The following is a 55504-nucleotide window of genomic DNA, read 5'->3' as shown; positions in this document are numbered from 1 at the left end:
GTTTCAAAACCTGTCGGACGCAGGACGAGCGTCGCTGGGAGTTCCTTCATCGTCGTCAGGAACACCAGCGCCGCGCCCGCGACCACGCCGGGTTTGACCAGCGGGAGCGTCACGCGCCGGAACGCCGACCCCGGCGACTCGCCGAGCGTCCGGGCGGCCTCCGTCAGTTTGGGGTCGACCTGCAGTATCGACGACCGGACCGCGCCGACCGCCTGCGGGAGGAACCGGACGACGTAGGCGAACACGAGCAACGGAATCGTCTGGTGGAGGCTGAGTTCGACGCCCAGTACCTCCGGGGTGGTCGAGGACGCGAAGTACACCAGCGCGAGACCCAACACGACGCCCGGAGTCGCGTAACCGACGTAGCTTGCGCGCTCGAACAGCGTGGCGAGTCGGGAGTCCGACCGGCCCGAGAGATACGCCACCGGGAGCGCTCCGAGCGTCGCGGCCAGCGCGGCCAACAGCGCGACCCACCCGGAGTTCAGGCCGTAAATCCACGAGAAGTCGAAGCCGCCTCCGGCGTAGGCCGGGTCGCTCCGGGTCAGCCACATGAAGAGGATGCCGACCGGGACGACCAGACACAGGGTGGCGACGAGCGCGCAGAACAGCAGGGCCGGAACCTTCCAGAGGCCCAGCGAGATGCGGACCGACCCCGACCCGCGGGAGACGTGGGCGCCCTCCTCGCTCTCGGAGACCCGGTTTTCGAGCGCGAGGACGACCGCCGCGAACGCGAGCAGTTGGAGCGACAGCAGGGCGGCGTGGTTCGGTTCCCACATCGTCACGTATATCTGCTGAGTGAACACCTCGAAGTGCATGATGGCGGGCGTGCCGAAGTCCGAGAGCGCGTAGAGCGCGACCAACAGGCCCCCGGCCGCGATGCCCGGCGCGATTTGGGGCAGCGTCACCTTCCGGAAGGCGGCCCACCGGCCGTGGTTCAGCGTCCGGGCGGCCTCCATCAGCGTCCCGTCGAACGAGAGGAGCGCGGCTCTGGTCGTCAGGAAGACGTACGGGTACGTGAACAGCGTCAGCACCAGCGTCGCGCCCTCGAAGCCGTAGATGGTCGGAATCGACTCGACGCCGAGCGGCGCGAGCAGGTCCGAGAGGACGCCGTGGGGACCGAACGCCGAGACGAACGCGAACGCGCCGATATAGCTCGGCACGACCAGCGGGAGCGAGACGACGACCGTCCAGAACCGTCGGAACGGCAGGTCGGTCTGGACCGTGAGGACGGCCAGCGGAACGCCTATCAGAATCGACCCGAGCGTGACGCCCGCGACGAGCGCGACGCTGTTGGTCACGACTTCGAGCGTCGAGGGCTGAAAGAGCAGGTCGAGCGCCTGCTGGAGGCCGATTTCGAGCGACCGCAGGACGAGCCAGACGACCGGGAAGGCGACGAGCGCAGCGACCGACCCCGCCAGCAGGACCAGCGAGACCGGCGGGGACTCCCCGTCGTCGCCGAACGTCGCGGCCGTCTCGCGGACGCGGTCGCTGGCGGCCATCCGCTACAGCACCCCCACCTCGCGCATCAGTTTCAGGGTCGGTTCGAGGTTCGAGAGCTTCGAGAGGTCGATTTGGGGCGGCTGGAGTTTGTCCACCGTCGGGAGTGGGCCGACCGGCGGGACCTCGGGCACCGTCGGGTACGCGAACGTCCTCGTGGCGAAGAACTCCTGTGCCTCCGCCGAAAGCAGGTGGCGGACGAAGTCGGCCGCGAGTTCCTTCTGGTCGGTGCCTTGGATGATTTCACACCCGGAGACGTTGACCAGCGCGCCCGCGTCGTTCTTCGTGAACGCGAGGTCGATGGGCGCGTTCTCGCGGGACGCGATGACCCGGAGCGCGTAGTAGTGGTTCGCGAACCCGGCCGTAATCTCGCCGTCGGCGACGGCGTTCGACACCTGGAACTCGTCGGGGTACCGCGAAATGTTCTGGTTCTGCATCCCGCGGAGCCACTGCTTCGTCTTCTCGGGCCCTTCGAGCAGTCGCATCGCGGTGACGAACGACTTGAACGCGCCGTAGGTCGGTGCCCAGCCCATCGCCCCTTTCAGGCCGGCGTTCTTCGTGAACTGGCCGATTTTGTTCGGGAGGTCGGACTCGGAGAACTCGTCGGTGTTGTACGGAATCGACCGCGCGCGTCCGGCGACGCCGACCCACGAGCGGTCGCCCGCCCGGAAGCCCTCGGGCACCGGTTTCACGACGCGCTGGGGGAGTTCGGTCGTGATTCCGGCGTCGGCGACGAGGCCGAGCGACGTGGAGTCGATGGACCAAAACACGTCGGCGGAGCTATCGCCGCCCTTCTCGACCTCGATTATCTCGTTGGCCAACTGGGTCGAGGGGGCCATCCGGACCTTGGCGGTGAAGTTCGAGTACTTCCGTTCGAGGAGTCGGACGAGGTTCTCGTAGAGGCCGCCCTCGCCGCCGCCCAGATAGACCTGGAGGGTGCCGTCGAGGTCCGGCAGGTCGTCCATCGAGGTACCGCCCGGCGCGGACCGGGACTCGACCATCGGTCCGGACCCGCGGAAGTCGGAGATGCTGAGGTCCGCGTTCTCGTTCTGCTGGTTCGTAAACCGCGAGAGACAGCCGCCGAGACCCGCTGTCGCGCCGACCGCGCCCGACGCGAGGAGACGACGACGTGTCCACGTTCGACGCTCGCTCATATCTAGAATTAGGTCGGCCTAAAACTCTTATACCTACCGATTCCGGCGTCCGTGAGTCGTCTCTGACCCCGGCAGGGGGTTCCGGTGTCCGCGAGGCGTTTCGGGCGTCGGCGGAGCGACTCAGTCGTCGGCCGGCGCGGGCGTCGGGTCGATGGCGCGGAGTTCGTCGAGCGCCGAGAGCCAGTCGAGCATGTACTCGCCGACGTAGTTGAAGAACGCGCCGTTCTCGTACTCCTCGAAGTCGCCCTCGGCGAGTTCGGTCGCCATCGCCCCGAAGACGCTCGCGTAGGAGTCGCCACCGGCGCTCGCGGTTTCGCCGACGCCGTCCACGATTTCCCAGAGGTGCTCGTTGAGTTCCAGCCCCGGCACCTCGTTGTTCAGGTCGTCGAAGGTCGAGCGCGGGGCCTTGTTGTGTTCGCAGAGCGGCGCGCCGTTGTAGATGCGCTTGCCCAGCACGTCGCAGGCGCGCTTGAGGAAGACGCCCGACCAGATGTCGTCGAACCGGCCCACGTCCCACCGGTTGTCGTCCATCGGAAGCTGGTAGAACGCCGGGATAATCTCGCGCTCGAACGCGAGGTTCATCGAGCAGACGGTGAGGTAGTTGCCGCGCGCGGCCACGAAGTCCTCGGCGTAATCGGCCTTCGTAGTGCGAGTCTGGGCCTGCCCCTGCAGGTCGCCGTCCATCAGGATGCGGACCGCGTCGAGGTCCGGGACGTTGGTCCAGAGGCCCTGCGAGGCGACCACGTCCGAGACGCGGGCGGTGTCGGTCTCGACGGTCTCGCCCATCGCGGCGTAGGGGTAGCCTCGGGGGTAGAGACCGTGTTCCTCGAAGTTCTGGTAGAGGACGTTGACCCAGTTCTCGTCCGAGGAAACCTCCGTCACCTCGCCCTCGAAGTCGAGGTTCCGCATGTGGCGACCGAAGAAGTCGAAGTCCTCGTGGGGTAGGGTGTCGTCGTCCACGAAGAAGCCGTAGTCGAAGTCGTTGGCCCAGATGTACAGCAGGCCGAAACTCGTCTCGGCGTGACTCGCGGCGGGCACGAGGTGGTCGTACTCCGCGATGCCCCGCGCTTCGTACCACTCCTCGCGCCGAGTTCCGTCGAAGACCTCCCCCGAGACGCCCTCGTCGGCCAGCATCTCGCGCATCGCGTCGGTGTCGCAGAAGTCCTCCGTGACCAACAGGACGTGGAGGCGGTCCAAGTCGAAGTCGTGTGCGCGGGCGTTGTCGAAGTACGCCCGCATGCACTCGTACTCCCGAATCGTCGGGACGACGACGCAGATGTCCTCTGTCGCGCTCATTCGTTACCACGAATTGGTTTAGGCAAGCCTAAAAGATTGTCTGTTCGCGTCGGCGGGACGGACCGTCGCGAGTAGGCGACGACGAAGCGTCGTCCGGATTTAAAGGGAATCAGCGGCGCTCCGCCGAACATCTCCGGAATCGGAGCCAAGCGTCTCACCGCCGTAACCACGACCATGGTACTTGATAACGCACAGAGCAAGTACGGAGTCGCGGTCCTCGTCATCGCCGGAGTCCTACTGTTCGGGTCGGTCGCGCTCGGCCTCCCTTTCGCCCGCGAGGCGGGCGCGGTCTCGGTCCTCGGCCTCGCGGCCGGCGCGGTGCTAATCGGCACTGCGGAAGACGGGCGGCCGGTTTGACGGCGAGCGGTCGGTCGGCCATCCGCCGGACCATCCGCCGAGTCGTCCGGCGGGTCGCCCGAGCGAGAGCCGGAAGTAATTTCAATCGTCTGACTCTCGGTCGGAGTATGTCGCCCTCCCGCCGCGCCCTCCTCCGGGCGGGTCTGCTCGGAGTCGCCGGCACGCTCGCCGGTTGCTCGGGAACCCCGGAAACGCGGACGACCGAAGAGACGCGAACGACGGAGCGGACCGCGGACGCGACGACCGCCGAGCGGCCGGTCCGAGCGACCGACGAATCGACGACCGAAACGGAGACGACCGCCGAGTCGAGGACCGGCGCCGAGCGGACTGTGGACGGCCGCGCGGTCGCGTTCGTCCACGAGACGCCCGTCTTCGACTGGGGCGTCTCCGACACCGCGACGCGGTACTACGCTCACGTTCTCGACAGCGAGAGCGACGCCGAACGACTCGACGCGTCGAGCGTCCCCGCCGGTAGAGTCGGACCGAACGCCGAAGCCGTCGAGCGGTTCGTCGCCGAAACCGACTTCGAGACGACCGCGGTACTCGCGGTGCAGACCGAACTCCCCTCCTCGGCGTTCGGCCTCGCGTTCGACTTCGTGGACTGGAACGCCGCACCGCCGCAGGTCGTCTGTCACGTCGAGTCGAGAAACCGACAGCGCGGTGGTCCGGCGACTTCGACGCTACTCCTCCGAGTTCCGTCCGGCGTCGCCTCGCAGGTCCGCGTGACCGTCGTCGACAGGGCAGGGGCCTTCGGCGTCGAGTCGGTCTATCGAACCGAGACGTTCGCGCCGCCGAACCGGCCGGTGTTCGAGACGGTGAACGTCGAGTCGAGAAGCGACCCGCCGAGCGATTCGCTGGACGTGCCGGGCGGCGCTCTCGTCACGACGCCGGAGGCGGCGGAGCAGTTCGCGCCGACGGACGCCGCCTTCGCCGAGTTCGTCCGCGAAACCGACTACGAGGACGGCTACCTGCTGGCGCTCCAACTCCGACTGGGAGCGAACGGCTACCACCTCTGGCCGACCGACGTCGTCACCGACGGGCGCGAGGCGGTCGTGCAACTCCGCCACGACTTCGGCGGAGCCCTGAACGCGGAGTTCACTAACCTCCTGCTCTCACGGATTCCCGGCGAGGCCCCCGAACGCGGGACGGCGGCGGTCCGGAGGTACGACCGACGCCAGACCGTCACCGAGACCCGGGCCGTGCCGCTCTCGGCCGACCCCGACGACTGGCGACCGACGACGCCCGAGACCACCGCAACCGGCAATCGGACCTAAGTTACCGGACGATGATACGAGGTGCATGGACGACGACACGCAACTCTGGGGCGGGGTCGGACTCATCGTCGTCGGGACGCTCGTCCTGTTCGCACCGCTGGTGTTGAACCTCGCGTACACCACGCTGCTACTGTCGGCGGCAGTTCTCGTGCTGGCCGCGGGGTCGGTGCTGATAGGACTGTCGCGGCGCGGGCGAGCGGTCTGAGTCCGACCCGTCCGGGTTCGAGGTCGGACGCACTAAGAGCGTGTCGCGGACTCGGAGGTCGGCCTCGCGCCCGGGGTCGGCGATACAATCAAATGTCCGCCTGTCGAGATTCCAAGACATGCCTCTCGACTACGAACGCGAGCGCGAGACCTTCGAGTGGGACATTCCGGCCGACTACAACGTCCCGGCGGTCGTCGAGGACCACGCCGAGTCGTTCGGCGACCGACTCGCGGTCCGGTTCCGCGACGACGAGGGCGGCGAGGCCGAGCGGACCTACGCCGACCTGCGCGACGACCAGAACCGGTTCGCCGCCGCGCTGGCGGACTTGGGCGTCGGCGAGGGCGACCGAGTGATGCACCTGTTCCCGCGCCACCCCGACGCGTTCGCCGTCCAGTTGGGCGCGCTCGCTCGCGGCGCGCTACTGGTCCCCTGTTCGGCCATGCTCAAGCCGAAGGACATCGCCTTCCGGGCCAACGACTGCGAGGCCGAGACCGTGGTGGTCCACGCCGACCTCACCGAGATGGTCGAACCCGTGCTGGACGAGACGCCCCTCGACACCGTCGTCGTGCTGGACGCGGACGGCGACCCCGAGCGCGAGAACTGGCACGCCTTCGCCGACCTGCTGGAGGGACGGCCGACCGACCACGACGGGCCGGAACTGTCGGCCGACGACCCGATGTCCATCAACTACACCAGCGGGACGACCGGTCAGCCGAAACCCGTCCTCCACCGCCACCGGTGGATGCGGTGCTTCGAACTCGTCAACGGCCAGTACTGGTGGGGCGTCGACAGGGACACCGACTTCTCGGACGAACTGCTCTGGGCGACCACCGGCACCGGGTGGGCAAAGTGGTTCTGGAGTCCCGTGGGCGTCGGGTTGACGACCGGTGCCTCGCAATTCATCTACGACGGCGACTTCGACGCCGGAACCTTCCTCGACCTGATGGAGGAAGAAGGCGTCACGCGCCTGTGCGCCGTGCCGACCCAGTACCGGATGTTCACGCAGGTCGACGGACTGGGCGAGTACGACCTCGCGCTGACCGAGGCGGTGTCGGCGGGCGAACCGCTGAACCGCGAACCGATTCAGGAGTTCGAGGAGGCGTTCGGCGTCACGCCGCGGGACGGCTACGGCCAGACCGAGACGGTCGCGCTGGTGACGAACTACCCCGGCATCGACGTGAAGCCGGGGAGCATGGGCAAGCCCGTGCCCGGCATCGACGTGACCCTGCTCGACACGCAGGACGAGGAGGAAGTGGACGCGGGCGAGACCGGCGAAATCGCGGTCCCGGTCGGGAGCCCCGCCATCTTCGACGGCTACTACGAGAAGCCCGACTTGGACGAGCAGACGTTCCACGGCGACTACTACCGGACCGGCGACCTCGCCCGGAAGGACGAGGACGGCTACTTCTTCTTCGAGGGCCGGGCCGACGACATCATCATCTCGTCGGGCTACCGCATCGGCCCGTTCGAGGTCGAGGACGCGCTCGTGGGCCACGATGCGGTCGCGGAGGCCGCGGCGGTCGCCAGTCCTCACGACGAACGCGGGAACGTCGTCAAGGCCTACGTCGTCCTCGCGGACGGCTACGAGAGCGGCGAGGACCTGACCGACGAGTTGCAGGACTACATGAAGGAGGAGACGGCCCCGTACAAGTACCCGCGGCGCATCGAGTACGTCGACGAACTCCCCACGACCTCCAGCGGGAAGATTCGCCGGATAGAGCTTCGCGAACAGGAGAACGAGCAGTTCGGCGAGTGAAGCCAGCAGGGGCGAAAGCGGCCTCCGCTGGCGTCACGGCACTCGTCGGACGCCGACTCCAGTTCGGCTATTGACACCATCGAGAGGGGCTGAAACGCCGAACGACGATTCTCGCTGATGAGAATAAGCACCAAGGATTATACCGAAAGAGTCGAACCTCGGAGACATGTCGCCGAACTCCGACGCTCCTCGGTCGCTGCCGAGCGAGCAGATACCGTCGCTTCTCGTCGGTCTCGGGGGGCTGTTTTTCCTCCTCTTTCTGGCCGGGCAGTACGTCTTCTACCGGGCGCAGTTCGGTCTCTCGGAAGGTCTCGCGGTCAGTTTCTCGCTCTACGTAATCTTCATGGCGGCGCTGATAGGCGGCGGGTACTGGCTCGGCAGGAGCGACCTCCCGCCGAAGCGCTACCCCCGCATCGGCGGGTGGGTACTCGGCGGTCTCCTGTTCTTCCTCACCATCAATCTCGCCATCATGGCGTCGTGGTCGGGCGGTACGACGCCGTTTCGCTTCTCGTGGGGGCTCTGGGCGGCGAACGTCGGGGCGTCGGGCGGCCTGCTCGTCGGTTGCGTCGAGGCGCGAGCCATCCAGCGCGAACTCGAAGCCCAACGGGCCTCGATGCGCGCCGAACAGGCCGAAGGACAGCGCCAGTGGTTCGACTATCTCAACGGTCTCCTGCGTCACGAAGTGCTGAACACCACGAACGTCATCATCGGCTACGCGTCGGTTCTGCTCGAAGACGACGACCTCGACGGAGCCACCGAGTCCGCCCTCGAACGGATTTACCGACAGGGCCAAGACATGACGAAGGTCATTCGCGACGTGCAGGTGCTGATAGAACTGACGCAAGACGACGCGGACCTGCGACCGGTGGACCTCCGGGACGTACTCGACGACGAACTGCGAGTAATCGCGGAGAACTACGAGGCTGTCGAAATCGAGACCGCCGTTCCGGAGTCGCTACTCGTGACCGCGGACGACCTGCTTCCGCGGATCTTCGGGAACCTGCTCAGGAACGCCGTCGAACACCACGACGGCGACCGGCCGCGGATACGAGTGACCGCCGAGCGAACCGGCGAGACGGTCGCGGTCCGGGTCGCGGACGACGGTCCCGGCGTCCCGGCCAAAGAGCGCGCGGCGCTCTTCGAACGGAGCGACAACAGCGGCGCGACCCACGGTCTCGGTCTCTACATCGTGCAGACGCTGACCGAGCGCTACGACGGGAGCGTGGAACTGACCGAGACCGGTCCCGAGGGGAGCGTCTTCACGGTCACGCTCCCGGCCGCGGACCGAGGCGAGGCGGTCGAGGAAGCGAACGAGTCGGTCGGTGAATCCGGCGAAACAGTCGGCGATTCTACTGAGACGCCCGGCGAGTCCAGTGAACTGGCCGAGAAATCCGGTGAAACGACGGTCGAGGGTTAGTCTCGCACGGCCGTCGCCGAATCGGCGAAGTACTGCGCCACGTCCTCCGGGTCATCTACCGCGTCCAGCGCCAGCGCCAGTTTCACCCGCGCCTTCCACGGCGCGAGGTCGCCGCCGGGAATCGCACCTCGGTCCTGTAGCGTCTGACCGCCGCCCGCGGTGCCGTAGACCGCGCCGGTGGTTCCCGCGCCGCACCGCGAGGTCAACACGACCGGGACGCCCGCGTCGATGGCGTCCGCGACGGCCTCGCCGAGTTCGCCGGTCGCGTTCCCGAGACCGGTTCCCGCGAGGACGAGACCGTCCACACCGGATTCGACCGCGCGCTCGACTTGCGCGCCGTCCACGCCCGCCGCCGAGACGACCATCTCGACGCGAGCGTCGGGTTCCTCGACCGACGCGTCCTCCCCCGCGACCGGGAGGTAAACCGACTCGCTCCGCGGTTCGCGGTGGAGTCGAATCCCGGCGCGGGTCAGCGTGGCGACCGGGCCGTCGTTCGGCGAGGCGAACGCGGCGAGTTTGTGCGTGTGGACCTTCCGCACGTCGCGGGCCGCGTGGAGTTCGTCGTCGAACGCGAGGAAGACGCCTTCGCTCACCCGGGAGTGGGTGGCCGCGCGGACGGCCGCGAGCAAGTTCGCGGCCGCGTCGGAACTCGGTTCGTCGAGTCGGCGCTGAGCGCCCGTGACGACGACCGGGACCGAGAGCGAGCAGACCAAATCGAGGAAGTACGCGGTCTCGGCCATCGTGTCCGTGCCGTGGGTTACGACGACGGCGTCTGCACCCTCTGCGGCCGCATCGCGGGTGCGCCCGGCGACCTCCGCCATGATTCCGAAGTCCACGTCGAACCCCGGGACCTGCGAGACCGACTCGACGCCGAGGTCGGCGTGGGACGCGAGGTTCGGCACCGAAACGAGGAGGTCTTCGCCGTCGAGACTCGGTGCGGCCCCGCCCTCGTCGGGCGTGCTTGCGATGGTGCCGCCGGTCGCGACGACGTGAACTTGCGGGAGCATACGTCAACTCGCGCGTCCGGTGCCAAGAGCGTACGGGTCGGGGAGAGACTTGTCACCCTCCCGGACGCTCTCAAATCGCCCCGGAAATTTATTTATTCTAGTTCGTCGTACGTGTCCTGTGTTCGGGAGCTTTCCCCACGAGGCGGAACCCGACGGGGCCGTGTTCGGACCGCACCACTTCTATCTCGGCGTCCTGCTGATACTGCTGGTCTGTTGGATGCTCAACGACGCCGATTCGGAGGGCGGCCCGTGGGGTATCGCGGGACTGACGCTGCTGTCGGTGTTCGCGTTCGCGCTGACGTGGCCGTACTACCCCGCGGTCGGCGCGTTCGGCGTGTTGGTCCTGCTCGGCGTCGCCACGCTCGCGGCGATGCGCCCGCGCTGGTGGCGCTACGGGACGGTGCCCCACGCCGCGCTCCTCGTCGGCCTGTTCGTCGCGTGGGACGACGCCCTCAGCCACGCGCTCGGCTGGCGGACGCCGCTGGATTCGCTCTGGGCGCGATACCTCCACTCCTACGTCTCGGACCCCTACGTGCCCGAGAAGCTTCGCTTGCCCGAGGGCGTGCGACTGCCGACCGAGGTCCGCCTACCCCCCGACCTGAAAGCCTTCGTCGCGGAGCAGGTCGGCGGCGCGCTCGCGGTGGTCCCCCTGTAGTTCGATGCGGCCCTCGTCGACGGTCCCGCCGGTGGCGAGGTTGCTCTTGAGTTGCGAGGCGAGGTCGCCTACGTCCACCGAGGTGGAGTCGAACCCCTCCACGATAGTCACCGCTTTGCCGTAGGTCCGCTCCTCGACGCGGACCGTGAGTTGCTGTTCGGCCCGTCCGAGGTCCTCGTCGATGCCGAGTTCGTCCGGAAGCCCCGAAACGTCGCTGATGTCTTTGTCTTCCCCCATAACTCGACGTAGGGGATTCGAACCTTTCAGCCTTCCCCGCCGGAGAACCGCCGTCCGAATCCGGCCTCGGTACTCCCGGACGACCGACCGGCCAGCTATCGCCCGTCTGAAACTTCTCTTCTGCCATCCCCGGCTTATAAACCCCTGCTGCGCCTTTTGGCAGGCATGGACCGAGTCGCAATCATCGGAGCCTCGATGACCGAGTTCGGGGAGCGCGAGGAGTGGTTGCGCGAGTTGCTCGCGCAGGCGGGCCGCGAGTGCCTCGCCGACGCCGGCGTCGCTCCCGACGAGGTCGACCACCTGTACGTCTCGAACATGGCCAGCGGCGAGTTCGAGGGCCAGACCGGCGTGCCGAACGCGCTGGCCCACGACCTCGGCGCGTTGCCGGCCTACACCCAGCGCGTGGACCAGACCAGCGCCTCCGGCGGCGCCGGCGTCTACGCCGCGTGGCAGTCGGTCGCCTCGGGAGCGAGCGAGATGACCCTGCTGGTCGGGGGCGAGAAGATGACCCACAAGACGACCGCGGAGGCGACCGACGTCATCGCGTCGCTCACTCACCCCGTCGAGTACAAGCACGGCGTGACCCTGCCGAGTTTCGCGGGCCTCACGGCGCGTCGGTACCTCCACGAGTACGACGCGCCCCGCGAGAGTCTGGCGAAGGTCGCGGTGAAGAACCACCGGAACGGACTCGACAACCCCCACGCCCAGTTCCGCAAGGAAGTGGACTTAGAGACCGTCATGGAGTCGCCCATCGTGGCCGACCCCCTGCGACTCTACGACTTCTGTCCCATCACCGACGGGAGCGCGGGCCTGCTGTTCTGCCCCGAGTCCGTGGCCGAGGAGTACGTCCCCGAGAGCGAGTACACCGTGATTTCGGGCATCGGCGGCGCGACCGACACCCACGTCGTCCACGAGCGAGACGACCCCACCGTGATGGGCGGTGCCGTCGAGAGTTCCGACGACGCCTACGAGATGGCCGACTTGGACCCCGAGGACGTGGACGTGGCGGAACTCCACGACATGTTCACCATCCTCGAGTTCCTCCAGAGCGAGGCCGTCGGCTTCTTCGAGCAGGGAGAAGGGTGGAAGGCCGTCGAGGAGGGCGTCACGGACCGAGACGGCGAGTTGCCCGTCAACACCTCGGGCGGCCTGAAGTCGAAGGGCCACCCGCTCGGCGCGAGCGGCGTCGCACAGGTGTACGAACTCCACCGGCAGTTGCTCGGCGACGCGGGCGACCGGCAGGTCGACTGCGAGGTCGGTCTCGCCTGCAACGTCGGCGGGTTCGGCAACTGCGTGACCACCACGATTCTGGAGGAACCCTGAGATGACGCTGAACGCCTACCGATGCCCGAACGGGCACGTGACCTATCCGGGCCACGAACTGTGTCCCGAGTGCGGCGAGGAACAGTCTGACGAAATCGACCTGAGCGACGAGACGGCGGAGGTCGTGACGTGGACGACGAACACCGCGACCCCGCCGGGCGTCCGGCAACCCAACTCGCTGGCCGTCGTGGAGTTCGAAGTGGACGGCGAGTCGGTCCGCGCCATCGGACAACTGGCCGAGGACACCGAGGTCGAAATCGGCGACGAGGTGCGGCCGGTCTACGCCGAGGAGTTGCGCGACCCCGACGCTGGGATTCGGGAGAAGGAGAGCCAAGAGTGGGATGGGTATCGGTTCGAATCCGTCTGAGCAGTCCGCTTCGACTCGACGCCAGCGAGGTTTCTCACGCCCCGGGGAGAGTTTCCGGGTCGAGCGGTTCGGACGCGGCCCGATACTCCTCGTAGAGCGATTCGGCCCACGACTCGACGGTCGGGTTCTCGGTGGCTAACACTCCCCGTACCATCCGTTCGTCCCCGACTCGGTCGCCCAGCCACAACACCACCTGTTCGTCGAAGATGTGGAGATTGATCGGAACGTCGCCCTCGTACTTCCAGACCCCGTTCCGCTCCGCTCGCCGCCGCCAGAGCGGAACCTGTTCCGACTCCGCGCCGAGGTGGTCGAACCAACTGGCTTCCAGTACGACCTGCGCGTCCAACTGTCCCGCTTCTGACCGGTCGTCGATTATCTCCACGTACCGTCGCATGGCGAGTTCCACGAGCGAGCGCAACTCGGTCGCCGTGCGAATTGCCTCGGCAACGTAGTCGTACGGCTCTGACGGGTCAGGGCGAGTCGGCGTGATTACGTCGGCGTCACAGAAGTGGCGGAAGTCGAGCGAGCGAGCGGGCGACGGGAGCCAGTGGACGGCCTCTCCGAGGTGTTGGACGCCTTCGAGCGTCCGCACGTAGTCGCGGAACTCGCGTATCATGACCGACCCGAGGTCCGTGAGTTCGTATCGGCTCCCCTCCGAGCGTATCCACTCGCGCGATTCGCCCTCGTCCAGTATTCGAGCGACCGTCGAGCGCGAGGCCCCCGTTCGCTCGGCGAGGTCCCTGCTCGTCGTCGGCCCGTCGGTGAGCGCTTCGAACACCCGTACGCTGTTCGCCGAGTTTGCGAACACTCGAATCGCGTCCAGCGTCGGCTCGATGGTTCGTGGTGACATTTCACACGCCCCGTGTCGGGGAGTACGCCCGTGCGGTCTCTAATACTTTCCCACGGGGCCGGAACGTTCGCGGGACGCGGGAATATTCCCACCGAATAGGGCTATGGACGAATCGGGCGTCGTCTACTTCGGGGCCCGCGTTCCGGGCCGGTGAACCAGACAGATGACGCGACTACCAACGAATCGAGTGGAGCGCATCGGACGGCGAACGTTCCTGAAGACCGGGACGGCAGTGGCGGTCGGTTCCGTCGTGACCGGGAACGCCGGCGCGGACGAAGGGTCGAGCGTCTCGAATTTCCACCCCGGCGACTCAGTCGCCGTCGGAGATGGCACGGTGACGGCGTACGCGACTACCGGTTCGACGAACGCAGTTACGACGGTCGGCGTCCACATCGACGGTGCCGCGCTGAACGCGTTCGACGACGAAGAAGTGGCCACACCGCTCGCCTTGCCGTCGGAGACGGTCGCCGGCGAGGACATCGACCGCCACCAGTTCTCCTTCGCGAAATTCGAGTACCTGCCGACAGGCCACTGGCCCGAAGGGGTGTACGACGTTCCACATCTGGACGTCGAGTTCCACATGCTCGACCGGCCGACCGTGGAGGGAATCGAATCGGGTCCGGCCAACTACGCGATTCCGGAGCCGCAGTTACCTGAGGGCCACGTCCGCCCGCCTGCGGTCGACACCGACGACGACGGGGAACCCGACGCACCGCTCGTGGAGGCGGAGCGCGGGGAGCCCATCGGCAATCCGAACGCGCCGGAGTTCGAGGAGGGCGGTCAGTTCACGCACACGCACGTCTACGGCGCGTACGACCCGGACGGCGACGGTGTCGGTCGGCTCACCCTGTTCGAGCCGATGATTGCGGTCGAGTTCGCCGCCGGGGTGGACGCGGTGGTCACCGCCGAGTTACGGACGCCGGCGGAGTTCTTCACCGCCGACGAGTATCCGACGGCGTACGCGTTGCAACCGACCGGAGACGGCGGCGTGTACCTCTATCTCGACGACTTCGAGGCCTTCTCGGGGCCGAGCGAGTGACTCCCGGCCCCCGAGATTCGGTCGCCGCGAACGGGAGGACGAAAAGACGCCTCGTCGACCCCCGAAGCTGACAACCCCGGCGACCGAACGACGGACTCACATGTCACCCCCCGAAGAAGGCGACACCCGGACCTTCCAGCGCACCTTCACGCCCGAGGACGTGCGGCAGTTCGCCGACGTCTCGGGCGACGAGCAACCCCGTCACCTCGAACCCGACGACGACGGCCGACTGCTGGTCCACGGCCTGCTCACGGCGACGATGCCGACCAAAATCGGGGCCGACTTGGAAGTCCTCGGGCGCTCGATGACCTTCGACTTCCGAAAGCCGGTCTATACCGGGGAGACGCTGACCTGCGAGATGACCGTCGAGGCCGTCGATGAGCAGACCGACCGCTACGACCTCTCGGCGGCCGTCACCTGCGAGAACGAGGACGGCGAGACGGTTCTGACCGGCACCGTCGAGGGACTGGTCTGGAAGTAGGTCGAGAGAGAACAATAAATAGCTGTCTAAGAGACGTATTTTCACGTGGAAAAGGACGGTTTTCGTGTCTTAGTGTCGTCACCCGGCGAAAACTCAGACGTTGGCCGTCTCGTCTTCGAGCGCATCGTCGGTCGCCTCGTCGCGCTCTGCGACTGCGGCCGACTCCCGGATGTCTCGTTCGATGTCCTCGCGGCCCTTCTTGAACTCGCCCATCGCTTGCCCGGTCGAGCGCGCGAGTTTTGGGAGTTTGTTCGCGCCGAACAGCAGGACGGCGACCAGCAGGATTACCATCATCTCCATCCCGCCCGGCACGGGACCGAACAGCGGTGTCGGAATCATAGCGAGCGTCCTACGCGAGCGGTCGATATCAACGTCTCGTCGGTCAGTCGGCTGTCACCTCGCGCGTCGCCGAATCCTCGTCGCCCGCGTCCGGCGCCCCGACCGGGTCGGAGCGTGTTCGACTTCCAACACCTGATAAACCGGTAGATTGACATTGAATCCGCGGCCGTGTCGGAGTATGTTCCCGCCGGGCCACTACGGGTTGGCGCTCGCGCTCTACGCGGTGGTCGGGTACGCCCTACTCTCGCGGGGGTACGTCCGCGACGCGCTCTCTGGCGGCGGCGTCGTCCTCTCGTACGCGCTGCTTCCCGACTTGGACGGCCGGTTCGAGTTTCTGGTCCACCGCGGCGTGACCCACACCCTCTGGTTCGCCGTGGCGGTCGGCGGTCTCTGCGTGCTGGTCGTCGCCTCGTCGCTCCTCGCCCGACCGCGGCGCGAAGCGCTCCGGGGGGCGCTCTGGGCGTTCTTCCTCGGGAGTTTCGCGGTCGTCACCCACCTCCTCGCGGACCTCGTCAACCCGTGGGGCGTGATGCCGATTTACCCCGTTTCGCCCGCGCTCTACTCGCTGGACCTCGTGCGCGCGACCAACGACGCCGCCAACTACGCGATGCTCGCGTTCGGCGTCGGATGCGCGACGGCGGCGTGGGTCGCGGGCCGCGCCCCGACGGCCGACCCGTCGCTGGTCCGGCGACTGTACCGCAGACTTCGGCGCGGAGGCGGAGCGGCCGAGTAGCTACGCGTCGTCGTCCGCGTCGGAACCGTCCGCATCGGAACCGCTGGCGTCGGCGCCGTCGGCAGTAGAGTCGCCCGCGTCGGTGCTTGAACCGTCCGCTCGTTCGTCGTCGCCGTCCTCGCCCGCCGCAGTCGCGTCTCCGGCGGACGCGTCCGCCGGAGACGCACCGTCCGCGTTCCGGCGCCGCTCCATCTCGTCCTTGATGGATTCGAGTTCGGCCTCCACGTCCACCTCGGCCCGGTCGTCCTTCGATGCGTCCGCAGCGTCGCCCTCGTCTTCCGAGTCCTCGCTCTCGTCGGTGAGTTCGATGGTCGTCCCGCCCTGCAGGTCGGCGTCGCCGTCAGACCGCTCGTCGTCGGAGGGTCGCTCGTCGCGCCCCCGTTGGCCGTCGCGGCCTCGCTCGCGGTCGATGTCCCGCTCGCGCCGCCGGGACTCGTCTACCTCCTGTCGCTCGCGCTCGACCCGGTCGCGAATCTCGCGGTTGATTCGCCGGGCGTCTTCGAGGATGTCGCGCGCCGCGTCCTCGCGGGGGAGGTCGCTCTCTCGAATCGTCGTCTCCACGTCTTCGAGCGCCGATTCGAGGCGGTCGAGAGTGAGGCGACTGGCGTCGGCCGCCCGACCCTGAAGTCGGTCGCGCTCCTCGCCGACGACGCTACGCTCGGGGTCGAGCAGGCGGATGACCTGCTGGAGCGCCTTCAGCGCCCGGACGTTGGCCTCCAGCATGGCGATGGCGGTCGGAATCGCGTACTCGCCGGTGAACGACAGCACCTCGCGGGGCGTCGGCGGGCGCGGCAGGCCGAGCGGTCCCTCCGGCGGGCGGCCGAGTTCGGTCCGGAGTTCCCTGACCCGCGCTTCGAGGTCCTCGACTCGCTCGTCGATTCGTTCGGGGTCCCGGTCGTCGGGGGTCGGCCGGTCGCCCGCGTCGCGTCGGTCGTCGCGGTCGTCTCTCATGCCCGGGCCTACGTGTCGCGTCGTAAAGAGTTTGGCCGCTCCGGAGACGAGGCGAAGTGAACGAGACTCGCATGTCTGTTCGCTTCGCGCAGTCACGGATTCCGATTTCGCGCGCTCCGCAGATTTCCGCCTCTCAGAACGCCTCGCTCAGGAAGACCTCCGTCTCGGGGAGCATCGCCGCGAGCGCGTCGCGGGCCTCCGGCGTCCGCGCGTCGAGGTCCGCGAACGTCTCGGCGTCGCCGACCGAGTGATAGCCGACGTAGACCTGCGAGAGCGCGCTCACGGAAGCGGCTACGTCCGCGTCTCCCCCGTCGCGGACCCGCTCGCAGGTCGCGCGGCCGTCCGCGACGGCGACCCGGAAGGCGTCGTCGTTCCAGTCCGCGAGGGGGTCCTCGACCGCGACGGTGAACTCGGCGTCGAGGTCGTCCGGGTAGTCCAGCGCCTCGAGCGCGGCCGGAACGTCCACGATGCGGGCCATCGGTCCGGCCTTCACCTCGCAGTCGAGGTCCGCGGGGTCCGGCACTTCGTCGAGAAGAGCGGTCTCCGGCGGGGCGTAGACGGTGACGGTCTCGACCTGCGAGTCGTGGTTGGCGAGGAATCGCAGGCAGTTGAGGCGGGCCGCGCGGTCCGCCGCGGCGAACTCGCTGACGTGGAGGCGCTTGCCCTCGTCCTCGTCTTCGACGCGGTAGACCAGATACCCCCGCAGGTCGCCGTCGCGCTTCCAGCCGTAGACGTAGGGGTCGCCGCGCCATCCGCTGAAGACGCGCTCGCGCCACCAGTCCTCGGTGCGCTCGACGGTGAGTTCGTACTCCTCGTTCGCCGCGGCCAGAACCGGGTCGAGGCGGTCGTAATCGTCCTCGTCCAGTTTCCGGAACTCGCCGCCGGCGAGCGGGGAGTCTCTGGCGAACGAGAGCGCGCCCGGGTCGCACTCGTAGCGGAGCCACTTGTTCGCCAGCCCCCAGCCCTGTCGCTCGTAGAAGGGATGCTCGAACGCCCAGAGCGCGGTCAGGAAGTCGCCGCGCTCGCGGTACTCCGCCAGCGACTCGCCCAGCAGACGGGCGACGTTCCCCTGCCGTCGGTGTTGCGGCGGCGACGCCACCGCCGACAGGCCGGGCATCTCGAACCGCTGGCCCCGAAGCGAGGTCCGAAACCAGTAGTGGACGCAGACACAGAGCATCTCGTCGCCGTCGAACAGCGCACGCTCCTCGCCGGGTTGCTCGTCGAGGTCCCGCTCGTACTCGTCCTGCGGGCCGTCCTCGGGGCTGAAGGCGTACTGCACGTAGTCCCGAAACTGGGTCTTCCGGTCGTCCGGAAGGGGCCGATAGTCCATGCCGGAGGGGCGTCCGGGGCGACCAAATAGGTTGCCACGGTGTGCCACGTCGTGGCAAGTGACGGACGCGGAATCGAAGGGTTTTCGTTATCTACATGACACTCCGAAGTATGTCGCTCTCCGCTCGCGACGCCCTCGAATACGCCACCCGAGACGCGTATCTGAAACTCTACGCGGTTCTCGCCGGCGGATTTGTGCTAATGTTCGCCGGTCAGTTCGTGTTCGCAACTGCCGTCGGGAGCCTCCTTGCACTCCTCGGATTACTCGGTATCTTCACCGGCCTTCTGGGCGTGTTGGCCGCCACGGTGGCCGTCCTGCACAAGATTCTCGCCGAGAGTTGATTCTTCGCGCCGACCTACTCCGCCGCGCGCCGGTACTGGACCGGCCATTCCACGCGGTCGGTCGCGCCCAACTCCTCGGCGGCGTGGAGCGCGAAGTACGGGTCCCGGAGGTGTTCCCGGCCGACGATGGCGAGGTCGGCGCGGTCGTTGCGAATCAGCGCGTCGGCCTGCTTGGGTTCGGTGATTCCGCCGACAGCGCCGACCAGCGCCTCGGTCGCCTCGCCGACGCGCTCGGCGTACCGGACCTGATAGTTCGGTCCCGTCTGGGGGACCTGCTGGTCGGGGTGGGTGCCGCCGGCGCTCACGTCCACGAGGTCGGCACCCGCCTCGGCGAGCAGCGGCGCGAGTCTGGCGGTGTCCTCGACGGTCCACGACTCGCGGTCGGGCAACCAGTCGGTCGCCGAGACCCGGACGAAGACGGGCTTGTCGCCCGGCCAGACCTCCCGGACGGCGGCGGTGACCTCGCGGACGAGTCGGGTTCTCGACTCGAAGTCGCCGCCGTACTCGTCGTCGCGGTGGTTCGTCACCGGCGAGAGGAACTCGTGGAGCAGGTAGCCGTGCGCGGCGTGGACCTCCGCGATTTCGAAGCCCGCGTCGAGCGCGCGCTCGGCCCCGGCGACGAAGGCGTCCGTGACCGCCTCGATGTCGTCGCGGTCCATCTTCCGGGTCCGCGCCTCGCCCTCCTCGTAGGGGTAGGGGTCGGCGCTCGGTGCCACGGTCTCCCAGCCGCCTTCGTCCGGTTGCAGCGGAACGCTGCCGTCCCACGGCCGGGTCTTGCTGGCCTTCCGACCCGCGTGGGCGAGTTGGATGGCGGGCGTCGCGCCCCGCTCCGAGATGAACTCGGCGACCGGTGCGAGGGCGTCGGCGTGGTCGTCGCTCCAGATACCCAAGTCGTGGGGCGTGATGCGGCCCCGAGGTTCGACCGCGGTCGCCTCGGTCATCACGATGCCGGCGCCGCCGGTGGCCCGACTCCCGAGGTGGACCTCGTGCCAGTCGGTGGCGAGTCCGTCGCGGTCGCAGGAGTACTGGCACAACTCGCCAGTCCAGTATAAACAACGCAAACACTATGGGGACGGCCCGAGATGGTCGAAATACGATGGCCGAGAAAACCACCGTCGCCTTTCGGGTTGCCGAAGACGTGAAAGCTGAATGGGAAGACGCCGCCGAAGGACCAGAATACAACAGCCTCAGCCACCTTATCCGGCTTTCAGTTCAGAAAGAGATAGCCAGCGAGGGCCGTCAGACCGCCGCCGAGGACGGCCAACCCGCGACCGAAGCCAGCGGGGAAGTCCTCGATTCGCTCACGCGACTTGAGCGCACCGTCGGCGAGATGCACGACGAACTGGAGGCTATCGGGCGGGAAGACCGAGACGAAGAACTCTACGACCTCGAACAAGTCTTACTGGAGATACTGCCGACCGCGCCCTCGGGACTACAGGAACCCGACGAGGCGCAAATCGAGAACGACGCCGCAACCGCCGAGGACTTGTCTGCTCGAATCGGCGCGCGAACCTCGGACGTGAGCGACGCGCTCGAACGACTCGCCACGAACTCGGCGCAAGTGAGGGACGCCACGCACCGCACGACCGACGAAGCCTACTACTGGAGGGTCGAGTGATGGATAGCGATACCGCCATTTCCCTGTTCCACAACCGGCAGACCAACAAGAAGGCCGACAGCACCGCCAACCGCTATACGCAAGTCGTGCAGGACTTCGCTGAGTGGCTGGAGAACCCCGGCGAGAAGGACTATGACCCAAACCTGCATGACCGAGAACCGAAGTCGATTTGGGAGGCTACGACCGGCTACGTCGAAGTCTTTCTTGAACAACTGCTACAGAATGGCGGCTATACAGGCGGCAGTATCGGGGTTCGGGAAACCGCCCTGTCCGTATTCTATCAGGAGCTTGAGGAGATTGACCGAGACCCCCGCATTGACGAAGACCTACCCTCAACCGAGAACCCCATTGAAGACCTTGACCTGTCAGATTGGGAGTCATTGAAGAACGGGACGAAGAAAAAGCAAGAGGCGAAAGGCCCGACGTACCTCGAACCCGACGAAATCAGGGAGTTGGCAAACAACGTCCCGTCGCCAATTCCCCGCAACGACCTGATAGTTCGACTGCTGTATCATACCGGGCTTCGGCGGGGCGAACTCGTCAACATCCAGCTTGACGACTTGGACACCGAACGGCGCACTATCGACGTACACGCCGAGAAGACCCACCAGAACCGCACCGTGCGCTATCAGTCGTCGCTCGATACGGCCATGACTCGGTGGCTGAACGTCGAACGTAAGGCCCTCGCAACTGCCGGGAGCGACTACCTGTTTCCCACCAGTCACTCGGAGCGCATTGACCCAAATCACGTCAACCGGATGATAAAGAAGGCCGCCGACAACGCCGGGCTACAGAAATACCTCTACACCGACGCGCAGGACAACGACCACGACAGAATCACGGCGCACGTTATCCGGCATAGCTACGCCGTGCAATGCATCAAAAACGGGATGGACACGCGGCGACTCCAGAAGCTCATGGGTCACTCGAAAATCGAGACGACCGAGAAATACCTTCAGTTCACCGACAAAGACCTGCTCGACGCCGCGCGAACCTACGGCGCAGGGACCGAACTGGGGCAGTAGTCGGGAATAGTTCCACGCGGGGCCGTCGCTCCCTCCGGTCGCAGGGACGGCCACAACGCGCTCTCGCTCTTTCTGCGCAGGCAACTCGATAAGCCGCCGACCGACGCCGACGCGCTCAGTCCTGCTTGAGACGACTCCAGTCGGGGTTGTAGTCGTCGTCGGACGAGTGCGTAGTCGTGCCTCGGATAGCGAGTCGGTGCTTCAAGAGCCACCGCCGGACGGTCTCGACGTTCGCGCCGGTCTCGTCGGCGATTTCTCGGGCAGACATTCCTCGGTCAACAAACATTACTCGCATGAGTTCGCGGTTCTGGAGATGGCTCATGATTGGGTGGGTGGGATTGGTTCGGGCAGTAACGCGAGAAGGCCACGACCGACGCCGACGCGCAACGGCGGGGACGGGCGCTTCTCGCGTGGAAACGCGTGGAGTGCGGTTCTCCCGGCGTAGGGTGTGGGGTTGGACGGGCGAGATGGCCCTCCGAACGGTTACTGCTCGGCTTTGAGGGGTTCGTCGTCGGCGTGCTTCTGGCGATGCTCGGCAGGACTGACGACCTCGATGTTGTCAGGGCGATTGTCGAACGGATGGCCGTCCTTGTGATGGACGTGCATACCTTCGAGTTCGCTCAGGTCGTCCACCTTGAGCGTGGCGAGTAAGCGGTGAACGTACACGTAGTCGTCCGTTTCGCCAGCCTGACACCGCCACCGTTCGTAACCATTCTCTTTCGTGTCAAAATTGGCGGGACGGTCGGACGGCGAGCGCGTCGAGCGCGGCGAGATGTCGAACTTGTCCATGTGGTGACGAATTGCCCCGCGACTACAGCCGCATCGCGCGGCAATCTCACGCTGGCTGAGACCCTTCTCGCAGTAGGCTTCGCGCAGGAACTCCTCGTCGCGGTACTTCGGTTCGGTCGTGTCAGTACTGCTCTCGGTCGTCGTGGAGGTGGGTTGCGTCGTGGACATTGTTGTGGGGTTTCGGACGGCGGAGCGCGGCCAAAAACAGCACAGCGAGGGCCGCGATACGGAAAATAGGATGCCGAGTAACTCGGCGACGGTAGGAAACACTACGCGCAGTCAATCGACTGCTCCCCGAAGGAACCGAGCGCGATGAACCTAACGCGCATAGGATTACGGCCCTTCGGGTTAGAACGCCGAAGACTGTCGTGTAGGACTCTGCCGGACTTCCCGCGTTCGGTGTTGCGAGTTGTTACTCGCCGTGTTGTTGAACGAGAATCCAACGCGGGCAACGCGAAAGCCGAGAATCGAACTCTCACGGGGGCTGAGTTCCCAACGCGGGATTTAAAACTGCAAATTCCCCCCATGAAGTGGGTGCGTCCCTCGGCCGTGCTTGCCTCGGACTGTTGCTGAAGGCCTCTTAGTCGCGCGTAGGCGTCGGCGGCTTCCACGAGTTGTATTCCTCGGTTCAGCCTTAGCCTACGGCGGGCCACCATCCAGCGGCAGGGGCACGAGAGCTATGCCCTATGGACATAGCCCTTGACCTCGAACGGACGCTTTGCTCGACCGGGCTTTCACCGGCCAGAACTCCGCAAGTCGGTTCTACTCGTCGTCGCCGTAGTCTAAGTCTGCGTCTTCGTCGGGGACTTCGAGCAGAAGAACGAGCTTGTCGGCGGTCGATTCGATTACGTCCACGAACTCGCCCTCCTCGGGTTGCGGGAAGTCGTTTCGCTTGTCGCGGTTCGGTCGAAAGAGGACTTCTCTACGATACGCCATTGTTAGGACAACTCCTTTCGGATTTCCTTCCACGACTGGTCGGTATCCACGTCGGCGAACTTGTCGGCGAAGTCGCTCTCGTTTTCGTCCTGTTCGTCTTCGAGGACACGCTCGATGAGCGCGCTGACGACCGCGCCGTTCGCCACGTCGGTCGTACCAAACAGTTGTTCGGCGGCTTTCTTCAGGTCTCGCTTCTCGTCTTCGCTCAGTAGGATTGACTTGTTTCGGGCCATGATTGGATTGAATCGAAAGGAGACTGCGTGGCGGGGACCACGACCTCGCTCTCACTCCTATGAAAGCACAAGTGGTATATATACCGGGGGGTGGATGCTCGGAGGACCCACGGGGGTCCCTCCGAATCTCCTTCCTCATTCCTGTGAAAGCACAAGGGTATATATACCGCCCCCTACCCCCCACCTATTCGGCCGACAGAGAACTTCTCGGGCCGAATCCCAAATCACTTATATACTCTTGGCGTTCAACTCTACGCGGAATAGTTGGATATACCTCCAAGTTTCTCGGAGAAAGTTGGACGTTTGTCTTCCAAATTTGGCCGAATCCGCGCGTGAGAACTCGGGACTCAGCCTCTCGCGCCGCCGAGAATGGGGAGAACTCAAGGCAGGAACTCGGCGAGACTCGACTCGATAACGGCCCGCTCCCGCCCCGAGCGCAAAATCGGGTGAAATTCAGGCAAAATCGAGACTACGACGCACGCCGAGTTACCAACAAACGCGATTGGCGGGCTGACTGGTGTAATAACCGCCTTCCCGCCCCTCGCGTGGGGCGGTACCTCGCGGGGTTGGGTTGCGGGCGCGAATCGCGGGCGGGGCTGGCCCTCGGGGGCAACCCTCGGCGACACCGAACGCGGGAAGGCCCCGTCCTCGCCCCGCGCACAATCGGGCGCAGGAACTCGCGCGTCGGTCTCGGCGGCTTCTCGCGTTACTGCCCCTCGGGGTTCGACCCTCAGCCCTCGGCCTTCGCGGGCAATCGCTCACGCGCTCGCAGACGCTCACGTGGGCGTAATCTACATTCGGAGAGAAACCCACGAGGGGGACAAACCGAGGGGGGCAACCCAAGAGTACCACCCCGAGAGTATGAATCTCGAACGGTTCCGTTACTCGATAAGGCCCGGTACGCCCTACATCAAGTGTTGGGGACTACTGCGCATTGGGACTCTTGCGCTTCGGTTCCTTGCGCTCCGGCCCCTTCGGGCTACCCCCTACGCTCACAATCGCCCGTGAGTTCTCACAGAGTGCCCTCGGTCTCGCTCACAAACCGCCAGCGAGAGACGACCCAACCCCTTGCCCCTCGCCGAGGATTCGCTCACGCAACTGTCGGTCACATTCTCCATGCTCACGGGACCATATAGCCTCTCGGCCAAGAAAAATCGGGGGCGTCGGGCAACCTCACGACCGTTAACGCTGTATATACTCATTCAGCGAGAACTGGCACATCGGCGAGACCATCACGCGATTCCGAATCTCCGCGTCGCGAATCGACAGCGCGGCAAAGAGGTCGTCGGTCATCGCTTGCTCCTCGGGACTCCGGGCCCGAAAGGCCTCGGCTCACCCACGTTTCTTGCCGAGGGTTGCGATTCTGGGTTTTCGCACCTCCGAAACACTTATTGTAGCCATTCCCGTTATTGGTGAATCAATGTCTGGGGAGGAACGAAGGGGGAGCCAGAAATCGATAGCTCGATTTCGACGTCGACTGGCGGACCTCAAGCGGAACGGGTGTAACATTCTACTCGTCGGTACCGACGCGCTGGACGCGGCCTGCGAGCGACTGCTCGGCGAGTCGAGCGCCGGACCGCGCTACCGGCTGTTCGTGACGACCGACGCGAGACCGCCGACCGCCTACGCGAGGCTGAAGTCCGTCCAGTCGGGACCGTACGGCGACGAAGCCGCGGTCGTGAACTGGCAGGCCGACGTTCGCGGGGGGAGCGCGGCCGACGACGCCTCGCACGAAACCGGCACGCTCGGAGACGAATCGCTCGGGGACGGGTCCGGCGTGCGCGACTCCTCCGACGAGTCGTTCGCTCGGGTGCCCGTCGAGGGCGACGAACTCCGGGACCTCGGCAGTACCGTCGAGGAGACCATCGAGCGCTTCGACGCCGACAGCGGTGGCCTCTCGCCCGCGGAGCTACGGCTCTGCTTCGACTCTATCGTCCCGTTGGTCGCCGACCACGAGGACCGGGACGTACGCCGGTTCCTCCTCGGCCTGACCGAGACCGTCGAGCGGTTCGACGGGATGGCTCACTACCACCTCCCCGCGGAGTACGACTCCGAGACGGTCCGCTCCGTCGAGGCGCTGTTCGACGCCGTCGTGGAGGTCCGGTACGGCGGCGACGGCATCGAACAGCGGTGGCACCTCTCGGAACCGGACATGACGACCCATTGGCTGTCGCTGTAGGACGGTTCTCCTTCGAGCGCGTCGCCTCGTTCCTGTCCAGTTAACCGTTTCGAGCGCACGCCTACGTCCGCCATCTTTTCCCCGCCATCCCTTCGTCCCCATCCTGTCGCCCGCTACCGCTTCGACGGCCCCGTGGGGCCTGAGGCGACGGACCGGTCGCGCTCGTGGCCGACGTACCAGTCGTGCTCCTCCAGGAGTCGCTTCCAGACGCGGGGGTCCGCGCCGGGCGACTCCCGGTTGACGTGTCGAATCCGACGCAGGTCGCGTTTGCCGAGTCGGTGGAAGTGGGGCTTGCCGAGCAGTTCCCGGATGCCGCGGGACTCCTCGGTGCCTTCGATGCGCTGTTTTCGGCGCTCGCGGTCCTCCGCGACGAGTTCGCCGGGGCTGAGGCTGTAGTAGTACGACTCGACCGTCGGGTACCACCCTCCGCTGACCGCGTCGTTCGTACAGGCGAGCAGGGTCGACCGGGCCGCCGAGCGCTTCTGCTGGCGGTCCTCCCCGCTCTCGGTGCGGTCGACGTGTTCGACCGCGGCGTCAACGAGCGCGTCGTGGGCCGACAGCACCGTATGGAGGTCGTCGACCAAATCGCTGAGTCGCTCGGCGGTCTTGATTCGGAAGCGTCGCTCGGCGCGCTCGTCGTGTTTCAGGTACTTGCCTTTGGCGTCGGCCTCGTACTCGCGGGCGGCGAAGTAGTTCCCGTTGAGCGTCACCAGCGACTTCAGGTAGGCCGACTTCTGGTCGTCGGCCTCGACCGGGAGACCGACGACTCGCTGGCCCGCGGTCGCGAGCGCCTCCAGAAATCGCTCACCGTCGAGGCGCAGGTAGTCGTACCGGCCGTCGTTGTCCTCGACGAGGTACTTCGACCCCGTGAAGAACGCTTTCGACACCATCGGCGCTACCCGTATCGAATCACCGCTCGACAATAAATTTCTCGTGGATTATCACCTGCGAGAATCGGTAGACGTCGGGGCTGTGGCTTCGGTTTTCACCAGTCCGTGAGCGAGGTCCGCGCGAGCAGTCCGTCGATGGCGCTGGCCCGGCGTTCGAGGTCTGCGAGGTGGCCCCGGAGCAGATGGCCGGTGGCGTGGTCGCCGAGGCTCTCCGCGAGTTCGATGTGACTGCTGACGCTCTCGATGGAGTCGCCGTAGGCTTCGAGGTCGTTGGCCAGCGAGGACCGGACGTCGTACACGTCCTCGCCCTCGAAGGGAATCGGACTGTGGCGCTCGAACGCGGCGGGACCGCTCAGGGGGACGCCACCGATTTCGGCGACTCGGCGGGCCAGCGCGTCGGCGTGGCGCTCGGACTCCGCGGCCGCCTCGCCGAGGAACCCGGCGAGTTCGCGCGACTCGGGTCCGGCGACGTTCCAGTTGTGCTTGCGGAGTTGGTGATAGCGGACGACGCTCGCCGCGAGGTCGAGGTTGAGGGCCTCCACGACCTGCTCGGCCTTCTCGGCGTCGAAGCGGACGGCGTTGGCCTCGACGGTGCCCGCCTGCTGGAGTACCTGTCGCTGTTGGCTCATGTGGGTTAGCCTCCGACTCGGGTACCACCGGCGGCCGCTTAAGCGTACTCGCAGTCGCGATGCCGTGCGGTCTAATCGCGTCGGCATTGGCTACATCCCTCGAGACTCGAACCGGGCATCAGCGTCACGGAGAAGGCGGAGCCAATTCAGTCTCCGCGCTCGTCGAAAATCGGAACGGACTCCCGACACTCTACCAGAACGTCTGGGTCCAAATCCGCCACCAAGTTCCGCTCGCCGCGGTTCAGGCCCGCCTGCACACTCCCGTCGGGGCGGACGACCCGCGAGCGCCCGGCGTACGCCGTCGGGTCGCCGACCGTACTCCGGCCGGTCCGGCCCGCGCCGACCACCCACCGAACCCCGTCGAGTGCGCGGGCGCGGAGGAGAAGTTTCCAATTCTGGCTGTGGGCCGCGGGCCACGCGCCGACGACGAACAGGGCTTCGACGTCGGGCGTGGCGAACGCCGCGCTCTCGCCGACGAAGTTGAGGTCGTAGCAGGTCAGCAGGGCGGTGGTGCCGACCGGCGTCTCGACCGTGATGCGCTCGGTGCCGGGGTCGAGGACGTACGCTTCGTTTGCCCAGAGGTGGCGCTTGCGGTAGACGGTGGTCGAACCGTCCGCGCCGAGGTACGCCGCGGCGTTGTAGCGGGTCTCGCCAGCGTCCTCGGCGAAGCCGACGAGAAGCGCGGTGTCGGTCGAGACGGCGAGGTCCGCCAGTCGTCCGAGCGCCGCGGCGTCGCGCGAGAGGGCGGCGGTCCGGATTCGCTCGTCGGCGACGAACCCGGTCAGAGCGTACTCGGGGAACAGCGCGACGTCTATCTCCGGTGGAAGGTCGGTGACGCGCTCACAGACGGTTTCGAGGTTCGCCGCCACGTCGAGGTCGGCCACCGCCGTCTGGCAGGCGGCGACGGTCGGCGTCCGCGCGGCGGTGGTCGGCGTCTCGACGGGTCGTGAATCCCCGTTCACGTCCGACGACTCGGAGCGACGCGAGAAAAGCGGTCGGGGTTCGCGGCGAGTACCTTTTCGAGTCTGGGGACCCTCGACGGACGTGTCGAAGCGCCGCCGGGTGATTCCTCGGAGCGTAGTGGGCGACTGCTGGACCGCTTGCCCGGAAATCGACGCCGAACCCGCTCGAATGGAGGGAGAGCGGCGGAATCGTCGTTAATCCAATCTTGAGTAAATATTTTACCCGCGGAGTGCAAAGGGGTGTGTATGTCCCAACAACCACTCCAGCGTCGGGAGCGCCTTTACATCGACGGTGAATGGCACGAGGCCGACGACGTACTCGAAGTGACCGACCTCGCCGACGGCGGCACGTTCGCGCAGGTCGCGGCCGCCAGCCCCGAGCAGGCCGACGACGCGCTCGCCGCGGCGCAGCGCGCCGAGTCGGAACTGCGCGAGACGACCATCCCCCAGCGCGTCGAATGGCTCGACGCGATTGCGGAGGGCCTGCTCGAACGCAAGGAGGAACTCGCCGAGGTCATCGTCCGCGAGGCGGGCAAGCCCATCTCGTCGGCCCGCGGCGAAGTCGAGAGCGCGGCCGAGCGGTTCCGCCGCGCGAAGGAGGAGGCCCGCTCGCTGAAGGGCGAGTTCCGCGAGGGCACGACCGCCGGACACGAGGGCTGGAAGGCCATCGTCAAGCACGAACCAATCGGCACCGTGCTGGCCATCACGCCGTACAACTACCCGCTATCGACCACGGCGCTGTCGGTGGCGCCCGCGATGGCGGCCGGCAACTCCGTCATCCTCAAGCCCGCGAGCGACACGCCGGTCAGCGCGGCGATTCTGGCCGACGTGATTTCGGAACTCGACCTGCCGGACGGCGCGTTCAACTTCGTGCCGGGTCGCGGGAGCGTCATCGGCGACGTGCTCTCGGGCGACGACCGCGTGAACGCCATCTCGATGACCGGGTCGAGCGCGGCGGGCAAGCACGTCGCCAAGGAGAGCGGCATGGTCAACCTCCACATGGAACTCGGCGGGAACGCCCCGGCCGTGGTCTTCCCCGACGCCGACTTGGGCGACGTGGCCGGCCAGTGTGCCAAGGGGTCGTTCAAGTACGCGGGCCAGCGGTGTTCGGCCGTGAGCCGCGTCCTCGCCCACGAGTCGGTCCACGACGAGGTGGTCGACCTGATCGAAGCCGAGATGGACAGTTGGCAACCCGGCGACCTCTTCGAGGAGGACACCACGATGGGGCCGCTCATCAACGAGGGGCAGGCCGAGTGGGTCGAGGAACTGGTCGAAGACGCCGTCGAGAAGGGCGCCGACCTCGTTCGCGGCGGCGAGCGCGACGGCATCCACTTCGAACCGACCCTGCTGGCGAACGTGCCCCACGACGCCCGCATCGTCCACGAGGAGCAGTTCGGTCCGGTCGCGGCCGTCACGACCTTCGAGGACGAGGAGCAGGCCGTCGAAATCGCCAACCGCGGCGACCTCGCGCTCGACGCGTCGGTGTTCACGAGCGACTACGACCGCGCGATGGACCTCAGCGACCGGTTGGACGCCGGGGCGGTCCGCATCAACGGTGCCCCGAGTCACGGTCTCGGCGACATCCCGTTCGGCGGCAACAAGGCCTCGGGCATCGGTCGGCAGGGCCTCCACACGACCATCGAGGAGATGGTCCGGAAGAAGAGCATCGTCCTCTGAAGTCGGCCGCCGCGCTCCCCCGTCGATTGTGGTCGTTGCGCTCCGACGCTGCGCTAGCGTTTTGCGGCGACGCGCGCTGGTTTTCCGCGTCGCTCTCTCGCTACTTTTGTTTCTCGTCGTTCTACTTTCCGTGGTTCTACTTCCCGTCGTTCGACGTTTCGCCGTTCGACATTCCGCCGTTCGACGTTTCGCCGTTCGACATTCCGCCGTTCGACGTTTCGCCGTTCGACATTCCGCCGTTCGAACTCCCATCGTTCGACCTCTCGTCGTTCGACCTCTCGTCGTTCGACTGGTCGCCGACGCCGGGGTCGAACATCTCCCGGATTCGCCTCGTCAGGGCGTCTCGTAGCTCTCGGAGTTCACGTAGGGTTTGGTGACTCCCGACTCCCGCCGACTTCGATTCCGAGACGGGTTCGTCGACGCGAGCGATTTCGGGTCTGCTCCCCGGGTCGGGTCTCCGGGCACCGTCGGAATCGGGGTACGGAAACCGGTGGGTTCGCCACGACGACGGGAGCGAGTCTCGGCGCGCGAGTTCGAGAGACTGGCCCGCGATGGTCTCGGCGTCGAGTCGGGAGTAGACCGCGCCGTCCTCGTGGAAGAGACCGTTGACCCGACCCTTCTCGCGGGGCGTCCGGAGGTACGCCGGGCGGAGCATCAAACTCCAGAAGAAGTCGCCGTCGAGCGTGCCCGCGTCGTGGACCTCCCGAATCGTCGGTGCGAGACTGGCGAGATTCGGCGCGAAGCGCGTGGGCGGTTCTTCGAGGGTGCGCTGCCACTCGGTACACCAGAGCGGTTTCGGGGAGGACGACTCTCCGTCGCCGACCTCCGCGGCGATGTCGTCGGCGAGCGCGCGCTGTTCGGCGACGTACTCGCGTGCCGCGTCCCGGTCTCTCGGGAGATTCATGTGGAACTGGTAGGCGTCGAGCGCGTCGTCGCGGTCGTAGACGCGGGCGAAGCGCACGTCCTTGGTGCCCATCGTGAGCGTGGCCTCCGGCGCGGTCCGGCGGACGACTCCGAGCGCGTCGGTCACGAAGTCTCGGCGCGGTCGAACGTCGCCGGGTTCGTTCATGATTTCGGTGGCGAGCAGTCGGTCGTCCTCGGCGTACTCCTGCGCCCATCGGCGCGCGAAGTGAATCGGCGAGCGGTCGTAGCCCTTCCAGTTGCGCGGTCGGAGGATTTCCGGTCGCGACGGTGAGTGGACGCCGAAAGCCTTCTGGGGGTCTCTCTCGCGGCAGTTTTCCTCGGTCGGCGGTAACTCCGGGGGAGCCTCGAAGAGAACGACGATAGGTCGGATGCCCCGCTCGCGGCAGGCCGAGAGGAAGTGTTCGACGTGCGCGAAGAACGCCGGGCCGTCCTCGCGCCAGTACTCGTAGGACGCGAAGACCCGGACGCTGTTCAGGCGGAGTCGGGCGGCGTAGCCCAGTTCCCGCTCAATAGTCGCGTTCTCGTAGTCGGCCCACATCTGGTAGGCGTTCCAGTCCTTCTGCGGGAGGTAAACCGCGCCTCGAACGTCACGGAGGGCGTCGTCGTTTCCGGAGGTGGAATCGTTCCGGGAGGCGGAACCATTCTGAGAGGTGGTATCGTTCCGGGAGGTGGCGTCGCTGTGGGAGATGTCATCACTTCGGGAACCGGCTCCCGGCCGGTCGGCGTTCGAAGTTCGGGTCTCGCTTCCGGCGTCGTCCACGAAGGTGGAGAGCGAATCCGAAGATAAAAACGTTCCGTGGAATCCGGTGATAGGTCTCGGTCGGAAACCGGTTGTTCTGTCGGGGTCGTTCTGCTGGATTCGTTCTGCTGGGTTCGTACTACCGAGTTCGTTCTGTCGGAGTCGTCACGGCGAACCGTGGTACAGCCAACCACCATTTCCGCTGTTTCGTCTGTTCGGGGGGATATATAAATACCCCCACCCCGTCGTTCCTCTGAATCGGCCCGGGGACGGTGGGGTGGGTACGGTGAAAGCGAACGGACATCGGTTATTTCCGGAACGATGTAGTCGAAATAGACTAAATAGACTAGTTTGCGGATTCTGTTTCTGAGACTAGGACAAGAAGCTTGCTATTTTCAGGGACTCCTCGCTGACTGCCCCACCCACCCCGCCTCTCACGCTATTCAGCGGAACGATGGGGTGGGGGTGTTTCTTAAATAACTCGCTCACATGAATCAGCGGAATCAGCGGAACGGGTGGTTTCGACAAGTTCAAGACCGACCCACCACTCCGCCACGAGTAGCATGGGCTCTTTCGATTTCGTCCGCGAGTACTCCCCGTACACCAACCGCGAGGCGCTGTTGGACGACTACACGCCCGACACGCTGGTCGGCCGCGACGACGAACTGGAGGAGTACCACGGGGCGCTCCAACCCGCCATCTACGGCGAGCAACCCGACAACATCTTCCTCTACGGCAAGGCGGGCGTGGGCAAGACCGCCGCCACCCGATTTCTCCTGAACAAACTCGTGGACAACGCCGAACAGTACGAGGACCTCGACGTTCGCACCGAAATCATCAACTGCGACGGGCTCAACTCCTCGTATCGGGTCGCCAGCAACCTCGTCAACACGATGCGACCGCCCTCGAACCACATCAGCGAGACGGGGTACTCTCGCTCGCAGGTCTACGACATCATGTGGGAGGAACTCGACAACGCGGGCGGCATCATCCTCATCGTGCTGGACGAAATCGACCACCTCAAGGACGACTCCATCCTCTACCAACTCTCTCGCGCCCGGGAAAACGAGAACCTCACCGAGGCCCGCATCGGTCTCATCGGCATCAGCAACGACCTCACGTTCCGCGACTCGCTCTCGCCCAAGGTCCGCTCGTCGCTCTGTGAGCGCGCTATCTCCTTCTCGACGTACGACGCCAACGAACTCCGCGCGGTCCTCGAACAGCGCAAGGAAGTCGCGTTCAAGGACGACGTACTGAGCGACGACGTGGTGCCGCTCTGCGCCGCGTTCGGCGCTCAAGAGTCGGGCGACGCCCGAAAGGCGCTCGACCTGCTCCTGAAGGCGGGGGACCTCGCCCGCGAGCAGAACGACGAGGAGGTCACCGAACAGCACGTCCGCCGGGGCCGCCAACTCCTCGAACGCGAACAGGTCGCTCGCGGCATCGCGGACCTCAACGACCACGAGCGCCTCGTGGTCTACGCGCTCGCCACGCTCGAAGCCGAGGACGACACCCCGGCGCGCTCCCGGGAGATCTACACGCGCTACAAGTCGCTCGCGGACGCCGCGGGCAAGGACTCGCTCACCGCCCGGTGGCTACGCGAACACTTGGACGACCTCGCCATGCTCGGCATCCTGAACGTCACCGAAATCAACGAAGGCTCGGCCGGCGGCAAGTACCGGGAGTACGACCTCCAGCAGGACCTCGCGGTCGTCTTGGACGCGCTCGAAGAGACCTTCGAGTCGATGGGCGTCCACGCCAGCGTCAAGGGCTACCTATGACCACTTTTTGCTGCGCTCGGTCGCCCTGAGCCTGCGGCTCGGGTTCCCTCGCTGGCAAAAGCTTGGGGAAAAAACACGGCGGTCGTCCCTCCACTCGCTCCCTCGTGTTAGTCCTCCCTTGGTCCGCTCGCTCGTCGCGTCGCCCGGCGCTTCGCGCCGCGCTGTCACTCCTCGCTCGCGGTCGTCACGCTAGCCCGACCGCACTACTCGCTGGTTCGGGCCGTGACCGCACAGTACCGCTGACCGTACTCCGTGCGTGTCTCGTCCGGCTTTCCACCAATTATTCGGTACCCGACAAAATAGTCGAGCGTACACATGGTCGAAGTTGGCGACCACTACAGACCGGCGCGCGGCGATTCGGACGACACCGGCGAGAGCGGCGACGGTCCCGTCTATCGCGTCGTCGGCGCGACCGACGAAATCGTACTGCTCCGCGTCACCGACGCCGCCGGTCGGCGCGCGAACACCGGCGACCTGCGTCACGTCGCGTCCGAGACGCTGACCGACGAGTTCGAACGCGCCGAGAATCCGGACGCCGACTTCTCGCCGATTGCCGAGGTCACGAACCTGCTGTCGGGGATGTACTGGAGCGTCCGCCGGTTCTTCTGACGACGGCCGACCCGCTCTTAACCTAACTATATCCCTGCTAAACATAGATATTTATTTTCCACTCGCCGAAGGTTCGTATCCGAAGTGGGGACGACCCGCCTCTCGTGTCCCGTCACCGCTCCGTTCGGAGATGTCTCGTGGCCGCTCCGTTCGGAGCGTCCGAACCCCGCCGTGCGCTCCCGACCGACCCGCGGGTATTTCCTGCTCGGCGTGATAATCACCTTGTACTCCGTCGCAATCGCACCGCTCGTCGCCGGAGTCCGCAGGGGAAATCCGATACGAGTCGGAAACCGGGACGGCATCCGACCGACGAGCGCACTCGGGGTCGAAGGAGACGGAGAAAAGAGTCGAACCGACGGGGAGAAGGGGGAACAGCGAGTGGCACTCGACTACCAACGCGTCATCGACTGGTTGGACGACCGCATCGTGAACCGACCGGGACGGGTCGTCGCCGTCTTCCTCGTCGTGACCGCCGTCCTCGCGGTCGGCGCGACGCAGGTCTCGACCGAGTCCGGCACCGAGAGCTTCGCCGAGGACGTGCCCGAACAGGTCGCGCTGGACGCGGTGAACCGGGAGTTCGAACCGCCCTTCGGGTCCGGAACCGCGACGACGCAACTCATCCACACCGGAGAGAACGTCCTCTCGAAGCGGGGCCTGACCCGAATGCTCACGGTTCAAGAGCGCCTCGCCAGTCGCCGCGAGGAACTCCGAATCGTCGGCGCGACCGGCCCCGCCAACGTCGTCGCGACCACGTTGAATCCCAACGCGACGACGCCCGAACAGCAACTCCGTGCGGTCGAGCGGGCGTCTCCGGCCCGCATCGACGCCGCGGTTCGGGCGGCGGCCCGCGACAACCCCTCGTTCCGGAACCTCCTCAGCGAGGACTTCAACCCCGAGTCGGCGCGGGCCTCCGCGTCGGTCACTGTCGTCGAACACGCCGTCCCGGAACTCGCCGACGACGCGGAGGCCGCCGGGACGAATCCGCTCACGCCCATCCAGCGCGAGATGCAGTCGGTCGCGGCGTCGGTCGGCGGCGACGTTCGCGTGTTCGGCGCTGGCATCGTGGACGCCGAGTTCGGGAGCGTCATCGGCGACACCCTGCTCGTCGTCGTGCCCGCCGCGACGGTCCTCATCGTCCTCTTTCTGGTGGTCGCCTACCGGGACCTCGCGGACCTCCTGCTCGGCGTCGTCGCGCTCCTGATGGCAATCGTCTGGACCTTCGGTTTCATGGGATTCGCGTCCGTCCCGTTCAACCAGATTCTCATCACGGTCCCGCCGCTGTTGCTCGCGGTCGGCATCGACTTCGGCATCCACGCGGTCAACCGCTACCGCGAGGAGCGCGTCCAGGGGTTCGGAGTCGCCGACTCGATGCGGACCGCGACCGACCAACTGCTCGTCGCCTTCTTCGTCGTCACGACCACCTCGGTCATCGGCTTCGCCTCGAATCTGACGAGCGCCCTCGTTCCCATTCGGGACTTCGGCGTGGTCGCCAGCGTCGGCATCGTCTTCACCGCGCTCATCTTCGGCGTCTTCCTCCCCGCGGCGAAGGTCCTGCTCGACTACGGCCGCGAGCGGTATCCCATCCCGACGTTCAGCCAGACCCCACTCGGTTCCGAGGAGTCGGCCCTCGGACGTGCGCTGACCGGCGGCGTCGCCGTCGCTCGGCGCGCACCCCTCGCCTTCCTCCTGTTGACCGCCGTCTTCACGGCGGGCGCGACGGGATACGCGACCGGCGTGGACACCTCGTTCAGTCAGGAGCAGTTCCTCCCGCCCGAGGAGACGCCCGACTACCTCCGCGCCCTGCCGGAACCGTTCCGGCCGAGCGAGTACACCGTCACGCGGGACATCAACTTCCTCGAAGACAACTTCGAGACCGGCGAGGACGAGGAGGTGGTCGTCTACGTCGAGGGACCGATGACCAGCGACACCGCGCTCGAAGCCATCCACCGGGCGGGCGCGGACCCGCCCGACACGTTCGTCACCGAGGACGGTCGGGCCAGCGACCGGAGCATCGTCACGGTCGTTCGGTCGCTGGCGGCCACCGACCCCGAGTTCGCCAGACTCGTCGCGCGGAACGACCGCGACGGTAACGGGATTCCGGACGACGACCTCGCCAGCATCTACGAGGCGGTCTTCGAGTCGGAGTACGAGGCCTTGGCGCGCCAGTACCTGACCGAGGACCGCCGGAGCGCGCGCGTCGTCTACTCGGTCGAAGCCGACGCCCCCGACGCGGCGGTGACCGCCGACGCCCGCCGGGTCGCCGACCGCTACCGCTACGAGGCCACCGCGACGGGCAACATCGTGGTCTTTCAGGCCGTCTCGGACCTCATCTTCGAGTCGGCCGTCGTCAGCCTCGCGGTCGCGCTCGTCGGCACCGCGGTCTTCCTCGTGGTCGTCTACTGGGTCCTCGTCGGCAGGCCGTCGCTCGGCGTCGTCAACGTCGTCCCCATCGTCGTGACCGTCGCTGCGCTCGCGGCCACGATGCGAGCGGTCGGCATCTCGCTCAACGCCTTCACCGCCACAGTCCTCGCCATCACCATCGGTCTGGGCATCGACTACTCGGTCCACGTGGTCCATCGGTTCACCGACGAACTGAGCGAGGCGGCGGAGTCGCCCCGGACCGGCGAACGAGGAGGAGACAGGTCGGCCGAGCGAAGCGAGTCCGCCGAGCGAGGCGAGCAAGCCGACCAGCGAGAGACGCTGGTCGCGCTCTCCCGGACGATTACCGGCACCGGCGGCGCGCTGACCGGGAGCATGCTCACGACCGTCTTCGGCATCGGCGTCCTCGTCCTCGCGGTGTTCCCTGCCATCGGACAGTTCGGCCTTCTCACCGCGCTCAGCGTCGTCTACTCCTATCTGGCGTCGATACTGGTCTTGCCCTCGGTGCTGGTCGTCTGGGCACGACTCTCGGGCGTGGAGTCGGGCGCTGGCGCGCGCGGAGAGTCGTCGGACGCGTCCGCTCCGAATGCGTCGGACGACGCCGCTCCCGGCGACGTAGAGTAGCGAAAAAAGCGCGCGTCGGAAGTCGGTCGAGTCGTCGGTGACGGTCGGCGAGTTACGCCGGACCGCTGACGACTGCCGGAGCGACCATCGACGAGTTGTTCCCGGACGCGTCCGGAAGGTCGCCGGGCTGGACCTCGTCGCCGTTGAGGATGAACGTCGCGTTGCTCAGGTCGCCCTCGGCGGAGATGTCGCTGATTTGGCCGACGAAGTTGTAGGCGTCGGCCGCGTCGCCGTCACCGACCTGTCCCGTGACGGTCGAGTCCTGAACGTCGTCGCTCTCCTCGGTCTGGTCGCTGACCGCCTCGACCGTGCCCGCGAAGGAGATGCTGTAGTTCAGCGTCACTCCTTCGCTCCGGATTTCGAGCGTGTTTCCTGCCTGTGCCCCTTGCTGATTCTGGTTACCCGCGGCGGCGTCCGTCTCGTTGGCTGCTTGGGTCGTCTCGTTACCCGCCGCGGTGTCTTCATTTCCCGCTGTCGTGGTCGTAGTCGTGGTTTCGTTGTCACCCGCTTCGGTCTGGTTCGTCGTAGTGGTGGTCGTCTCGTTCTGCTGGCCCTGCTCGACGACTTGGAACTGGACGATGTCGGTGTTGTCGCCGTCGTCGATTTCCATCGTGTAGGTACCGGGCTGGATGCCCTCGGTACTCAGGTTGACCGACCAGATGCCGTTGCGGCCCCACTGGTCGACCGCCGCCGAGTCGAACTCGTCGGCGCTCGGGCCGTCGATGATTTCGACCGTGATGGTGTTGTCGTCGGGCTTGCGGTTCGTCACGCCCTCGACCACCATCGTCTGACCCGCTTCGATGGGGACGATGCGCGACTGGAGGCCGGGTTGGCTGCTGACGTTCGCCTCGTCCTGCGGCACGATGGCCGAGACCGAGGTCGCGGCGTCGGCGTAGCGGAACGACTGCCGAAGCCGCAGGTCGTCGCTACCCGCTTCGCCGGTCGTCTCGTCGATGATACGGGCGACGACTTGGTCCTGCGTCAGCCCGGTGCTGAAGCTCTTGATCCAGTTCTCGAGCGCCGCGAGGTCGGACTGGTCCTGACCGGGCACGACGCCGTCACCGACGACGGTGTCGCGGCCCAGACCGATGACCATCCCGGTAATCTCGCCCTCGTTGAGTTCGCGTCCCTCCTCGTTGATGAGTTCGATGTCGTCCTCTTCGAATATGTCGTTGTCGTCCACGCTGACCGTCTCGGTGACGATACGTCCGCGCGAGTCGACCATCACGACGAGGACCTCTTCGAGGCCGGGCGCGACGCCCGTGACCTCGACGGTGCCGTCCTCGACGGCGATCTGCTCGTTGTAGGTGCGGAAGACCCACGTCGGGTTCTCGTTCGTCACCGGAGTGTTCTGCCGTATCCGCTGGTCGTCCTGCGCCGTCTGGTTGTCCTGCGTCTGGTTGTCCTGCGTCTGGTTGTCCTGCGTCGTGTTGTTTCCGTCCTGCATCGCCGCGGGCGCGCCGATACCGAACGACGCGACCATCGAACTGTTGTTAGTGGCGCCGAGCGTCGGCTCGGTGACGATGATGGACGTCTGCTCGCTAGTGGCGCTGCTGAACTCGGACGTGGACAGTTGCTCCTGGACGGTGCCGTTCTGCCCGACGACGTCGTCACCTTCGACGACGCCGATGCGGTACCGACCGGGGATGCTCAGCACGTCGCTGGCCTGCGAGAGCGTCACGTCACGCTCCTCCCACTCGCCGTCGGAGTCCACGTTGATGAGGTCCTGCTGGTTGAGTTGGCCGTCCTCGTTGATGTCGGCCAGTTCCCAGTCGCCTTGGTCGCGGACGTAGATGGCGACCTCGTCGACGCCGGGCGCGGCGGTACCGCGCGCGTCGACTTCCTGTCCGGCGATGTAGGTCCCCGCCGGACTCTCGAAGGTCAGGCCGCCCTGCACGACGTTGAGCGTCCGGTCGTCCTCGGTGTCGCCCGCGTCTTGCGCGATGTCGGTGAGGTTCTGGCCCTCCTGGTAGAGGTTCACGTCGACGTTCGTGTCGTCGAGGTACGAGGTGTCGATCTGACCGACGCCGAGACCGGTGTCCTCGTTGACCTCGATCTGGGCCCACGCGAGGTCGGAACTGCCGTCGTTGTTCGTGTCGAGCGTCCCGCGGTCGATGACGTCCTCCACGTCGCGGAACACGTTCTCGTTGACCTGATTGTTCCGGAAGTCGTTGTCTTCGATGGTGACGATGTGAGACGCGCCCGCCGTCGAACCGCGGACGGTGTAGCGGACGTTCTGGCCGCGCGTGGCCTCGTCACCTTCGAGGTCGAGCGCGACGTTCGTCTCACCGGTCACCGAGACGACCGTCGAACGGGTCGCCGACTCCTGATTCAGGTTGTCCCATCCCTCGACGGTGATGGTGTAGTCGCCCGAACTCTGGTCGCTCAGGTCGATGGCCCAGTACGCCGACTGGACGCTGGTGTTGTTCGTCTCGAGTTGGGTGTTGTTGAACTGACCGATGCCCTGCAGGTACTCGATGCCCGTGCCGGTGCCCCGCTGACCGGGGTTGTCTATCTTCTCCGGGTATTGGGCGTACGCGCCGTTGAGTTCCTGCAGTTGCGCGTCCGAGAGCGACTCGACGTTGGTCAGCACGTCGCCGGTTATCTCGTTACCGTTCTCGTCGGTGACTTCGAGCGAGAGGTCCTCGGCGTTCTGGAAGTTCCAGTCGGCCTTGACGAGGAGCGTCTCGTCCTCCTGAACCGTCGAGCCTTCGACGTCGATACCGCGCTCGTTGAAGAGTTCGAGGTCGGTCACTCGCGGCTTCTGGACGGTGACGCCGATGTTACTGCGCTGGCCGTTGACGGCGTACTGGCCGAGTTCCTGGTCCTCCGGAACGGGCGATTCGAGCGGAATGCCCTCCGCGTCGCCCGAGACTCCGATGAGTTGCGACGGGTCTATCGGCTGGCCGTTGTCCTGTACGAAGTTGATGTCTTCCTCACCTTGGAAGACGACCGGTTTCTCCTCCGACGCGACGACCGTGTTCGGTCCACCGACGCCCGGGTTGAACGTCGGGTCCTGTCCGCCTCGCTGCACGTCTGCGCCGAGGACCGCCCCCGACATGGCTACCGTCGAAAGTACCAGTATCGCCGTGAGTGCGAGCGCACTCGCCTTCTTTCTCGTTATCCGTATGCGTGTCATGTTTGATATTTCCGTATGCGGGTCATGTTTGATATTGGTCGCTGATACGGGACTCCCCCTATCAGTGTTCGAGCGCCGGTTCCCCCCATCCCATCGTCGTCGTTCGTCAGGTCGTCGTCACCGCGTCCTGAGTCTCGCAGGTTTCACCTCGGAAAAGGCGGACGCCAGATGAGTGCATAAAAAGCGCAGACCGTTTTTCGCCACCCCGAGTAAGTATCGGCTAATACCGAAAGGACATCCCTAACTACTCGACTGAAACCCCGATTACTCACATAGGGAGAGAATATCCCGCCGTGGTATCCGGGATAGGCCGAGGGTAGTATCGAGATTCGGTCACTCTCTTCTGAGAATCGGTCTCGCGGCCTCGGCGCGGTTCGGCGACGAACCACGCCACAGAACGTCGTGTTACGCCGCTTTTCTCCGAGAGTGAACTCGCTGGAGCTGTCATCGGAATAATTGTTAGCCGAGAGGTAGGTTAGGGTAACTCAACTGGGATGTCGAGTTTCCGCGAGGAGGACGGTTCGGCGTCGCCGGGGTGTCGCTCGGGTGCGCTTATATGCGGTTATCCGCCGATTGCCACCGGGTGTGACGGACGGCCGCGAGTCAGTCGGAGGCTACCGTCGGTAATCGACCGTAGCGCGCTGGCAAACCGTCGTTACCGCGCAGAGAACGATTCCGCGAACAGTCCGCCCGAGAAAAACGAGATACGACGGTGACTTCCGACGCTCCCGTTTTCGGCCGTCGTATTCGCAGTCGTCGCGTTCTCGACCGTCGCGTTTCCGACCCGCGGGAGGATTCTCACGCGTACGCTGTCGCTGGACGCGCCGTCCTCGGCCTCGATGGTGTAGACGCCCGGTTGCACGTCCGCCGCGTCGAGTTCGACTCGCCAGACGCCGTCGGTGCCCCACGTTTCGGTCGCGGCGAGGTCGAAGGCGTCGGCGCTCGGCCCCGAGACCACCTCGACGAAGACCGTATTGTCCTCGGGTCTGCGGTTCGTCAGTCCACGGACGACCAGCGTGTCGCCGACGCGAATCGGTTCGACCGGTCCCGTCGCGTTCCCCGCCGACCGAGGAGCGACGCGTTCGATGCTCGTCCGCGCGTCGGTGTAGACGAACTCCTCGGCCAGCAGGAGGTCGTCGCTCCCGGCGTCCTCGACGGTCTGGTCGTAGTAGAGTTCGACCAGTTGTCGCTGCGTCCGCGAGACGACCCTGCCGCCCGACCGCTGGCCGACCGTCTCGCGGAATGCCGCCGCGAACGCCGCGAGGTCGGCCTCGGTCGCGTTCCCGACTTCGCCGTCGCCGACCTGCGCGTCCCGGCCGGGCGAGAGGACCGTCGCCACGACCCGGCCCTCGGCGAGCGGAGTCCCGTCGGCGACGAGTTCGAGGTCTTCCTCCTCGAACGTCCCGTCGTCGCCGACCGAGACCGACTCCGTGAGGACCCGGCCCCTGCGGTCGAACAGCGCGACCAGCACCTCGTCGGTTTCCGTCGCGGTTCCCCGGACCGTCACGGTGGCGTCTTCCGTCGCCACCTGCCCGGCGATGTCCCGGAAGACCGTCGCGTCGAACGTCGGACCTGTCCGATTGGCGCTGTCCGCGCTGTCGTTTTCCGCGGCGTCGGTGGTCGCCCGCTGGCCGGGGTCGGTAGAGGAAACGGACCGCTCGTCGAGGTCGGCGAGAGTCGCCTGCCGGACCTGCGACCCTCGTTCGCCGGCCGGCGTCGCGGTCGCCATCGACAGCGAGAGCGCCGCGAGCAGTGCGACGCTGACCGCGAGGGCGACCCGCAGACGGCGTCGCTGGCGGGACGAGTCGGCCATTGGACTCGTCTATCGACGCGACCGCCCAAGAAGTTCGCGGCGAAGTTCGGTCCGTCGCGGGCGAGCGACCCCGCGACTCACGGGAGCAACTTCGCGATGGTCTCGTGCTTCCACCAGACCAGCGCCCCGAGGGCGACCACCAGCACGGCGAACCCGACCAGCGCGGGCGAAACCGAACCCGTCGGAAGCGGCAGACCTCCGCCCTGTCGCTCGACTACCTCGACGGGCACCCGGTAGGTGTCCGAGAGGACGGTGTCGCCCCGCGCGTCCTCGTAGGTGAAATCGACCGAGACCGGGTAGACCTTCGGAATCGACCCGCCCGCGGCGGCGACCCGGAACTTCATCGTCGTGGACTCACCTGCCGCGAGTCGGGAGACGAACGCCTCGTCGTTGTCGCTCGACAGGGGGTCGCTGGCGAACAGTTTCGCCTCCACGTCCCGGAGCGTCTGGTTCGCGGTGTTCGTGACTCGGAGTTCGACGACCTCCGAGGAACCGACGGGAACCGTCGCGTTGACCGGTTCGACCCGGAACTCGTCGCGTTCGGGGGCCACCACGACCCGGGAGTCTATCGTGTCGCTCGTGCGCAGGTCGCCGTTCCGGTTCCGGTAGCGCACGCGGTAGGTCACCTGACGCGGTCCCGGTTCGGCCTCGCCGCTCACGTCGAGGGTGTACTCGAAGGGCACCGACTCGTTCGGTCCGAGTCGGCCGAGCGCGTACTCGGACTCCCGGGCGTCGAGGTTCGGGTTGTTCGTCTGGAGAACGAGGACCGCGTTCGAGACCGGTCGTTCGCCCCGGTTCGTGACTCGCCCGGAGATTTCGCCGGTCTCGCCCACCCTGAGCGTGCCGTTGGCGCTCTCGACGCCGAAGGTCTGTTCCGCGCCGACCGCGACCCGCGCGTCGAGGCCCTCGCTGAGACGCAGGTCGCCGTCCCGGTTCCGGTAGCGCACGAAGAACGACGCCTGCCGCGGGCCGGGTTCGGAGGTGTTGGGCACGTCCACGGTAACGTTGAAATTGGCGGCCTCGCCCGGTTCGAGGCGGCCGACCGCGACCTCCTGTTCGCGGGGAACGAGGTCGGAACTTCCGCCGAAGACGACCACGGCGTTCGAGACCGATACGTTCGCGGTGTTGACCACCGTTCCCGACACCGTGCCCGCGTCGCCGACCTGCAGGTCGGCGCTCACGTTCCGAACCGCGAAGGTCCGCTCGCCCGCGACCGACACCGCGGCGTCGAACGAGTCGGAGTACCGAATCTCGTTGTCGGCGTTCCGGTAGCGAACTCGGAACGAGACCGGCCTGACCCCGGGGTTCGACTGGTTGGGCACCGCGACCTCGAACTCGAAAGCGGCCGACTCGTTCGGCGCGAGGTCGCCGAGGGCGTACTCGCGCTCGGCCGGTTCAAGCCCCGAGTCCTGCGTCTGGAGGACGACGACCGCGTCCGAGACGTTGGTCTCGCCCGTGTTGAGGACGGTGCCCGAGACCGTACCCGAGTCGCCCGCGACGAGTCCGGACGCGGTCGCGGCCACGTCGAAGGTCTGTTCGCGGGCGACCGCGACCGGCACGTCGATGGGGGCGCTCGTCCGCTGGTCGCCCCCCGCGTTCCGGTACTGGACTCGAATCGGGATGCGGCGCGGTCCGGCGTCGGTCCCGTTCGCGGTGTCGACCCGGAACGAGAAGTTGACCGACTCGCCCGCCGCGAGGTCGCCGACCGCGAACTCGGTCTCCCGCGGTCGGAAACTGGAGTTCTCGCCGCCGACGACGACCACCGCGTCCGAGACGTTGGTCTCTCCCGTGTTGACCAACCGACCGCTGACCACGCCGGTCTCGCCGACCCGGAGCGTGGTGTGGACGCCTCTGACCGCGAAGGTCTGTTCGCCTCCGACCGCGACCCCGAACGTGAGCGGTCTGGAGCGTTCCTGCACGCCGTTCGGGTTGGTGTACGCGACCGAGGCGTCGGCGAGGTAGGTCCCCGGCGCGGTGTCCCGACTCGCCCCGACGGTGACGTTCGCTATCTCGGTCTCGCCGGGGTCGATTCGCTCGAAGAAGACGCTGGTCCGCTGTTGGGGGTCGTCCGCGCCGCCGAAGAAGACCGAGGTGTTGGCGACCGACAACTGGACCCGCGCGTTCGTCGCGGCCGTGGTCCCCTCGTTGGTGACTGCTATCTGGTACGTTGCGGTGTCGCCCGCCGAGACCCGGGTCAGGTTCCGGGCGCGGATGTCGAACTGCGGCCGGTCCTCGACGACGAGGGTGAAGTAGGCGGTCTCGGTCCGCTGGGTGTCGCCGTACTCGGGCGCGCGGCCCGGTCCGTACCGGACGAAGTTGGTGTAGTCGTAGGTCACTTCGACCGGAATCCGGTAGGTCCCCGGCGGCACCGACTCCGGAATCTCGACGTTGAACCCGAACGGCCCGGAGACGCCCTCCGGAACGCTCCCGGCGAACACCTCGCCGGTATCGACCTGCAACTCGCCCGCGAGTTCCTCGGGGAGACGGTCGTCCAGAACGTCGAGTCTGACGTTCCGCGCTGTCGTGACGCGTTCCTCGAACTCGGGGGGACCGCCGCGGTCGAGGTCGCCGTTGTTCGAGACGAACACCTCGACGACGGCCTGCTCGCCCGGTCCGAACCGGTTCTCGGTCGCGGAGAGTTCGATGTTGGGGCGGCCGACGACCGTTCCCTCCTCCTGTGCGAGCGACCGGTCGGCGGGACCGACCGCGGGGAGGACGCCCGCCGCGACGACCAGTCCGGTGACGAGAAACAGGGCGGTGGTTCTCATACCCGTGCGTGCGTTCCGGAAGGCAATAACGCCCTGCGCGGTCGTCGCCGCTTGAACTCCGGAAACGGTCGATTAGTTACGGTCTGGTCGTCGTTTCCCCGCCGCGGTCGTCGCCCCGCGAGAAGAGGAACAGCGCGAACAGGAGCGGCGAGAGGAACGCGAGCGCGAGACCGGCGACCAACACCAGCGCGCCGAACGAGAGCGACGAGAAGATGCCGCCGCCCTCACCGCCGCTGCCTTCGACCTGCCCGGTCACGTTCAGGTCGCCTATCATCGACGTCGGGTGGACGGTGCAGACGTACTGGGCCATGTTGCTGGTCGCGGTGAACGTGATGGAGGCGGTCGCGCCCTCTTCGAGGATGGTGTCGCTCTGCTGGATGACGTTCTCCTCGTCGTCGTAGATGGCGATGTTGTGGGGCGCGCCGTCGATGTTCTCGAACCAGAACTCGTACTCCTGTCCGGCCTGCAACTCGATGGTCGGGTTCGACTCCCCCTCGATGGCCGCGGGCGCTCGGCCCCGCCACGCCGCCACCTCGCCGCCGAATCGGTAGGTCTGGGTCTGTGCCGAGACGTCGTCGGCGGCGAACGCGGCGCCCGCTCCCGCCGCGGCAGTCGCACCGCTCGCCCGGATGAACGTCCGGCGGGTCACGCCGTCGTCCACGGTTCCGCCGTCGTCCCCCCTCGTTTCGCCGTCGCTCCCGGTTCCGCCGTCACTCTCGGGAGTCGCGCCGTCCCCGTCCGCTCCGCGGTCGCGCCCCGACTCCGTCCCGGTCCCGCCACCGGTTCCCGTTGAGTCCCCGCGCTCCGCAGACGTAGAATCCCCAGTCATCGGTTCTCCCCGGGACTTGGCCGCGAGTCCGTAAGAGTCCACGGGCCACCGGAGGCGGCCAGCGCGGCCGAGAGAGCTTTGACCGTGGCTCCGGTACGGGTTCGGAAGATGGGACTCCGCTCGCGGGCCGACCGACCGGCGCGGATGCACGCCACCGACGTTCGGGCGGGCGCGGCGTTTCGAGTCGTCTCCGAACCGCTCGCGTTCTACCCGGCGGTCGAGTTTCAGGAGGGCGAGTCGTTCCTCGCCGACTTCTTCTGGAACGACTACGAGACGCGAATCGCGCGCTACGCGGGCACCAACGAGTTCGTGCTGTTCTACCCGCCGAAGGCGGCCGAGGTGGAGTCGGGCGACCGGTTCGTCCTCGGCGAGGTCGTCGGGAAGGTCCGGATGGACCTCGGTCTCGTCCGGGTGACGTTCCGGCCGGCGGGCGACCAGAGCGCCTCGGAGTGACCCCCGAAAACGACTAACTGCCCGGCGGTCGTCCCACCGGCATGGACGCGACCATCGGCTTCGTCACCCAACTCGGGATGGACTACGAGACGGCCTTCGACGTGGCCGCTGAGGCGGACTTCGACTTCGTGGAACTGCTGATGGACGGCGACCACGAGCGCCGGAGCCTCGACCCCGACGCAGTGCGCGAGGCGGCCGCGGAACGAGACCTCGACCTGCTGGTCCACCTCCCGTTCGCGCTCGACGTGGGGTCGGCCTACGAACACGTCCGCGAGGGCGCGGTCCGGGAACTCGTCGCGGCGGCCGAGACCGCGGCCGAGATGGGCGCACTGAAGGGCGTCGCCCACGCCAACTCGAAGGCGTGGAGTCCCGCGTGGGACGCCACCGACCTGCGCGAAATCGTCCTCGAATCGGTCCGCGAGGTGGACGCCGAGACGCCCGACGGCTTCGAGGTCTGCTTCGAGAACATCCCGCGCGGGGCCTTCTCGACCGGGAACTTTCAGGACCTCTTCGCCGACACCGACGCCGCGATGACCCTCGACACCGGCCACGCCCGCGTGGACGGTCTCGACTCGGCCGCGACGGCGAAGTTCGTCGCACGGCACGCCGACCGCATCTCGCACTTCCACCTCAACGACACCCGGAAGGCCCAAGACGAACACCTGCCGTTCGGCGCGGGCACCATCGACTTCGAGCAGGTGCTCGGTGCGCTCCCCGACGACTGGTCGGGGACGCTCTCGCTGGAGGTGTTCACGCTGGACTACGGCTACATCGGCGTGAGCAAGAAATATCTGAACGACGTCCTCGAAACGGTGGAGTCGTGACTGCGAGGTCGAATCGTGACCGCGAGCGCGTCGTCTGGCGGAACCCGGTCCGACCGCCGGAGTCGCGGTAGCGGACTGAATACTTTTCCGCGCCCCGGCGATAGCTTGGAGACGCATGACCGATTCGGACCCCGACATCCTCGTGGCAGGCGAAGCCCTTATCGACTTCCTGCCGGATTCGCCCGGCCCGCTCGCAGACGTGGCGAACTTCTCGCGGCGCGCGGGCGGCGCGCCCGCGAACGTCGCGGTCGCGCTGGCGCGACTCGACGACCCGCCGTGGTTCTGGACTCGCGTCGGCGAGGACCCCTTCGGCGACTACCTCGCGGAGACGCTGGCCGAGTTCGGCGTCCCCGACCGGTTCGTCGAGCGCGACCCGACCGCCAAGACCGCGCTGGCGTTCGTCAGCCACGACGCGGACGCCGACCGCGAGTTCACCTTCTACCGAGACGGGACCGCGGACACGCGGGTCGAACCCGGCGGCGTCCCGGACGAGATGCTAGAGTCGGTCTCGTGGGTCTACGTCGGCGGCGTGATGCTCGCGGCCGACCCCGGCCGGACGGCCACGCTGGACCTCGCACAGCGCGCGACCGAGCGCGACTGCACCGTGGTCTTCGACCCCAACGCCCGGCCGGAACTCTGGGAGTCGGAGGCGGCGTTCGGCGAGCGCGTCCGCGAGATGCTCGCGTTCGCCGACGTGGTGAAGGCCACGCCCGAGGAGTTGCGGGCCGCCGGATTCGAGGGCGAGTCGCCCGAGGCGCTCGCCGAGGGAGTCATCGAGACCGGACCCCACACCGTCCTGCTGACGCTCGGCGGCTCGGGGGCGTTCGCCCGCGCGACCGACGACGCCCCGTGGGGCGCGGGCGCGGCATCACACGGCGGGTTCGAGGTCGAATCGGTCGCCGACACCACGGGCGCGGGCGACGCCTTCACCGCGGGTGCGCTCTCTGCGCTCGCGGCCCGGACGCGCGGCGATTCGATCGAGACGTCGCTCTCGAAGGTCCTCGGCTTCGCGAACGCGGTGGCGGCGGTCACGACCACCGCGCCGGGCGCGATGACCGCGCTCCCGACCCGCGAGGAGGTCCGGAAATTTCGGGAGTGACTCGGGCACTCCGGAAGTGACCCGGCCGACCCGCTCGACCCCAAACGGGAAGGGCGCGTACGTCGTTATCAGACGGAAATGCGCTCACCGACCGATATCCGACCGACTGTGCGGGGGAGTCCGCGACGACTGCGCCGCACTGCGCCGGAACGCGACTGCCGACCCGACCCCCGCCGGAGCGACCTCCCACCGACGACATGACGGGCGACCAACCGCCGGACGGCGGTCCGGCCCCGACCGAGGGACTGGTCGTCGTCTCGAACCGCGAACCGTACAGCCACTCGTACGACGGCGACGAAATCACGGTCGAACGGCCGGTCGGCGGACTGACCGCCGGTCTCGACCCGGTCATGCAGCGAGCGTCGGGGACGTGGGTCGCGTGGGGCGACGGCGAGGCCGACCGGGAGGTGGTGGACGAGGACGACCGCGTCCGGGTGCCGCCCGAGGACCCGTCCTACACGCTCCGTCGCATCTGGCTCGACGACGACGAGGTAGAGGAGTACTACTACGGCTACAGCAATCAGGTGCTGTGGCCGCTCTGTCACAGCGACCGGGGCCGAATCACCTACGAACCACGGTTCTGGAAGCGTTACCGCGACGTCAACAGGCGCTTCGCCGAGGCGGCCAGCGAGGAGGCCGACTCCGGGTCGCTAATCTGGTTTCAGGACTACCACTTCGGACTCGCGCCCGAGATGGTCCGGCGGGACCGCGGCGAGGAGGTCACGCTGGCGCACTTCTGGCACATCCCGTGGCCGACGTGGGACGACTTCCGGGTGTGTCCCCAGAGCGAGCAGTTGCTGGAGGGCCTGCTGGCCAACGACCTGCTGGGCTTCCACGTCGACCGGTTCTGCGCCCAGTTCCTCGAGGGCGTCGACGCCTGCTTCGACGACGCCGTCATCGACTGGGACGCCGGCGTGGTTCACCGCGGCGACACGCCGACGCTGGTCGAGTCGTTCCCGATGGGCGTGGACGCCGACCGAATCCAGCGACTCGCCGACAGCGGCGAGGCCGAGGCGTTCTGGGACTCGTTTCGCGACGAGCGTGGCATCGACGCCGACGCCATCGTCGCCGTCGGCGTCGACCGCCTCGACTACACGAAGGGCATCCCCGAGCGCCTCCGGGCCATCGAGTACTTCCTCGACTCGTACCCCGAGTTCCGCGGGGAGTTCGTCTACGTCCAGAAGGCCAGCGAGAGCAGGAGCGAGATTCCGGCGTATCGGGAGATTCAGCGCGAGGTGGCCGAGACCGCCGAGCGCGTCAACGACCGGTTCGGGACCGACGAGTGGAAACCGGTGGTCAACGTCACGGAGATGCTCCCCGCGACGGCGCTCTACAGTCTCTACCGCCACGCGGACCTCGCGCTGGTCAGTTCGGTCCGGGACGGGATGAACCTCGTCGCCGAGGAGTACGTCGCGTCCCAGTTGGAGAACGAGGGGGCGCTGGTCCTCTCGGACTTCGCGGGCGTGGACGACACGCTCGGCGACTACGCCTACACCATCAACCCGTACGCCACCGAGGAGTTCGCCGAGACCATCCACCAGACGATTACCGACTCGCCCACGGAGCGGCGCAACCGCATGCGCCAGATGCGCCAACTCGTGGCGGCGTACGACCTCGACGCGTGGATGGACGACATCTTCGAGACCGTGGCGGAACTCCGGGCCGAGAGCGCCGACTCCGGGTAATTTCACGGCCTTTACGTATCGGGCTTTCGTGAACTCCGCCGATGAGACACCGCTGGCTCTACGCGTGGGGACTCGGGTCGGTCGCGCTCGGCGCTGCTTCCCTGCTCGTTCCGCTCTACGTCGTCGCGCTCGGGGGCGACCCCGTGGCGCTCGGTCTGCTCGCTGCGAGCGCGGCGCTGCTGGGGACTCCGGGCGCACTCCTCTGGGGCCGGGTCGCCGACCGGACCGCCGACCGCCGGCCGGTGGTCGTCGGGAGTCTGGTCGGGGTCGCGGCGTCGCTCGCGGCGATTCCGCTCGTCGAGTCGGTGACCGCGGTCCTCGCGCTCAACGCCCTGCTCTGGTTCGTCTCGGCGGCGGGCGGACCGGTGTTGACCCTGCTGGTAGTCGCCGACGCGCCCGAGTCGGAGTGGTCGCGCAGAATCGCCGCGCTCAACAAGTACCAAGGGTACGGGTGGGCGGGCGGTCTGGTCCTCGGCACCGCGTGGCTCGGAGTCCTCGCGCCCCGGTTCGCCTCCCCGCTCGCGGCGAGGCAGTGGCTGTTCGCGGTCTGCGGCGCGCTCGCGGCGGTGTCGGCCGCGGCGGCCGCGAAGTGGGTCCCGTCGGTCTCGCCCGCGGCGGCGGACCTCGGACGGGGCCAGCGCAGGCGGGTCGCGCGACTCCTCTCGCGGACCCAGCGGAACGCCAAGACGGCGACGTTCGCGTTCACGCCGAATCGGCTCTACTGGACCACGCTCGGGATTCGGCCGCGTCGGCTCGTCGGGCGCTTCACCCCGCGGCTCACCGCGTACTTCCTCGCCGTCGCGCTGTTCTCGACCGGGTTCGCCACGTTCTGGGCGCCGCTCCCGGCGTACCTCTCGACCGCCGGCCACGGCGGCGACGCGACGTTCGGCCTGTATCTCGCCACGAGTCTCGCGTCGGCGCTCTGCTACGGCGTCGTCGGCGAGTTGAGCGACCGCTTCGACGTGCGACTGTTCCAGAGCGCCGCGTTAGGAGTCAGGGCCCTCGCCTTCCCCGCGGTCGCCGTCGTCGGGTCCGCCGCGGGCGCCGTCGGTCTGACCGCGAACGGCGGGGTCTTCGCGCTCCTCGGCGTGACGTGGGCCGTCATCGCCGTGACGGGGACCGGTCTGGTGACGCGTCTCGCGCCCGCGTCGCTCCGCGGGGAGTCGCTCGGCGTCCACGCCGCGCTGGTGGCCGCGTCCGGCGGCGTCGGCGGCTTGCTTGGCGGGTGGGCCGCGCAGTTCGGCTACGGCGTCGCCTTCGCCGTCGCGGGCGCGCTGGTCGCCGCGGGTGCGGTCGTGGTGGCCGCGCTCCGGGGACTGTCGACGGCGGGCGGGTCCGGCGTCGCGACCGCCGGAAGCGAGTCGGGCACGGACTGAGTCGGCAGAGCCGTCGCAGTCGCAGTCGTCGCGGAGCAAATCTTCGGGTGACTCGGAACGCCGGAACCGACCGCGAACCCCCGCACGAAATCTCTCCTCGACCCAGAACTATTTGACCCGCGCCACCACAAGCCACGGGCATGCACGAGCGAGCCGAGGAGTTCGCCGACCGGGCGCGCCGCGAGTACGGCTTCGAGGTGGACGTGAAGGAGTTCCCCGAGGGGACCAAGACCGCCGCGGACGCCGCCGAGGCCGTCGGGTGCGACGTGGCTCAAATCGCGAGCAGCATCGCCATGCGGGCCGACGACCGACTCGTCGTGGTCGTCACCAGCGGCGCGAACCGGGTCAGCGAAGCGAGGCTCGCCGACCTGCTCGGACTCGACGAGAGCGACGTGGAGATGGCCGACGCCGCCGAAATCAAGGCAACGCTCGGCTGGTCCATCGGCGGGGTGCCGCCGTTCTGCCACGACGCCGACGTGCCGGTCTACTTGGACCGGACCCTCACCGAGTTCGAGACGGTCTGGGCCGCCGCGGGGACCCCGGAGGCGGTGTTCCCAATCGCGCCCGACGAACTCGGCGAGTTGTCGGAGGCGACGGTGGCCGACGTGGCGGAGTGAACGCCGCGCGCCGAGACTGACGTCGCCGACCGACACGACTCGGAGACGACCGACCCGACTTCCCGTCTCTCGCATCCGAATCCTTGATTTTCCGTGCGTCCGAACCGCCGGGCATGAGCCTCCTCGAAACCGCGCTCGTGACCGTCGTGGACGCCAGCCTCGGCGTCTGGCTCGGAAGCATCGTCTTCTTCTCGTTCGTCGGCGCGCCCACGACCTTCGACGTGCTGGGCGACGACGCGGGGCGAGTCGTCAACGCCATCTTCCCGAAGTACTACTCGTTTGGAACGGCGCTGGGGTTCGTCGCCTCCGCCGCCGCGCTGGTCGCGCGCGTCGGTCCCTACGACGGCGTCGCGCTCGCAGTACTGCCGCTGGTCGGCGTCGCGCTCAACCTCTACGCCCGGCAGGTCCTCATCCCGAAGATGGAGCGGGCGGGCGACGACGGGTTCGCGAAGTACCACAAGCAGTCGGTCGCGCTGAACGGCGTCACGATGCTCGCGGTCGGCGTCGCGCTGGTCGTTTCGCACCTCTAACGTGACTCTTTATTTCTAAAGGAACGAAGAATAATGGCGAAAGGAACCTACACGTTGCTGATAGCGCTCGACGAATCTGCGACGGTTTCGTTCGGCGCGGCGGGCGAGCGCGACCTCTCGTCCGGGTGGTACGCTTACACCGGGAGCGCGTTCGGGACCGGCGGGTTCGCGCGCGCGTCGAGCGACACCGCGAACTCGCGGCCGGGGAGCGCGACGCCCGCCACTGGCACGTCGATTACCTGCTCGGGCACCCCGCGAGTCGGGTCGCGGACGCGGTGAAGACCGCAGGCGCGGACGCGGAGTGCGCGGTCAGTCGAGCGGTCGAAGCCGACGACGAGGCGGGGGTCGAGTCGGTCGCGGGTCTCGGCGCGTCGGACTGCGACTGCGAGTCGCACCTCCAGTTCGCGCCGGAGCGCGAGCGCTTGGAGCGGGCGGTCCGGCGGGCCCACGCCGACCACCGCGGTACGTAGACCCGTCTCGTCGGCAGACCCCTCTCGCAGGTCCTCGCTGGACGCGCCGAAACGCGGGCGTTCGCCCACGGCGATTATCTTTCCGGCGGACATATCAGTGCGGACGCGCCGATGCAACTGGACCCGCTCCAAGACCCCGTCGACACGCCGGAGGAGGCCTACCGCGAGGTGCTACTCCCGTTCGGGAAGTTCGCGCTGGCGTTCCTCGCAGTCTACCTCGTCGGTCGGTTCCTCGTCGAACCCGCCGCCAACAGAATCGTTCGACAGCGGAACCCGAACAACCCGACGATTCTGGACGCCTTCCGTCGCTACCTGCGACTGGTCGTCATCGTCATCGGAGTCGCCTTCGGGATGGCGGCGGGCGGGTACGGACAGGTGCTGACGAACTCGACGCTCATCGTCGCCGCGGCGACCCTCGCCATCGGCGTCGCGGGCCAGGAGGTCATCGGGGCGCTCATCAGCGGTCTGTTCCTGGTCGTCAACCCGAACTTCAACGTCGGCGACTGGATAGCGTGGGGCGACCGGGAGGGCGTCGTCGAGGCCATCAGTTTCCGCACCACTCGCGTCCGCACCGAGAACAACGAGACTGTCACGGTGCCGAACACGGAACTGACGACGAGTACCATCGTGAGCCAGTACGGCCGCGCGGAGTTCCGCGTCTCCGAGGAGGTCGGCATCGCGTACGACGACGACGTCGAGGAGGCCATGTCGCTGCTCGCGGAGGCGGCGACCTCTCACGCCGCGGTGATGTCCGACCCCGAACCCCGCGTTTACTTCTCGGAGTTCGGCGACGACGAGTTGGTGCTCCACGTCCAGTTCTGGATACGCAATCCGACGCGCCAGGACATCCTGCGGATCCGTTCGGAGTTCGGACTCGCGGTCAAGTCGAAGTTCGAGGCCGCCGGCATCACCATCAGTCCGGCCGCCGAGCGCGAACTGAGCGGGGACCTCCGCGTGGAGGAGTCTGCGACCGGGGGAAAGGCCCCCGCGGACGAGCGGTAACACCGGCGGGACGCCGCGCGGACCCCGCCGGAGGTCACGCCGAAAGGGTCCGCAACCGACTGAGCGCGACCCAACACACGAGGACCCCCGCACCCGGAACGGCGTACCGAATCGTCCCAGTTCCGTCCAGATACAGGACCCCGGCGGTGAATACACCCAAGCCCGCGGTCAGCGCCGCGACCCACACGGGCCATTCTTTAGCAGACATATTCGGGTGTACAGACGTTCGATACAAGTACGTTTACGAGACGCCGATAGCTCCTCGCGGAAATCGAGAGGTGACCCAGTTCGGACCGACGGAGAACGGCCGGGCCGGGTCAGTACACCGCGCCCGATATCTCGTCGTCCAAGTCCTCGAACGTGTCGAGGTGGGTCCGACGCTCGGTCCGGAGCGTCGCCAGTTTTCCGTCGATATTCGCCACGTTCTCGGCCGGGTCGAACTCCCGCACGTCCACGCCGGGCACCTCGCTCGGGACCGTCATTCCGGTCGCCTCGTCGTCGGTCCACTCGACCGTGCCGCGGGCGATTTCGCGCAGGAGCGTCACCGAGTCCTCGACGCCGATGTCCCGACCCCCGAGGTGGCCGGTGTTGAGGACGAAGCAGTCCACGTCGAGGTCCGCCACGAGGTCCCGGAAGCGGTTGCCCTCCTCGCCCTTCGACCCGACGATGAACGGGTTGGTGCCGACCACTCGGATGGACTGGCCGGCCTTCGAGGGGTCGCCCGCGCTGGTCTGGACCGACTCGCCGAGCATGAACGCCGCGGCGGCCTCCTCGGGCGCGAGTTTGGCGACCGGCGGCATCACGGGGTTCCGGGTGATGAAGAAAATCTGGTCCACGCCGTCGAGGTCGATGTCCTCGCCCGCCGAGGCGAGTTCCTCGCGTTCGATGACCGCGCGCCCGTTCGAGGTGTGGCGGTCGCTGTCGAAATCCACCGCGCCGTCCTCGGCCACGTCGACGTTCTCCAGTACGGCCGACTCGTCGGTCACGGCGTCGTACATCGCGGGTTGCTCGTCGGCGTCGAGGCCGATGGTCTTGACGTAGAGACCGTTGCCCTCGCTCCCCGCGATGGCCCCGTCCGGGCGGAGCGCGCACACGTCGTCCTGTAGCATCGTCGCCTCCTCGCCAGCCTCCTCGTCCAACCAGAGGCCGTGGGCCGTCAGCGTGGACTTGCCGGTCGCCGACAGGCCGAGGAACGCCTGTCCGACCGTCCGGAGGTCGCCCGACTCGTCGCGCAGGCGGACCCGCTTGCTCCCGGCGTGGAGTCCGAGTCCGCCCTGCTGTTTCGCGTAGTACATGAACAGTCGGAGGAAGGACTTCTTGGCCTCGCCGGTGTAGTCGCTTCCGAGAACCGCGGTCACGCCCTCGTCGGGGAGGACGCGGATTGCGGTCTCGTCGAACTCGGGAACCTGCACCGTCACGAAGTCCGGGTCCGGGGCGGCGTCCGCGCCCGCCCCGCTCTCCACCGGTTCGAAGAGCTTCGACCACGCCAGCGCGATGCGGGCCTGCTCCTTCGAGACGAAGAGTCGACAGACGTACGAGTGGTCGGGGTGGCGGCCCATCCGGCGGTCCACGCAGACCATCTCGCGTTCGCTCGCGGCTTCGAGGGCCTCCTCGATGCGCGCGTAGTCGGCCGGGCCGAACTCGTCGTCAACCGCGTTCTTCGTCCGGTCGGCGTTCCGCGAGCGCTCGTCGCTGACGTACGACGGCGACCCGAACTCCGTCGCGGTTTCGAGGTGCGCGGAGAGTTCGCGGAGTCGGTCCGCCGACGGATTGTATACCACGTTCCCCGCTTCGACAGGGTCGGGGAGTGCTGTCTCCAGCGACCGAACTGTCTTCCCGGATTCTGACATCGAGTGAAAACAGGGTGGCCGGACGTATAATTATGCACCATTTACGCGGCCGTTGGGGCCTCTACTCCGGATTTTTGATTTCGGATGCGAGTAAATAATCCGGATTTTCCGTCGGATGGCGGCGATTGTGTCGGCGTAGGAGTCGGTTATCCCGCTCGATTCCCGGCGTCCGAAAACGGGACATCACTTTTAACCGCGAATCGGGCGAATCTCCGAGCGTGGACGAGAACACAGGAGGGTTGTCGGGACTGTTCGCGCCCGAGCGAGTCGCCGTCATCGGCGCGACCGAGAGCGAGGGGTCTATCGGTCGCGCGATTACGCGGAACTTGCAGGACGACTTCGCGGGCGAGACCGTTCCGGTGAACCCCAACTACGACGACGTGCTGGGGTTGGACTGTTACCCCGACGTGGACTCCGTACCGGGCGAACTGAACCTCGCTATCGTCGTC

52 protein-coding genes and 1 pseudogene (2 of these 53 cut by a window edge) are annotated in these 55504 nt (G+C 67.0%); 29 read left to right on the top strand and 24 right to left on the bottom strand.

The genetic code is table 11. The annotated features are described in order from the left end of the window. The 3 genes from M0R89_RS14550 to M0R89_RS14540 all read right to left on the bottom strand — a co-directional run. A protein-coding gene (locus M0R89_RS14550) for an ABC transporter permease (RefSeq protein WP_248649806.1) crosses the window boundary here: on the bottom strand, positions 1 to 1499 show its 5' portion. It extends 157 nt beyond the left edge of the window; 1499 of the gene's 1656 nt are visible here — the first part of the coding sequence; its start codon is at positions 1497 to 1499; the stop codon falls past the left edge of the window. Between the two features lie 3 nt (positions 1500 to 1502). After that, entirely contained in the window at positions 1503 to 2651 is a 1149-nt protein-coding gene (locus tag M0R89_RS14545; RefSeq protein ID WP_248649805.1) for an extracellular solute-binding protein, read from the bottom strand. Positions 2652 to 2771: 120 nt separating this feature from the next. Then, complete coding sequence (locus tag M0R89_RS14540) at positions 2772 to 3947, bottom strand: alpha-1 4-glucan-protein synthase (RefSeq protein WP_248649804.1); 1176 nt, start codon at positions 3945 to 3947, stop codon at positions 2772 to 2774. Positions 3948 to 4121: 174 nt separating this feature from the next. Between M0R89_RS14540 and M0R89_RS14535 the strand changes: the two genes are divergently transcribed. The 5 genes from M0R89_RS14535 (at position 4122) to M0R89_RS14515 (ending at position 8956) form a co-directional block, all read left to right on the top strand. After that, positions 4122 to 4304: a hypothetical protein gene (locus tag M0R89_RS14535; RefSeq protein ID WP_248649803.1), complete on the top strand. Its 183-nt coding sequence runs from the start codon at positions 4122 to 4124 to the stop codon at positions 4302 to 4304. 107 nt (positions 4305 to 4411) lie between these two features. Further along, a complete protein-coding gene (locus M0R89_RS14530; protein ID WP_248649802.1) occupies positions 4412 to 5578 on the top strand; it encodes a hypothetical protein in 1167 nt (388 codons plus the stop codon). Positions 5579 to 5603: 25 nt separating this feature from the next. Beyond that, on the top strand, positions 5604 to 5783 hold the full coding sequence (locus tag M0R89_RS14525; protein ID WP_248649801.1) for a hypothetical protein: 180 nt from the start codon (positions 5604 to 5606) through the stop codon (positions 5781 to 5783). Positions 5784 to 5901: 118 nt separating this feature from the next. Further along, the gene (locus M0R89_RS14520; RefSeq protein WP_248649800.1) at positions 5902 to 7539 is read left to right on the top strand and encodes an acetate--CoA ligase; all 1638 of its coding nucleotides are present in this window, start codon (positions 5902 to 5904) and stop codon (positions 7537 to 7539) included. A gap of 166 nt (positions 7540 to 7705) precedes the next feature. Beyond that, positions 7706 to 8956, top strand: a complete 1251-nt coding sequence (locus M0R89_RS14515; protein ID WP_248649799.1) for a sensor histidine kinase — start codon at positions 7706 to 7708, stop codon at positions 8954 to 8956. Here the strand turns inward: M0R89_RS14515 and M0R89_RS14510 are convergent. Next, positions 8953 to 9963, bottom strand: a complete 1011-nt coding sequence (locus M0R89_RS14510) for an asparaginase (RefSeq protein ID WP_248649798.1) — start codon at positions 9961 to 9963, stop codon at positions 8953 to 8955. The two genes, M0R89_RS14515 and M0R89_RS14510, sit on opposite strands and share 4 nt — an antisense overlap. Positions 9964 to 10081: 118 nt before the next feature. On the opposite strand from M0R89_RS14510, the gene M0R89_RS14505 reads away from it, so the two are divergent. Then, entirely contained in the window at positions 10082 to 10618 is a 537-nt protein-coding gene (locus tag M0R89_RS14505; RefSeq protein ID WP_248649797.1) for a hypothetical protein, read from the top strand. On the opposite strand, the gene yciH is transcribed toward M0R89_RS14505, so the two are convergent. Then, positions 10550 to 10855 (bottom strand): stress response translation initiation inhibitor YciH, encoded by a 306-nt coding sequence (yciH, locus tag M0R89_RS14500; RefSeq protein WP_248649796.1) that lies wholly within the window; start codon positions 10853 to 10855, stop codon positions 10550 to 10552. The genes M0R89_RS14505 and yciH overlap by 69 nt on opposite strands. 165 nt (positions 10856 to 11020) lie before the next feature. On the opposite strand from yciH, the gene M0R89_RS14495 reads away from it, so the two are divergent. Continuing rightward, positions 11021 to 12178 carry a thiolase family protein gene (locus tag M0R89_RS14495; RefSeq protein WP_248649795.1) on the top strand — a complete coding sequence of 386 codons (1158 nt, stop codon included), beginning with the start codon at positions 11021 to 11023 and terminating at the stop codon, positions 12176 to 12178. A 1-nt stretch (position 12179) separates the two neighbouring features. Then, a complete protein-coding gene (locus M0R89_RS14490) occupies positions 12180 to 12545 on the top strand; it encodes a Zn-ribbon domain-containing OB-fold protein (RefSeq protein WP_248649794.1) in 366 nt (121 codons plus the stop codon). Positions 12546 to 12579: 34 nt separating this feature from the next. Here M0R89_RS14490 and M0R89_RS14485 read toward each other — a convergent pair whose 3' ends face one another. Further along, positions 12580 to 13395 (bottom strand): helix-turn-helix transcriptional regulator, encoded by an 816-nt coding sequence (locus tag M0R89_RS14485; protein ID WP_248649793.1) that lies wholly within the window; start codon positions 13393 to 13395, stop codon positions 12580 to 12582. Positions 13396 to 13558: 163 nt separating this feature from the next. Here M0R89_RS14485 and M0R89_RS14480 point away from each other — a divergent pair, with 163 nt between their 5' ends. Further along, the gene (locus M0R89_RS14480) at positions 13559 to 14434 is read left to right on the top strand and encodes a hypothetical protein (RefSeq protein WP_248649792.1); all 876 of its coding nucleotides are present in this window, start codon (positions 13559 to 13561) and stop codon (positions 14432 to 14434) included. A gap of 100 nt (positions 14435 to 14534) precedes the next feature. After that, positions 14535 to 14915: a MaoC/PaaZ C-terminal domain-containing protein gene (locus tag M0R89_RS14475; protein WP_248649791.1), complete on the top strand. Its 381-nt coding sequence runs from the start codon at positions 14535 to 14537 to the stop codon at positions 14913 to 14915. A 93-nt stretch (positions 14916 to 15008) separates the two neighbouring features. Here M0R89_RS14475 and M0R89_RS14470 read toward each other — a convergent pair whose 3' ends face one another. Further along, a complete protein-coding gene (locus tag M0R89_RS14470; protein WP_248649790.1) occupies positions 15009 to 15254 on the bottom strand; it encodes a Sec-independent protein translocase subunit TatA/TatB in 246 nt (81 codons plus the stop codon). 178 nt (positions 15255 to 15432) lie between these two features. Here M0R89_RS14470 and M0R89_RS14465 point away from each other — a divergent pair, with 178 nt between their 5' ends. Next, positions 15433 to 15987, top strand: a complete 555-nt coding sequence (locus tag M0R89_RS14465) for a metal-dependent hydrolase (protein ID WP_248649789.1) — start codon at positions 15433 to 15435, stop codon at positions 15985 to 15987. Here the strand turns inward: M0R89_RS14465 and M0R89_RS14460 are convergent, their stop codons facing one another. Together M0R89_RS14460 and M0R89_RS14455 are read right to left on the bottom strand one after the other, a co-directional pair. Then, positions 15988 to 16938 carry a DUF7547 family protein gene (locus M0R89_RS14460; protein ID WP_248649788.1) on the bottom strand — a complete coding sequence of 317 codons (951 nt, stop codon included), beginning with the start codon at positions 16936 to 16938 and terminating at the stop codon, positions 15988 to 15990. Positions 16939 to 17071: 133 nt separating this feature from the next. Beyond that, complete coding sequence (locus M0R89_RS14455; RefSeq protein ID WP_248649787.1) at positions 17072 to 18268, bottom strand: GNAT family N-acetyltransferase; 1197 nt, start codon at positions 18266 to 18268, stop codon at positions 17072 to 17074. A 110-nt stretch (positions 18269 to 18378) separates the two neighbouring features. On the opposite strand from M0R89_RS14455, the gene M0R89_RS14450 reads away from it, so the two are divergent. After that, positions 18379 to 18609, top strand: a complete 231-nt coding sequence (locus M0R89_RS14450) for a hypothetical protein (RefSeq protein WP_248649786.1) — start codon at positions 18379 to 18381, stop codon at positions 18607 to 18609. Between the two features lie 14 nt (positions 18610 to 18623). On the opposite strand, the gene M0R89_RS14445 is transcribed toward M0R89_RS14450, so the two are convergent. Then, the gene (locus M0R89_RS14445) at positions 18624 to 19643 is read right to left on the bottom strand and encodes an NADH:flavin oxidoreductase/NADH oxidase (protein WP_248649785.1); all 1020 of its coding nucleotides are present in this window, start codon (positions 19641 to 19643) and stop codon (positions 18624 to 18626) included. A gap of 62 nt (positions 19644 to 19705) precedes the next feature. Between M0R89_RS14445 and M0R89_RS14440 the strand changes: the two genes are divergently transcribed. Next, entirely contained in the window at positions 19706 to 20227 is a 522-nt protein-coding gene (locus M0R89_RS14440; protein ID WP_248649784.1) for a hypothetical protein, read from the top strand. Continuing rightward, positions 20227 to 21252 carry a tyrosine-type recombinase/integrase gene (locus M0R89_RS14435; RefSeq protein ID WP_248649783.1) on the top strand — a complete coding sequence of 342 codons (1026 nt, stop codon included), beginning with the start codon at positions 20227 to 20229 and terminating at the stop codon, positions 21250 to 21252. Before M0R89_RS14440 ends, M0R89_RS14435 begins: the two co-directional genes overlap by 1 nt. Positions 21253 to 21367: 115 nt before the next feature. Here M0R89_RS14435 and M0R89_RS14430 read toward each other — a convergent pair whose 3' ends face one another. From M0R89_RS14430 to M0R89_RS14415, 4 genes are all read right to left on the bottom strand, one after another. Continuing rightward, complete coding sequence (locus M0R89_RS14430) at positions 21368 to 21520, bottom strand: hypothetical protein (protein WP_248649782.1); 153 nt, start codon at positions 21518 to 21520, stop codon at positions 21368 to 21370. Positions 21521 to 21735: 215 nt separating this feature from the next. After that, positions 21736 to 22209, bottom strand: a complete 474-nt coding sequence (locus tag M0R89_RS14425) for an HNH endonuclease (RefSeq protein ID WP_248649781.1) — start codon at positions 22207 to 22209, stop codon at positions 21736 to 21738. A gap of 594 nt (positions 22210 to 22803) precedes the next feature. Next, the gene (locus tag M0R89_RS14420) at positions 22804 to 22977 is read right to left on the bottom strand and encodes a hypothetical protein (protein ID WP_248649780.1); all 174 of its coding nucleotides are present in this window, start codon (positions 22975 to 22977) and stop codon (positions 22804 to 22806) included. A 2-nt stretch (positions 22978 to 22979) separates the two neighbouring features. Next, entirely contained in the window at positions 22980 to 23210 is a 231-nt protein-coding gene (locus M0R89_RS14415; protein WP_248649779.1) for a hypothetical protein, read from the bottom strand. A gap of 1420 nt (positions 23211 to 24630) precedes the next feature. On the opposite strand from M0R89_RS14415, the gene M0R89_RS14410 reads away from it, so the two are divergent. Continuing rightward, the gene (locus M0R89_RS14410; RefSeq protein WP_248649778.1) at positions 24631 to 25389 is read left to right on the top strand and encodes a DUF7504 family protein; all 759 of its coding nucleotides are present in this window, start codon (positions 24631 to 24633) and stop codon (positions 25387 to 25389) included. A 113-nt stretch (positions 25390 to 25502) separates the two neighbouring features. On the opposite strand, the gene M0R89_RS14405 is transcribed toward M0R89_RS14410, so the two are convergent. The 3 genes from M0R89_RS14405 to M0R89_RS14395 all read right to left on the bottom strand — a co-directional run bounded on the left by M0R89_RS14405 (position 25503) and on the right by M0R89_RS14395 (position 27870). Further along, a complete protein-coding gene (locus M0R89_RS14405) occupies positions 25503 to 26279 on the bottom strand; it encodes a hypothetical protein (RefSeq protein WP_248649777.1) in 777 nt (258 codons plus the stop codon). A 95-nt stretch (positions 26280 to 26374) separates the two neighbouring features. Then, complete coding sequence (gene dpsA, locus M0R89_RS14400; RefSeq protein WP_248649776.1) at positions 26375 to 26908, bottom strand: DNA starvation/stationary phase protection protein DpsA; 534 nt, start codon at positions 26906 to 26908, stop codon at positions 26375 to 26377. A gap of 146 nt (positions 26909 to 27054) precedes the next feature. Then, a complete protein-coding gene (locus tag M0R89_RS14395) occupies positions 27055 to 27870 on the bottom strand; it encodes a carbon-nitrogen hydrolase family protein (protein ID WP_248649775.1) in 816 nt (271 codons plus the stop codon). A gap of 246 nt (positions 27871 to 28116) precedes the next feature. On the opposite strand from M0R89_RS14395, the gene M0R89_RS14390 reads away from it, so the two are divergent. After that, on the top strand, positions 28117 to 29547 hold the full coding sequence (locus M0R89_RS14390) for an aldehyde dehydrogenase family protein (RefSeq protein ID WP_248649774.1): 1431 nt from the start codon (positions 28117 to 28119) through the stop codon (positions 29545 to 29547). Between the two features lie 136 nt (positions 29548 to 29683). Here the strand turns inward: M0R89_RS14390 and M0R89_RS14385 are convergent, their stop codons facing one another. Continuing rightward, positions 29684 to 31231: a cellulase family glycosylhydrolase gene (locus M0R89_RS14385; RefSeq protein WP_248649773.1), complete on the bottom strand. Its 1548-nt coding sequence runs from the start codon at positions 31229 to 31231 to the stop codon at positions 29684 to 29686. A 542-nt stretch (positions 31232 to 31773) separates the two neighbouring features. On the opposite strand from M0R89_RS14385, the gene M0R89_RS14380 reads away from it, so the two are divergent. The 3 genes from M0R89_RS14380 to M0R89_RS14370 all read left to right on the top strand — a co-directional run bounded on the left by M0R89_RS14380 (position 31774) and on the right by M0R89_RS14370 (position 36600). Continuing rightward, the gene (locus M0R89_RS14380; RefSeq protein ID WP_248649772.1) at positions 31774 to 32988 is read left to right on the top strand and encodes a Cdc6/Cdc18 family protein; all 1215 of its coding nucleotides are present in this window, start codon (positions 31774 to 31776) and stop codon (positions 32986 to 32988) included. Between the two features lie 315 nt (positions 32989 to 33303). Next, on the top strand, positions 33304 to 33597 hold the full coding sequence (locus tag M0R89_RS14375; protein WP_248649771.1) for a hypothetical protein: 294 nt from the start codon (positions 33304 to 33306) through the stop codon (positions 33595 to 33597). A gap of 378 nt (positions 33598 to 33975) precedes the next feature. After that, complete coding sequence (locus M0R89_RS14370) at positions 33976 to 36600, top strand: efflux RND transporter permease subunit (RefSeq protein ID WP_248649770.1); 2625 nt, start codon at positions 33976 to 33978, stop codon at positions 36598 to 36600. A gap of 52 nt (positions 36601 to 36652) precedes the next feature. Here the strand turns inward: M0R89_RS14370 and M0R89_RS14365 are convergent, their stop codons facing one another. The 4 genes from M0R89_RS14365 to M0R89_RS14350 form a co-directional block, all read right to left on the bottom strand. Further along, positions 36653 to 39739 carry a hypothetical protein gene (locus M0R89_RS14365; protein WP_248649769.1) on the bottom strand — a complete coding sequence of 1029 codons (3087 nt, stop codon included), beginning with the start codon at positions 39737 to 39739 and terminating at the stop codon, positions 36653 to 36655. Positions 39740 to 40394: 655 nt separating this feature from the next. Continuing rightward, positions 40395 to 41552, bottom strand: a complete 1158-nt coding sequence (locus tag M0R89_RS14360) for a hypothetical protein (RefSeq protein WP_248649768.1) — start codon at positions 41550 to 41552, stop codon at positions 40395 to 40397. A gap of 77 nt (positions 41553 to 41629) precedes the next feature. Beyond that, positions 41630 to 44320, bottom strand: coding sequence for a COG1361 S-layer family protein (locus M0R89_RS14355; protein WP_248649767.1), 2691 nt, complete (start codon positions 44318 to 44320; stop codon positions 41630 to 41632). Between the two features lie 76 nt (positions 44321 to 44396). Beyond that, positions 44397 to 45149 (bottom strand): cupredoxin domain-containing protein, encoded by a 753-nt coding sequence (locus tag M0R89_RS14350; protein WP_248649766.1) that lies wholly within the window; start codon positions 45147 to 45149, stop codon positions 44397 to 44399. Positions 45150 to 45257: 108 nt separating this feature from the next. Between M0R89_RS14350 and M0R89_RS14345 the strand changes: the two genes are divergently transcribed. The 9 genes and pseudogenes from M0R89_RS14345 (at position 45258) to M0R89_RS14305 (ending at position 53205) form a co-directional block, all read left to right on the top strand. Then, positions 45258 to 45602: a hypothetical protein gene (locus M0R89_RS14345; protein WP_248649765.1), complete on the top strand. Its 345-nt coding sequence runs from the start codon at positions 45258 to 45260 to the stop codon at positions 45600 to 45602. 41 nt (positions 45603 to 45643) lie between these two features. Further along, the gene (locus M0R89_RS14340) at positions 45644 to 46426 is read left to right on the top strand and encodes a sugar phosphate isomerase/epimerase family protein (RefSeq protein WP_248649764.1); all 783 of its coding nucleotides are present in this window, start codon (positions 45644 to 45646) and stop codon (positions 46424 to 46426) included. A 115-nt stretch (positions 46427 to 46541) separates the two neighbouring features. Continuing rightward, positions 46542 to 47525, top strand: coding sequence for a carbohydrate kinase family protein (locus tag M0R89_RS14335; protein WP_248649763.1), 984 nt, complete (start codon positions 46542 to 46544; stop codon positions 47523 to 47525). Between the two features lie 197 nt (positions 47526 to 47722). Beyond that, a complete protein-coding gene (locus M0R89_RS14330) occupies positions 47723 to 49210 on the top strand; it encodes an alpha,alpha-trehalose-phosphate synthase (UDP-forming) (protein WP_248649762.1) in 1488 nt (495 codons plus the stop codon). A gap of 41 nt (positions 49211 to 49251) precedes the next feature. Then, on the top strand, positions 49252 to 50586 hold the full coding sequence (locus tag M0R89_RS14325; protein ID WP_248649761.1) for an MFS transporter: 1335 nt from the start codon (positions 49252 to 49254) through the stop codon (positions 50584 to 50586). Between the two features lie 140 nt (positions 50587 to 50726). After that, positions 50727 to 51203, top strand: coding sequence for a YbaK/EbsC family protein (locus M0R89_RS14320; protein WP_248649760.1), 477 nt, complete (start codon positions 50727 to 50729; stop codon positions 51201 to 51203). 113 nt (positions 51204 to 51316) lie between these two features. Continuing rightward, positions 51317 to 51733: a DUF4149 domain-containing protein gene (locus M0R89_RS14315; protein WP_248649759.1), complete on the top strand. Its 417-nt coding sequence runs from the start codon at positions 51317 to 51319 to the stop codon at positions 51731 to 51733. Positions 51734 to 51766: 33 nt separating this feature from the next. Then, a pseudogene (locus M0R89_RS14310) lies at positions 51767 to 52203 on the top strand (GIY-YIG nuclease family protein). Between the two features lie 111 nt (positions 52204 to 52314). Further along, complete coding sequence (locus M0R89_RS14305; protein WP_248649758.1) at positions 52315 to 53205, top strand: mechanosensitive ion channel family protein; 891 nt, start codon at positions 52315 to 52317, stop codon at positions 53203 to 53205. Positions 53206 to 53239: 34 nt separating this feature from the next. Here the strand turns inward: M0R89_RS14305 and M0R89_RS14300 are convergent, their stop codons facing one another. Together M0R89_RS14300 and M0R89_RS14295 are read right to left on the bottom strand one after the other, a co-directional pair. Then, on the bottom strand, positions 53240 to 53413 hold the full coding sequence (locus tag M0R89_RS14300) for a hypothetical protein (RefSeq protein ID WP_248649757.1): 174 nt from the start codon (positions 53411 to 53413) through the stop codon (positions 53240 to 53242). A 109-nt stretch (positions 53414 to 53522) separates the two neighbouring features. Continuing rightward, complete coding sequence (locus M0R89_RS14295) at positions 53523 to 55055, bottom strand: phosphoenolpyruvate carboxykinase (ATP) (RefSeq protein WP_248649756.1); 1533 nt, start codon at positions 55053 to 55055, stop codon at positions 53523 to 53525. Between the two features lie 218 nt (positions 55056 to 55273). Between M0R89_RS14295 and acs the strand changes: the two genes are divergently transcribed. Then, on the top strand, positions 55274 to 55504 hold the beginning of the coding sequence (gene acs / locus M0R89_RS14290) for an acetate--CoA ligase alpha subunit (RefSeq protein WP_248649755.1). 1881 nt of this gene lie beyond the right edge of the window; 231 of the gene's 2112 nt are visible here — the first part of the coding sequence; its start codon is at positions 55274 to 55276; its stop codon lies off the right edge, out of view.

It is taken from the genome of Halorussus limi (assembly GCF_023238205.1).
Lineage (GTDB): Archaea > Halobacteriota > Halobacteria > Halobacteriales > Haladaptataceae > Halorussus > Halorussus limi.
The sequence above is the reverse complement of the archived record's forward strand: the minus strand, read 5'-3'. Positions and strand labels throughout refer to the sequence as shown.

Bases quoted from the DNA above. Each gene is read 5' to 3' on its own strand.
- M0R89_RS14545 (WP_248649805.1), bottom strand. From the start codon at position 2,651: ATGAGCGAGCGTCGAACGTGGACACGTCGTCGTCTCCTCGCGTCGGGC.
- M0R89_RS14540 (WP_248649804.1), bottom strand. From the start codon at position 3,947: ATGAGCGCGACAGAGGACATCTGCGTCGTCGTCCCGACGATTCGGGAG.
- M0R89_RS14535 (WP_248649803.1), top strand. From the start codon at position 4,122: ATGGTACTTGATAACGCACAGAGCAAGTACGGAGTCGCGGTCCTCGTC.
- M0R89_RS14530 (WP_248649802.1), top strand. From the start codon at position 4,412: ATGTCGCCCTCCCGCCGCGCCCTCCTCCGGGCGGGTCTGCTCGGAGTC.
- M0R89_RS14525 (WP_248649801.1), top strand. From the start codon at position 5,604: ATGGACGACGACACGCAACTCTGGGGCGGGGTCGGACTCATCGTCGTC.
- M0R89_RS14520 (WP_248649800.1), top strand. From the start codon at position 5,902: ATGCCTCTCGACTACGAACGCGAGCGCGAGACCTTCGAGTGGGACATT.
- M0R89_RS14515 (WP_248649799.1), top strand. From the start codon at position 7,706: ATGTCGCCGAACTCCGACGCTCCTCGGTCGCTGCCGAGCGAGCAGATA.
- M0R89_RS14510 (WP_248649798.1), bottom strand. From the start codon at position 9,963: ATGCTCCCGCAAGTTCACGTCGTCGCGACCGGCGGCACCATCGCAAGC.
- yciH (WP_248649796.1), bottom strand. From the start codon at position 10,855: ATGGGGGAAGACAAAGACATCAGCGACGTTTCGGGGCTTCCGGACGAA.
- M0R89_RS14495 (WP_248649795.1), top strand. From the start codon at position 11,021: ATGGACCGAGTCGCAATCATCGGAGCCTCGATGACCGAGTTCGGGGAG.
- M0R89_RS14490 (WP_248649794.1), top strand. From the start codon at position 12,180: ATGACGCTGAACGCCTACCGATGCCCGAACGGGCACGTGACCTATCCG.
- M0R89_RS14485 (WP_248649793.1), bottom strand. From the start codon at position 13,395: ATGTCACCACGAACCATCGAGCCGACGCTGGACGCGATTCGAGTGTTC.
- M0R89_RS14480 (WP_248649792.1), top strand. From the start codon at position 13,559: ATGACGCGACTACCAACGAATCGAGTGGAGCGCATCGGACGGCGAACG.
- M0R89_RS14475 (WP_248649791.1), top strand. From the start codon at position 14,535: ATGTCACCCCCCGAAGAAGGCGACACCCGGACCTTCCAGCGCACCTTC.
- M0R89_RS14470 (WP_248649790.1), bottom strand. From the start codon at position 15,254: ATGATTCCGACACCGCTGTTCGGTCCCGTGCCGGGCGGGATGGAGATG.
- M0R89_RS14465 (WP_248649789.1), top strand. From the start codon at position 15,433: ATGTTCCCGCCGGGCCACTACGGGTTGGCGCTCGCGCTCTACGCGGTG.
- M0R89_RS14460 (WP_248649788.1), bottom strand. From the start codon at position 16,938: ATGAGAGACGACCGCGACGACCGACGCGACGCGGGCGACCGGCCGACC.
- M0R89_RS14455 (WP_248649787.1), bottom strand. From the start codon at position 18,268: ATGGACTATCGGCCCCTTCCGGACGACCGGAAGACCCAGTTTCGGGAC.
- M0R89_RS14450 (WP_248649786.1), top strand. From the start codon at position 18,379: ATGTCGCTCTCCGCTCGCGACGCCCTCGAATACGCCACCCGAGACGCG.
- M0R89_RS14440 (WP_248649784.1), top strand. From the start codon at position 19,706: ATGGCCGAGAAAACCACCGTCGCCTTTCGGGTTGCCGAAGACGTGAAA.
- M0R89_RS14435 (WP_248649783.1), top strand. From the start codon at position 20,227: ATGGATAGCGATACCGCCATTTCCCTGTTCCACAACCGGCAGACCAAC.
- M0R89_RS14430 (WP_248649782.1), bottom strand. From the start codon at position 21,520: ATGTCTGCCCGAGAAATCGCCGACGAGACCGGCGCGAACGTCGAGACC.
- M0R89_RS14425 (WP_248649781.1), bottom strand. From the start codon at position 22,209: ATGTCCACGACGCAACCCACCTCCACGACGACCGAGAGCAGTACTGAC.
- M0R89_RS14420 (WP_248649780.1), bottom strand. From the start codon at position 22,977: ATGGCGTATCGTAGAGAAGTCCTCTTTCGACCGAACCGCGACAAGCGA.
- M0R89_RS14415 (WP_248649779.1), bottom strand. From the start codon at position 23,210: ATGGCCCGAAACAAGTCAATCCTACTGAGCGAAGACGAGAAGCGAGAC.
- M0R89_RS14410 (WP_248649778.1), top strand. From the start codon at position 24,631: ATGTCTGGGGAGGAACGAAGGGGGAGCCAGAAATCGATAGCTCGATTT.
- M0R89_RS14405 (WP_248649777.1), bottom strand. From the start codon at position 26,279: ATGGTGTCGAAAGCGTTCTTCACGGGGTCGAAGTACCTCGTCGAGGAC.
- dpsA (WP_248649776.1), bottom strand. From the start codon at position 26,908: ATGAGCCAACAGCGACAGGTACTCCAGCAGGCGGGCACCGTCGAGGCC.
- M0R89_RS14390 (WP_248649774.1), top strand. From the start codon at position 28,117: ATGTCCCAACAACCACTCCAGCGTCGGGAGCGCCTTTACATCGACGGT.
- M0R89_RS14380 (WP_248649772.1), top strand. From the start codon at position 31,774: ATGGGCTCTTTCGATTTCGTCCGCGAGTACTCCCCGTACACCAACCGC.
- M0R89_RS14375 (WP_248649771.1), top strand. From the start codon at position 33,304: ATGGTCGAAGTTGGCGACCACTACAGACCGGCGCGCGGCGATTCGGAC.
- M0R89_RS14365 (WP_248649769.1), bottom strand. From the start codon at position 39,739: ATGACACGCATACGGATAACGAGAAAGAAGGCGAGTGCGCTCGCACTC.
- M0R89_RS14360 (WP_248649768.1), bottom strand. From the start codon at position 41,552: ATGGCCGACTCGTCCCGCCAGCGACGCCGTCTGCGGGTCGCCCTCGCG.
- M0R89_RS14355 (WP_248649767.1), bottom strand. From the start codon at position 44,320: ATGAGAACCACCGCCCTGTTTCTCGTCACCGGACTGGTCGTCGCGGCG.
- M0R89_RS14350 (WP_248649766.1), bottom strand. From the start codon at position 45,149: ATGACTGGGGATTCTACGTCTGCGGAGCGCGGGGACTCAACGGGAACC.
- M0R89_RS14345 (WP_248649765.1), top strand. From the start codon at position 45,258: ATGGGACTCCGCTCGCGGGCCGACCGACCGGCGCGGATGCACGCCACC.
- M0R89_RS14340 (WP_248649764.1), top strand. From the start codon at position 45,644: ATGGACGCGACCATCGGCTTCGTCACCCAACTCGGGATGGACTACGAG.
- M0R89_RS14335 (WP_248649763.1), top strand. From the start codon at position 46,542: ATGACCGATTCGGACCCCGACATCCTCGTGGCAGGCGAAGCCCTTATC.
- M0R89_RS14330 (WP_248649762.1), top strand. From the start codon at position 47,723: ATGACGGGCGACCAACCGCCGGACGGCGGTCCGGCCCCGACCGAGGGA.
- M0R89_RS14325 (WP_248649761.1), top strand. From the start codon at position 49,252: ATGAGACACCGCTGGCTCTACGCGTGGGGACTCGGGTCGGTCGCGCTC.
- M0R89_RS14320 (WP_248649760.1), top strand. From the start codon at position 50,727: ATGCACGAGCGAGCCGAGGAGTTCGCCGACCGGGCGCGCCGCGAGTAC.
- M0R89_RS14315 (WP_248649759.1), top strand. From the start codon at position 51,317: ATGAGCCTCCTCGAAACCGCGCTCGTGACCGTCGTGGACGCCAGCCTC.
- M0R89_RS14305 (WP_248649758.1), top strand. From the start codon at position 52,315: ATGCAACTGGACCCGCTCCAAGACCCCGTCGACACGCCGGAGGAGGCC.
- M0R89_RS14300 (WP_248649757.1), bottom strand. From the start codon at position 53,413: ATGTCTGCTAAAGAATGGCCCGTGTGGGTCGCGGCGCTGACCGCGGGC.
- M0R89_RS14295 (WP_248649756.1), bottom strand. From the start codon at position 55,055: ATGTCAGAATCCGGGAAGACAGTTCGGTCGCTGGAGACAGCACTCCCC.